The sequence below is a fragment of the Ruegeria sp. HKCCA5839 genome, from assembly GCF_013035585.1.
Classification (GTDB): domain Bacteria; phylum Pseudomonadota; class Alphaproteobacteria; order Rhodobacterales; family Rhodobacteraceae; genus Ruegeria.
On the sequence record NZ_WQIE01000006.1, the window covers coordinates 111240 to 168612 of the forward strand.

55 protein-coding genes (1 of these 55 running past the window's edge) are annotated in these 57373 nt (G+C 58.9%); 24 read left to right on the forward strand and 31 right to left on the reverse strand.

The genetic code is table 11. The features are described 5' to 3' along the window. Nucleotides 1-258: 258 nt before the first annotated feature. Both GOV38_RS16175 and GOV38_RS16180 read left to right on the forward strand, forming a co-directional pair. A complete protein-coding gene (locus tag GOV38_RS16175) occupies nt 259-525 on the forward strand; it encodes a hypothetical protein (RefSeq protein WP_171209140.1) in 267 nt (88 codons plus the stop codon). Then, complete coding sequence (locus GOV38_RS16180; protein WP_171209141.1) at nt 483-2807, forward strand: caspase family protein; 2325 nt, start codon at nt 483-485, stop codon at nt 2805-2807. Before GOV38_RS16175 ends, GOV38_RS16180 begins: the two co-directional genes overlap by 43 nt. Before the next feature lie 4 nt (nt 2808-2811). Here the strand turns inward: GOV38_RS16180 and serB are convergent, their stop codons facing one another. From serB to hutI, 5 genes are all read right to left on the reverse strand, one after another. Beyond that, nucleotides 2812-3687: a phosphoserine phosphatase SerB gene (serB, locus tag GOV38_RS16185; RefSeq protein WP_171209142.1), complete on the reverse strand. Its 876-nt coding sequence runs from the start codon at nt 3685-3687 to the stop codon at nt 2812-2814. 67 nt (nt 3688-3754) lie between these two features. After that, nucleotides 3755-5437, reverse strand: a complete 1683-nt coding sequence (gene hutU / locus GOV38_RS16190) for a urocanate hydratase (RefSeq protein ID WP_171209143.1) — start codon at nt 5435-5437, stop codon at nt 3755-3757. After that, entirely contained in the window at nt 5434-6231 is a 798-nt protein-coding gene (gene hutG / locus GOV38_RS16195) for an N-formylglutamate deformylase (RefSeq protein WP_171209370.1), read from the reverse strand. The genes hutU and hutG overlap by 4 nt, the downstream gene beginning before the upstream one ends. Next, on the reverse strand, nt 6231-7766 hold the full coding sequence (gene hutH, locus GOV38_RS16200) for a histidine ammonia-lyase (RefSeq protein ID WP_171209144.1): 1536 nt from the start codon (nt 7764-7766) through the stop codon (nt 6231-6233). Before hutH ends, hutG begins: the two co-directional genes overlap by 1 nt. Further along, complete coding sequence (hutI, locus tag GOV38_RS16205) at nt 7763-8968, reverse strand: imidazolonepropionase (RefSeq protein WP_171209145.1); 1206 nt, start codon at nt 8966-8968, stop codon at nt 7763-7765. Before hutI ends, hutH begins: the two co-directional genes overlap by 4 nt. Before the next feature lie 79 nt (nt 8969-9047). Between hutI and GOV38_RS16210 the strand changes: the two genes are divergently transcribed. Next, complete coding sequence (locus tag GOV38_RS16210) at nt 9048-10403, forward strand: formimidoylglutamate deiminase (protein WP_171209146.1); 1356 nt, start codon at nt 9048-9050, stop codon at nt 10401-10403. 22 nt (nt 10404-10425) lie between these two features. Further along, nucleotides 10426-11130, forward strand: a complete 705-nt coding sequence (locus tag GOV38_RS16215) for a GntR family transcriptional regulator (protein ID WP_171209147.1) — start codon at nt 10426-10428, stop codon at nt 11128-11130. Between the two features lie 4 nt (nt 11131-11134). On the opposite strand, the gene GOV38_RS16220 is transcribed toward GOV38_RS16215, so the two are convergent. From GOV38_RS16220 to GOV38_RS16240, 5 genes are all read right to left on the reverse strand, one after another. After that, the gene (locus GOV38_RS16220; RefSeq protein WP_171209148.1) at nt 11135-11863 is read right to left on the reverse strand and encodes a metallophosphoesterase family protein; all 729 of its coding nucleotides are present in this window, start codon (nt 11861-11863) and stop codon (nt 11135-11137) included. Between the two features lie 120 nt (nt 11864-11983). Continuing rightward, nucleotides 11984-13579: a phosphoglycerate dehydrogenase gene (gene serA, locus GOV38_RS16225; protein WP_171132079.1), complete on the reverse strand. Its 1596-nt coding sequence runs from the start codon at nt 13577-13579 to the stop codon at nt 11984-11986. A 59-nt stretch (nt 13580-13638) separates the two neighbouring features. Further along, the gene (locus GOV38_RS16230) at nt 13639-14820 is read right to left on the reverse strand and encodes a phosphoserine transaminase (protein ID WP_171209149.1); all 1182 of its coding nucleotides are present in this window, start codon (nt 14818-14820) and stop codon (nt 13639-13641) included. A 195-nt stretch (nt 14821-15015) separates the two neighbouring features. Continuing rightward, entirely contained in the window at nt 15016-16110 is a 1095-nt protein-coding gene (locus GOV38_RS16235) for a Gfo/Idh/MocA family protein (RefSeq protein ID WP_171209150.1), read from the reverse strand. 12 nt (nt 16111-16122) lie between these two features. Further along, nucleotides 16123-16833 (reverse strand): GntR family transcriptional regulator, encoded by a 711-nt coding sequence (locus tag GOV38_RS16240; protein WP_171209151.1) that lies wholly within the window; start codon nt 16831-16833, stop codon nt 16123-16125. A 106-nt stretch (nt 16834-16939) separates the two neighbouring features. Between GOV38_RS16240 and GOV38_RS16245 the strand changes: the two genes are divergently transcribed. From GOV38_RS16245 to dctP, 6 genes are read left to right on the forward strand one after another with little or no spacing between them, the layout of a single operon-like run. Next, entirely contained in the window at nt 16940-18094 is a 1155-nt protein-coding gene (locus tag GOV38_RS16245; protein WP_171101506.1) for an LLM class flavin-dependent oxidoreductase, read from the forward strand. Beyond that, on the forward strand, nt 18094-18984 hold the full coding sequence (locus GOV38_RS16250; protein ID WP_171209152.1) for an aldo/keto reductase family oxidoreductase: 891 nt from the start codon (nt 18094-18096) through the stop codon (nt 18982-18984). The genes GOV38_RS16245 and GOV38_RS16250 overlap by 1 nt, the downstream gene beginning before the upstream one ends. Beyond that, entirely contained in the window at nt 18984-19499 is a 516-nt protein-coding gene (locus GOV38_RS16255; protein ID WP_171132072.1) for a flavin reductase family protein, read from the forward strand. Before GOV38_RS16250 ends, GOV38_RS16255 begins: the two co-directional genes overlap by 1 nt. A gap of 53 nt (nt 19500-19552) precedes the next feature. After that, entirely contained in the window at nt 19553-20140 is a 588-nt protein-coding gene (locus GOV38_RS16260) for a TRAP transporter small permease (protein ID WP_171209153.1), read from the forward strand. Beyond that, nucleotides 20141-21430, forward strand: a complete 1290-nt coding sequence (locus tag GOV38_RS16265) for a TRAP transporter large permease (protein ID WP_171209154.1) — start codon at nt 20141-20143, stop codon at nt 21428-21430. Between the two features lie 24 nt (nt 21431-21454). Then, on the forward strand, nt 21455-22516 hold the full coding sequence (gene dctP, locus GOV38_RS16270; RefSeq protein WP_171209155.1) for a TRAP transporter substrate-binding protein DctP: 1062 nt from the start codon (nt 21455-21457) through the stop codon (nt 22514-22516). Between the two features lie 30 nt (nt 22517-22546). Here the strand turns inward: dctP and GOV38_RS16275 are convergent, their stop codons facing one another. Continuing rightward, nucleotides 22547-23017 (reverse strand): tetratricopeptide repeat protein, encoded by a 471-nt coding sequence (locus GOV38_RS16275; RefSeq protein ID WP_171101519.1) that lies wholly within the window; start codon nt 23015-23017, stop codon nt 22547-22549. A 3-nt stretch (nt 23018-23020) separates the two neighbouring features. Between GOV38_RS16275 and GOV38_RS16280 the strand changes: the two genes are divergently transcribed. The 3 genes from GOV38_RS16280 to GOV38_RS16290 all read left to right on the forward strand — a co-directional run bounded on the left by GOV38_RS16280 (nt 23021) and on the right by GOV38_RS16290 (nt 25956). Next, entirely contained in the window at nt 23021-24304 is a 1284-nt protein-coding gene (locus tag GOV38_RS16280; RefSeq protein ID WP_254430569.1) for a cytochrome-c peroxidase, read from the forward strand. A 203-nt stretch (nt 24305-24507) separates the two neighbouring features. Then, on the forward strand, nt 24508-25461 hold the full coding sequence (locus tag GOV38_RS16285) for a homocysteine S-methyltransferase family protein (RefSeq protein WP_171209156.1): 954 nt from the start codon (nt 24508-24510) through the stop codon (nt 25459-25461). A gap of 9 nt (nt 25462-25470) precedes the next feature. After that, on the forward strand, nt 25471-25956 hold the full coding sequence (locus GOV38_RS16290; RefSeq protein WP_171209157.1) for a GNAT family N-acetyltransferase: 486 nt from the start codon (nt 25471-25473) through the stop codon (nt 25954-25956). Nucleotides 25957-26154: 198 nt separating this feature from the next. Here GOV38_RS16290 and gcvP read toward each other — a convergent pair whose 3' ends face one another. The 4 genes from gcvP to GOV38_RS16310 form a co-directional block, all read right to left on the reverse strand. After that, nucleotides 26155-29010: an aminomethyl-transferring glycine dehydrogenase gene (gene gcvP, locus GOV38_RS16295; protein WP_171209158.1), complete on the reverse strand. Its 2856-nt coding sequence runs from the start codon at nt 29008-29010 to the stop codon at nt 26155-26157. Between the two features lie 112 nt (nt 29011-29122). After that, nucleotides 29123-29488 (reverse strand): glycine cleavage system protein GcvH, encoded by a 366-nt coding sequence (gene gcvH / locus GOV38_RS16300; protein WP_171101523.1) that lies wholly within the window; start codon nt 29486-29488, stop codon nt 29123-29125. Between the two features lie 18 nt (nt 29489-29506). Continuing rightward, entirely contained in the window at nt 29507-30601 is a 1095-nt protein-coding gene (gene gcvT / locus GOV38_RS16305; RefSeq protein WP_171209159.1) for a glycine cleavage system aminomethyltransferase GcvT, read from the reverse strand. 297 nt (nt 30602-30898) lie between these two features. Beyond that, entirely contained in the window at nt 30899-32086 is a 1188-nt protein-coding gene (locus GOV38_RS16310) for a Zn-dependent hydrolase (RefSeq protein WP_171209160.1), read from the reverse strand. A 139-nt stretch (nt 32087-32225) separates the two neighbouring features. Between GOV38_RS16310 and GOV38_RS16315 the strand changes: the two genes are divergently transcribed. Genes GOV38_RS16315 through GOV38_RS16330 form a run of 4 tightly spaced genes read left to right on the forward strand, consistent with a single transcriptional unit; the run spans nt 32226 to nt 35719 of the window. Then, on the forward strand, nt 32226-32876 hold the full coding sequence (locus GOV38_RS16315) for a histidine phosphatase family protein (RefSeq protein WP_171209161.1): 651 nt from the start codon (nt 32226-32228) through the stop codon (nt 32874-32876). Between the two features lie 11 nt (nt 32877-32887). Next, complete coding sequence (locus GOV38_RS16320; protein WP_171132042.1) at nt 32888-33502, forward strand: glutathione S-transferase family protein; 615 nt, start codon at nt 32888-32890, stop codon at nt 33500-33502. A gap of 15 nt (nt 33503-33517) precedes the next feature. Beyond that, on the forward strand, nt 33518-34573 hold the full coding sequence (locus tag GOV38_RS16325; RefSeq protein ID WP_171209162.1) for a saccharopine dehydrogenase: 1056 nt from the start codon (nt 33518-33520) through the stop codon (nt 34571-34573). A 3-nt stretch (nt 34574-34576) separates the two neighbouring features. Next, nucleotides 34577-35719 (forward strand): saccharopine dehydrogenase family protein, encoded by a 1143-nt coding sequence (locus GOV38_RS16330; RefSeq protein WP_171209163.1) that lies wholly within the window; start codon nt 34577-34579, stop codon nt 35717-35719. Between the two features lie 35 nt (nt 35720-35754). On the opposite strand, the gene GOV38_RS16335 is transcribed toward GOV38_RS16330, so the two are convergent. The 5 genes from GOV38_RS16335 to GOV38_RS16355 form a co-directional block, all read right to left on the reverse strand. Then, entirely contained in the window at nt 35755-36819 is a 1065-nt protein-coding gene (locus tag GOV38_RS16335) for a M48 family metallopeptidase (protein ID WP_171209164.1), read from the reverse strand. Nucleotides 36820-37008: 189 nt separating this feature from the next. Further along, nucleotides 37009-37209 (reverse strand): DUF1127 domain-containing protein, encoded by a 201-nt coding sequence (locus GOV38_RS16340; protein WP_171101539.1) that lies wholly within the window; start codon nt 37207-37209, stop codon nt 37009-37011. Between the two features lie 49 nt (nt 37210-37258). After that, nucleotides 37259-37486 carry a DUF1127 domain-containing protein gene (locus GOV38_RS16345; protein WP_171132035.1) on the reverse strand — a complete coding sequence of 76 codons (228 nt, stop codon included), beginning with the start codon at nt 37484-37486 and terminating at the stop codon, nt 37259-37261. A gap of 131 nt (nt 37487-37617) precedes the next feature. Then, on the reverse strand, nt 37618-37935 hold the full coding sequence (locus GOV38_RS16350; protein WP_171101542.1) for a DUF3775 domain-containing protein: 318 nt from the start codon (nt 37933-37935) through the stop codon (nt 37618-37620). A gap of 47 nt (nt 37936-37982) precedes the next feature. Further along, nucleotides 37983-38783 (reverse strand): DUF1365 domain-containing protein, encoded by an 801-nt coding sequence (locus tag GOV38_RS16355; RefSeq protein WP_171209165.1) that lies wholly within the window; start codon nt 38781-38783, stop codon nt 37983-37985. 149 nt (nt 38784-38932) lie between these two features. Between GOV38_RS16355 and GOV38_RS16360 the strand changes: the two genes are divergently transcribed. Genes GOV38_RS16360 through GOV38_RS16370 form a run of 3 tightly spaced genes read left to right on the forward strand, consistent with a single transcriptional unit; the run spans nt 38933 to nt 40700 of the window. After that, the gene (locus GOV38_RS16360; RefSeq protein WP_171209166.1) at nt 38933-39586 is read left to right on the forward strand and encodes a sigma-70 family RNA polymerase sigma factor; all 654 of its coding nucleotides are present in this window, start codon (nt 38933-38935) and stop codon (nt 39584-39586) included. 10 nt (nt 39587-39596) lie between these two features. Further along, nucleotides 39597-40247: a ChrR family anti-sigma-E factor gene (locus tag GOV38_RS16365; RefSeq protein WP_171209372.1), complete on the forward strand. Its 651-nt coding sequence runs from the start codon at nt 39597-39599 to the stop codon at nt 40245-40247. A gap of 48 nt (nt 40248-40295) precedes the next feature. After that, complete coding sequence (locus GOV38_RS16370) at nt 40296-40700, forward strand: hypothetical protein (protein ID WP_171101551.1); 405 nt, start codon at nt 40296-40298, stop codon at nt 40698-40700. Between the two features lie 3 nt (nt 40701-40703). Here GOV38_RS16370 and GOV38_RS16375 read toward each other — a convergent pair whose 3' ends face one another. The 6 genes from GOV38_RS16375 to GOV38_RS16400 form a co-directional block, all read right to left on the reverse strand. Beyond that, complete coding sequence (locus tag GOV38_RS16375) at nt 40704-41933, reverse strand: DNA recombination protein RmuC (RefSeq protein WP_171209167.1); 1230 nt, start codon at nt 41931-41933, stop codon at nt 40704-40706. A gap of 52 nt (nt 41934-41985) precedes the next feature. Continuing rightward, complete coding sequence (mutL, locus tag GOV38_RS16380) at nt 41986-43836, reverse strand: DNA mismatch repair endonuclease MutL (protein ID WP_171209168.1); 1851 nt, start codon at nt 43834-43836, stop codon at nt 41986-41988. Between the two features lie 283 nt (nt 43837-44119). After that, complete coding sequence (locus tag GOV38_RS16385; RefSeq protein WP_171209169.1) at nt 44120-45049, reverse strand: metal ABC transporter permease; 930 nt, start codon at nt 45047-45049, stop codon at nt 44120-44122. After that, nucleotides 45046-46251: a metal ABC transporter permease gene (locus tag GOV38_RS16390; protein WP_171209170.1), complete on the reverse strand. Its 1206-nt coding sequence runs from the start codon at nt 46249-46251 to the stop codon at nt 45046-45048. The genes GOV38_RS16385 and GOV38_RS16390 overlap by 4 nt, the downstream gene beginning before the upstream one ends. A 2-nt stretch (nt 46252-46253) precedes the next feature. Next, nucleotides 46254-47057: a metal ABC transporter ATP-binding protein gene (locus GOV38_RS16395; RefSeq protein ID WP_171209373.1), complete on the reverse strand. Its 804-nt coding sequence runs from the start codon at nt 47055-47057 to the stop codon at nt 46254-46256. Between the two features lie 3 nt (nt 47058-47060). Further along, nucleotides 47061-48014 carry a metal ABC transporter solute-binding protein, Zn/Mn family gene (locus GOV38_RS16400; protein ID WP_171209171.1) on the reverse strand — a complete coding sequence of 318 codons (954 nt, stop codon included), beginning with the start codon at nt 48012-48014 and terminating at the stop codon, nt 47061-47063. Nucleotides 48015-48217: 203 nt separating this feature from the next. Here GOV38_RS16400 and deoC point away from each other — a divergent pair, with 203 nt between their 5' ends. The 4 genes from deoC to GOV38_RS16420 all read left to right on the forward strand — a co-directional run bounded on the left by deoC (nt 48218) and on the right by GOV38_RS16420 (nt 53223). After that, complete coding sequence (gene deoC / locus GOV38_RS16405; protein ID WP_171209172.1) at nt 48218-49216, forward strand: deoxyribose-phosphate aldolase; 999 nt, start codon at nt 48218-48220, stop codon at nt 49214-49216. An 11-nt stretch (nt 49217-49227) separates the two neighbouring features. Then, nucleotides 49228-51561, forward strand: coding sequence for an aldehyde dehydrogenase family protein (locus GOV38_RS16410; RefSeq protein ID WP_171209173.1), 2334 nt, complete (start codon nt 49228-49230; stop codon nt 51559-51561). Nucleotides 51562-51585: 24 nt separating this feature from the next. Next, nucleotides 51586-52401: an SDR family oxidoreductase gene (locus tag GOV38_RS16415; protein WP_171209174.1), complete on the forward strand. Its 816-nt coding sequence runs from the start codon at nt 51586-51588 to the stop codon at nt 52399-52401. Nucleotides 52402-52485: 84 nt separating this feature from the next. Next, complete coding sequence (locus GOV38_RS16420; protein ID WP_171209175.1) at nt 52486-53223, forward strand: cyclic nucleotide-binding domain-containing protein; 738 nt, start codon at nt 52486-52488, stop codon at nt 53221-53223. 6 nt (nt 53224-53229) lie between these two features. Here the strand turns inward: GOV38_RS16420 and GOV38_RS16425 are convergent, their stop codons facing one another. From GOV38_RS16425 to purH, 5 genes are all read right to left on the reverse strand, one after another. After that, nucleotides 53230-54534: a pitrilysin family protein gene (locus tag GOV38_RS16425; protein ID WP_171209176.1), complete on the reverse strand. Its 1305-nt coding sequence runs from the start codon at nt 54532-54534 to the stop codon at nt 53230-53232. Further along, nucleotides 54531-55871 (reverse strand): pitrilysin family protein, encoded by a 1341-nt coding sequence (locus tag GOV38_RS16430; protein ID WP_171209177.1) that lies wholly within the window; start codon nt 55869-55871, stop codon nt 54531-54533. The genes GOV38_RS16425 and GOV38_RS16430 overlap by 4 nt, the downstream gene beginning before the upstream one ends. An 86-nt stretch (nt 55872-55957) precedes the next feature. Next, nucleotides 55958-56470: a DUF3035 domain-containing protein gene (locus tag GOV38_RS16435; protein WP_171101579.1), complete on the reverse strand. Its 513-nt coding sequence runs from the start codon at nt 56468-56470 to the stop codon at nt 55958-55960. 50 nt (nt 56471-56520) lie between these two features. After that, nucleotides 56521-56997 carry a signal peptidase II gene (gene lspA, locus GOV38_RS16440; protein WP_171209178.1) on the reverse strand — a complete coding sequence of 159 codons (477 nt, stop codon included), beginning with the start codon at nt 56995-56997 and terminating at the stop codon, nt 56521-56523. Further along, nucleotides 56997-57373 carry the end of a bifunctional phosphoribosylaminoimidazolecarboxamide formyltransferase/IMP cyclohydrolase gene (purH, locus tag GOV38_RS16445; protein WP_171213021.1) on the reverse strand. 1213 nt of this gene lie beyond the right edge of the window, so 377 of the gene's 1590 nt are visible here — the last part of the coding sequence; the start codon falls outside the window, past its right edge — the gene reads right to left on this strand; it ends in the stop codon at nt 56997-56999. The genes lspA and purH overlap by 1 nt, the downstream gene beginning before the upstream one ends.

Consider the following 57373-nt stretch of genomic DNA (forward strand, 5'->3'; position numbering starts at 1 on the left):
TGTTTGACGCATTAACGAGGAGACTTAAGTTGCGGATTACATCTACTTCCTTAATCGTTCTCAGCGCTGTTGCGCTTGCGGGCTGTGCTTCTCCCTGGTCGCAGACCGAAGTCGTCAATCCAACAACATCAACTGTCCAACCTGCAAGTGCGGTTGCGGCACCGCCAGCATCGACAGCATCAACCGGAAGCACCGCTGCTTCGTCTCAGCCCAGCATTGGCGGCGAAGACCGCGAAGGCGGAGACGGCGGAAGCTCGGGTGGCGGAGACTCCGGTGGCAGTTCTGGTGGCGACAGCGGTGGATCTTCCGGTGGTAGCAGCGGTGGTGGATCAGGCGGCGGCGGTGCCGGTGGTAGCAGCGGCGGCGGATCAGGTGGCGGCGGTGCCGGCGGTGGATCCGGTGGTGGTAGTGGATCCGGCGGTGGCAGTGGTACCGGCGGTGGCGGTGGCGATAGCTGGGGTTGATCTGAAAAGGGGCGCGACATGTCACGGCACAGCCTTGCGCGCAAAACAGCGCGCGCTCTGACCCCGGCTCTGGTTGCACTCGTCCTAACGGGTGCATCTCACGCCCAATCGGTGGGCGATGCGTTGGGGCAATCGGTCGGCGGCAATCGCATTGCGATTGTCATCGGCAATCAGGACTATGACGTTGTTGGTGATCTCAGCAATGCGCGCAAGGACGCCCAAGACATCGCAGACATGCTGCGCAGCTTCGATTTCAGGGTCTATGACGGCTATGACCTCAGCAAACGCGAGTTTGAAGAGCTTATTCGCACGGCCGTTTTGAATATCCCCGATGCTGCAGATGTGCTTTTCTACTATGCGGGCCACGGTATTCAGATCGGGCGGCGGAACTACTTGCTGCCCGTGGATGCGCAGTTCGAGAGCATCTACGATGTTCCCCTGGCAACCATGACACTGGACCGCATAATCGACACCTTGTCCGCGCGCAGTGCTGCGCATGTTGCCATTCTGGATTCCTGCCGGGACAATCCCTTTCAGGATCTTCGTCTGGCGGCTGATCTGGACGCCAACCTGTTTGAAACCCGCTCGGGCTTTGACGTGTTCAGCACACCGCTGAATTCTCTGGTCGCGTATTCCACGTCGCCCGGAGCAGTGGCCAGTGACGGCGACCTGGGTCAAAACAGCCCCTATACAGCGGCAGTTCTGGAGACAGTGAAATCATCGCCCTTCCACAACATCCAGCAGTTGTTCCCTGTCATCCGTGAACGGGTCCACTCGAAAACGTCAGGCAAGCAGATCCCTTGGGAAAGCTCGACTTTGGTGCGCCCGTTCTATCTGGCCCAACAGCAGGCCGAGACTCCGGAAATTCAGGTGGAAAACACTGGCTCACAATCGCTGGACCTGAGTCTTCAGTTCGACAAGACCATTCCACTGACGCAACGCATTGAGCAGGCTTTGGGTGACGACATCGTCTCGGTACGTCTTGTTGATTCACCTGATCGCGGCAGCCTGAATACAGGCAGCCGATCGCAATCAAATGACGTGATCTATACGCCCGAAATCTCGGACACCCGCGCGTTAGAGATTGTAGACAGTTTCTCTGACACGTTCACGGTTGAGGTCGTTACAGATGATCGAACCGCCCAGAATGTTGATGTCTCTCTGGAGCTGGGTCTGAATGCCTGCGACCTTGAGGCTGGCGATGCTCTGGACCTGAACGGTGTCGGCGTATTCAGACTGCCCAACGAACTGAACATAACCAATGCGCTTGCGGCGTGTACCGCAGCTGTGGCCGAACATCCCGACATTGCCAGGTTTCAGTATCAGCTGGGTCGCGCACAACAGGCGGCTGGCAATGTTGCGGACGCCTATGAAAGCTTTTCCGCCGCAGCCGATGCCGGACACATCCGGGCCAAATATGCGCTGGCCATTCTGCTGGACACCGACCGCATAGACCGCGCCGTAACGCGCATCCCCTATGAACCGGACAAGGCACGCGCGCTGTTGGAAGAAGGCACCGCCCAGCAAGACCCCTATGCTATGCACCGTTTGGGCAAGGACTTGTTGCGCCAAGGCGAAACCGCCGATGAGAAAAAGCGCGGCTTTGAGCTGCTCGAACGCTCGGTCGAGCTGGGTCATACCTTTTCGATGAACGAACTGGGGCTCTATTTCCTGCGCGAGAACTCGGATCACTATATCCCGGAACGCGGAATGCGGTATCTGCGTGCATCTGAACTGCGCAAGGATATCTATGGATATGACAATCTCGCCTATGTTGCGCTGAACGGGCTGGGTGGCAATCCAGTCGATCTAAACAAGGCTGAAGGATACTTTCTGGCCGCCGCCGAGGGGGGTCACCCCACCGCCCCGGCCAGCATCGCCCGCATGATCCTGCGCGACCAACTTCCGGGCAGGACACGCGCCGAGGCACTCGACTGGTACGACACCTCTTTGTCCCGAGGAGACGCCTGGGGCGGAGCAAATGGTGCATATATCATTCTCGATGGTCAGGTCTCGGGGCTTGGCCCGGCGGATGCGGCCTTGCGGGCCGCCAAGGCCGCGCTTTTGCCCAATGAAGAGGCCGCAAGCCAGGCACGATCACAGCTCGACAACATCTCGCGGACGGATCTGGATCGAGCCCTGCAAATGGCGTTGAACGAGCTGGGTGGCAGCATCGCCGTGGACGGTCAGGTCGGGCCTGCAACACAGGCCGCATTGGAAAACATTAGCGCGGAATACGGCGTGCCGGTGCCCTTTGCAGCGTCGATTGACCCGAAAGAGCGGCTATTGCTGGCCGCGCGTGTGTACTGGGCGCAAAACCCGGTGCGGTTCGATCTGTTCTGATACCTCAGGTCACGAAATCGCTGCGTGCATAGCCTTGCAGATACAGCAGAGCCGTCAGATCCCCGTGATTGACACGCACGTCGCATTCGGCTGCAACCGAGGGCTTGGCGTGCAGGGCCACGCCCGTCCCGGCCCGCCCCAACATGCCCAAATCATTTGCACCATCTCCCACCGCGATGACGTCGCTCTCGGCCAGCCCCAAACGGGTTGAAATCTGCTCCAGCGCCTCGATCTTGGCCTGCCGTCCCAGAATGGGCCGCTGCACATCACCGGTCAGCTTGCCCCCTTCGGCCAGCAGCGTATTGGCGCGGTTCTCATCAAATCCCAACTCGGCAGCAACCTGTGACGTAAAGGCCGTGAACCCGCCAGACACCAGCGCTGCGTAAGCACCGTTTGCCCGCATCGTCGCCAACAGCGCTTTGCCGCCCGGCATTAAGGTGATCCGCTCGTTCAGAACCTTGTCGATCACGCTTTCATCGAGGCCTTTCAACAGCCCTACCCGCTCGGTCAGCGCGCCTTCAAAATCCAACTCGCCATTCATCGCGCGCGCGGTGATGTCCTTGACCCGCGCGCCTACACCGGCCTCATCGGCCAATTCGTCGATGCATTCCTGCTGGATCATGGTGCTGTCCATATCCGCCAACAGCATCTTTTTGCGCCGATCTTCCGCAGGTTGCACGACCAGGTCGACGCCGGAATTCTGGAGGTCTTGCCAGACGTCCCACAGGTTCTCTGGCACGGTTGGCAATGAAAACTCGGCCGCCTCGTCAAGGCTCAGCCAGATCCCGTCGCCGCCACCCCAGGCATTGCGCAGTGACTCGACCAAGGCCTGTTCCAGAGTGGGCGCATTGGGATTGGTCAACAGGGTGGCAATGTACATCTTGGGTCTCCGGTTCGTTCCCCTGCGCATAACGCAGGGGTCCGCGTTTCACCAGAGACAGATTGACCTAACCCAGAATACCCGGCAGACGCAGGCCATGCGCCCGAGCACAGTCCTTGGCGCTCTGGTAGCCCGCATCCGCATGGCGCCAGACGCCCGAGGCCGGATCGTTCCACAGCACACGCTCCAACCGCCGGGCCGCGTCCTCGGTACCATCGGCACAGATCACCACACCCGCATGCTGGCTGAACCCCATGCCAACGCCCCCGCCGTGATGCAGCGACACCCAGGTCGCGCCGCTGGCCGTATTGATCAGCGCGTTCAACAACGGCCAGTCAGAGACAGCGTCTGATCCGTCCAGCATTGCTTCGGTCTCGCGATTAGGGCTGGCGACCGAGCCCGAATCCAAGTGATCACGACCAATGACAACTGGTGCCTTCAGCTCGCCGCTTGCAACCATCTCGTTGAACGCCAAACCAGCGCGGTGACGGTCGCCCAACCCGATCCAGCAGATGCGCGCCGGAAGCCCCTGAAACGCGATACGGTCCGAGGCCATGTCGAGCCACCGGTGCAAATGCGTGTTCTCGGGGAACAGCTCTTTCATCTTGGCGTCGGTCTTGTGGATGTCTTCGGGATCACCTGACAAGGCACACCACCGGAACGGCCCGATCCCCTTGCAGAATAGCGGGCGGATATAGGCTGGTACGAATCCGGGAAAGGCAAAGGCGTTTTCAAGCCCTTCATCCTGCGCCACCTGACGAATGTTGTTGCCGTAATCCAGCGTGGGCACGCCTGCATTCCAGAAATCCACCATCGCGGCCACATGCTGCTTCATTGAAGCGCGAGCTGCCTTTTCCACTGCTTTAGGATCTGTTTCTCGCTTTTCTCGCCATTCGGCCATCGACCAGCCCAAAGGAAGGTAGCCGTTGATCGGATCATGCGCGCTGGTTTGATCGGTTACGATATCTGGGCGCATGCCGCCTGCGGTCATGCGGCGATAGATCTCTGGGAAGATCTCGGCCGCGTTGCCCAACAGCCCGACAGACTTTGCCTCCCCCGCTTTGGTCCAGCGGTCGATCATCGCCAATGCGTCGTCCAGTGTATCGGCTTTTTCGTCCAGATATTTGGTGCGCAGGCGAAACTCGATGCTGTCAGGGTTGCACTCCACCGCCAAACAACAAGCACCCGCAAAGACAGCGGCCAAGGGCTGCGCACCACCCATACCGCCCAAACCACCGGTCAAGATCCACTTTCCGGTCAGATCACCGCCATAGTGCTGGCGTCCAGCCTCAGCAAAGGTCTCATAAGTACCCTGCACGATGCCCTGCGTGCCGATATAGATCCACGACCCAGCCGTCATCTGGCCGTACATCATCAGGCCCTTTTTATCGAGTTCGTTAAAGTGGTCCCAGGTCGCCCAATGGGGCACGAGGTTTGAATTGGCGATCAAAACGCGAGGGGCATCGGTGTGAGTGCGGATGATCGCGACCGGTTTACCGGATTGGACAATCAACGTCTCATCCGCCTCCAGATCCTTCAAACCAGCAACAATAGTGTCGAAATCCTTCCATGTCCGCGCCGCGCGTCCGATGCCGCCATAGACCACCAACTCATGCGGGTTCTCGGCCACATCCGGGTGCAGATTGTTCATCAACATCCGCAACGGTGCCTCGGTCAGCCAGCTTTTGGCGTTCAACTCGGAGCCGGTCGGGGGGAAGATATCGCGTGTGTTTTTGCGGGGATCGGTCATGGGGCAAGCTCCAAAGCTGTGTCTTGGATGGCGGTCAGAATATCGTGCAACCACGGGCGCAGACGATTGGCCTTGCCAGAGTCGAAAGCCCAAGGTTCAGTTTCGGCGGTCAGATAGGTCGATTGCGCCAGTTCCATCTGGATGGCGTGTATCCCAGCTTCCGGTTGGCCATAGTGACGGGTCGACCAGCCCCCACGAAAACGGCCGTTCAGGACCGTGCCAAACGGTGAGGATGCTGCAAGTTCACGCGTAACAGACTCTATATTCGGCGCGCAGGTCACACCGTTGTCGGTTCCGATATTGAGGTCAGGCAAGGTCCCTTTGAACAGAAATGGAATGCGGCTGCGGATGGAATGACAATCGAATAGGACAGCGATACCGTGACGGGCTTTGACCCTGTGCAACTCCTCAGCCAGCGCCGCGTGATACGGCGCATGATAGGCGTGCCGCCGCGCTTCGATCTCATCAACTGACGGCTCTTGTTCGTCTCGCCAGATCGGCTGGCCGTCGAAATCCGTCATGGGCACCAGCGTGGTTGTGTTCTGGCCCGGATAGAGTGATACGCCGTTTGGATCCCGATTTGCGTCGATCACATAACGGTGAACATGGGATTGTACGACGGTTGCATCGGCTAGAAGCCCTTCATAGAGCCTATTTATGTGCCAATCTGTGTCTTTCAGCGACCGCCCGTTTGCGTTCAGACGGGCGGCAACGTCATCGGGAACATAGGTCCCGCCATGCGGTTGCCCCAACACGATCGGGCTTTGGCCCCTTGTGACAGACACGACCTGCATCATGACAGCTCCGGCATCGGGCTTGCGACTGCGTGTAAAATGTCGCCGCTTTCGACCAATGCGCGGGCCTTTTCCAGCTCGGGTGCGAGATAGCGGTCGTCGGTCAGCGACGGGATCTCGACGCGTAGTCGGTCGATGGCCCGTTGCAGCGGCGCGCTTGTGGTCAAGGGCGCGCGGAATTCGATACCTTGCGCCGCGCAAAGCAGTTCGATCCCCAGAACATAGTTCAGGTTTCCAACCATCCGCTGCAACCGCCGGGCCCCATGCGCAGCCATCGAGACGTGGTCTTCCTGATTGGCCGAGGTTGGGGTGCTGTCGGTGACGCAAGGGTTGGCCAGATGCTTGTTCTCGCTCATCAGAGCTGCGGTCGTAACCTCGGCAATCATCAGCCCCGAATTCAGCCCTGGCTCCGGTGTCAGAAATGGCGGCAGATCAAAGCTGAGCGCCGGGTCGACCATCAGGGCAATGCGGCGCTGCGCGATGGCACCGATCTCGGATATCGCCAAGGCAATCATATCTGCGGCAAACCCCACTGGTTCTGCGTGGAAGTTACCACCAGACACGATGGCCTCAGGCGCGCTGAGTACCAGAGGATTATCTGTTGCGGCATTCGCCTCAGTCACCAGCGTTGTTGCCGCCTGACGCATCACATCCAGCGCCGCGCCGGTGACTTGCGGCTGACAGCGGATGCAATATGGGTCCTGGACGCGCGTATCCCCGTCCCTGTGGCTTTCACGGATCTCCGACCCTGCCAGAACCTCCCGCATCGCCGCTGCTGCATTGATCTGCCCCCGATGCCCGCGCAGCGCATGGATTTCGGGCTGCAAAGGCGCCGTCGAACCCATGATCGCGTCGGTCGACATGGCCGACACGACCAACGCATTTTGTGCAGCGCGCCAAGCCTGGAACAAACCGCCAAGCGCATATGCGGTTGAAAACTGGGTGCCGTTGATGAAGGCCAATCCTTCTTTTGGCCCCAGAGAAACAGGCTCTAAACCTGAGTTTGTCAATGCATCCGCGCCGGGCAGAACAGCACCGTTTACCTCGGCCTCTCCCTCTCCGATGATCACGGCGGTCATATGGGCCAAAGGCGCAAGATCGCCCGAAGCACCCACAGACCCTTGCGCAGGGATCACCGGCGTCACACCACGCGCCAGCATCTGTTGCAACAGATCGATCAATTCCCACCGCACTCCGGATGCGCCACGGCCAAAGGACAACAGCTTGAGCGACATCATCATCCGCACCAAACGGCGTGGGACCGCCTCGCCAACGCCGCAACAATGGCTGAGGATCAGATTGCGCTGCAGGGTCGAGGTGTCCTCGGGCGCGATTTTGTGGCTGACCAGTTTTCCAAACCCGGTATTCACACCGTAAACGGCTTGCGCTCCAGCGGCGGCCTCGGCAATGCGCTGTGCTGCGTTGTCCACTGCGGGCTTGCAGGCCGGGTCCAGACGGATGGGTGTTTCGTCCCAATAGATCTGCGCAAGCTGTTCCAGCGACGCAGAGCCGGGCGTCAGGGTCAGTTCCGTCATGTCCGCCCTCCCACCAACCGCGCGTGAAGCGGGTTGAATCCGATGCGATAGGCTAGCTCGGTCGGGTGTGTGACATCCCAGACGGCCAGATCCGCCCGCAATCCCGGCACGATGCGGCCTGTGTCATCCAAACCCAGCGCACGGGCTGCGTTTTTGGTGACGCCGGCCAGCGCTTCTTCGGGTGTCAGTCGGAACAAGGTGCAACCCATATTCACGGTCAGCAACAAAGACGCTAGCGGAGACGAGCCAGGGTTGCAGTCCGTCGCCAACGCCATGGGCACGTTGTGGCGGCGTAGATCCTGAACCGGCGGCACCTGCGTTTCGCGCAATGTATAGAACGCACCGGGCAGAAGGACTGCAACCGTTCCGGCATCACCCATCGCGGCCACGCCATCCTCGTCCAAGTATTCGATATGATCTGCGGACAACGCTCCGTAAGATGCTGCGAGCTTGGCACCTCCGAGGTTCGACAGCTGTTCAGCGTGCAGCTTCACCGGCAGGCCCAGCGCTTTCGCGGCATCAAACACGCGCGCGATCTGATTGGCGTCAAAAGCGATGCCTTCGCAGAACCCGTCAACTGCGTCCAACAGCCCTTCGGCATGTGCCGCGCGCAGCGTCGGAATACAGACCTCATCGATATAGGCATCTGAGCGATCCGCGTATTCCGGGGGAACGGCATGGGCCCCGAGGAAGCTTGTTTTGACCCTAACATTGCGCTTTTCGGGGATCTGTCGTGCCACTCGCAGCATTCGCAATTCGGTTTCGCGGTCCAGACCATAGCCGGATTTCACCTCGATGCAGCTGACCCCCTCGGCGATCAGAGCGTCAACGCGGGTCAGCGCATCGCTCAGCAAGGTTTGATCACTGGCGGCACGGGTTGCGTTCACTGTGGACAGGATTCCGCCTCCGGCACGGGCGATCTCCTCATAAGATGCCCCGTTCAACCGCATCTCGAATTCAACCGCGCGATTGCCGCCAAAGACCACATGAGTATGCGCATCAATCAACGCAGGCGTCATGAGGCGATCACCGTCATCAACACGTGGCCACTGATTGTATTCTGCGGGCAGCTCCGCCTGCACGCCCACCCAAGCGATCCGTCCGGCTTCGATGGCGACTGCGCCGTTGTCGATCATACCATAGGCCCGGGGGCCGTCCATCGTGGCCAAAGACCGGCAGAAAATCACAGATTTTTCCGTCATCGCGATTCTTTTGGACTCCCTTCGTGTGAAATTTTTGTATACGTATAAAAATATTATTACTACACAAAATGAGAACGCTGTGACGATCTTTGCCGAATCCGCTTTGTTAGGCTCTGAATGGGCCAGAAATATCCGTGTGATTGTCGAAGATGGGCGGATTGCGCAGGTCGAACGGGCTGCACAACCCAGGGATCATGACACCCGGGTCAGTGTATTGCTTCCCGCGCTTGCGAACCTTCACAGCCACGCGTTTCAGCGCGCGATGGCCGGGATGACCGAAACCCGTGTTGCCGGGCGCGAAAGCTTTTGGACATGGCGCAACTTGATGTATCGGTTTCTGGATCGTTTGACGCCTGATCACATTCAGTCCATCGCCGCACTGGCCTTTCTTGAGATGCAAGAGGCCGGGTTCGCTTCGGTCGGAGAGTTCCACTACGTCCATCATCAACCCGGCGGTCAGCGTTATGACAGCGAAAGCGAGCTTAGCCAGCGCATCTTTGCTGCCGCTGAACAGACCGGAATCGGGCTGACGCATTTGCCGGTGCTGTATACCTATGGCGGTGTCGAACAGCAGCCGCTTGAGAGCGGGCAGTTGCGGTTTGGAAATCGCGTGGATGAATATCTCAACTTGCTAGAGGCCTGCCGCGACCGCTTACCCCTGCCCGACAGCGCAATTGGCATTGCGCCACATTCGTTACGGGCGACCTCGGCGCATGATCTGCGCGAGGTGTTGGATCACACCACGGACGGCCCGGTTCATATTCACATCGCCGAACAGGTCAAAGAAGTTGAGGATGTGCAAAACGCCCTCGGCGCACGACCAGTGCAGTGGCTGTTGAACAATGCCGATATAAACGACCGCTGGTGCCTGATCCACGCAACCCATATGACCGATGCGGAAACGATCGCAATGGCCCGATCCAGTGCCGTGGCTGGTCTCTGCCCGATCACCGAGGCCAATCTGGGCGACGGTATCTTCAACGGAGCCACCTATCTGCGTGCGCAAGGGGCGTTTGGCGTCGGCTCAGATTCCAACATACGGATATCGGCCCCGGAAGAGCTGCGCATGTTGGAGTATTCCCAACGCCTGCGGGATAAGGCGCGGGCAGTTCTAGTGCCCGAGGCTGGATCGGTTGGCCAGACACTGTATTGCGGCGCGGCGCTCGGCGGGGCACAGGCGCTCGCCCGGAAGGCGGGTCAGATCGCTCCGGGATATCTGGCGGATCTTGTCGCCATCGACCGCTCCCACCCGACCCTGTGCGCGCTGAAGGATGATCAAGTGCTGGATGGTCTGTGTTTCGCCGCGCCTGACGGGTTGGTCACCGATCTGTGGTCCGCTGGGCGGCACATGGTTCGGGGCGGGCGGCATATCGAGCGCGACGCCATCCTGCCCGCCTATCGCGCCGCGATGCGTGATCTCTTGCAAAATGTCTGAAACCCCAAGTATCAGAGCCTGAATGACCCAATCCAACGACATAACCGGTTACAAAGACATCAAGCAGACCGTGCTGGAGCGTATCCGCTCGGGCGAATGGCAACCCGACACATTGCTGCCCAACGAAGAAGAGCTGGCGACCAGCTTTTCCTGCACCCGCACAACGGTAAACCGCGCGTTGAGAGAGCTGGCCGAGGAAGGGTATCTGGAGCGACGACGCAAGGCCGGAACCCGCGTGTTGCGCGCGCCGCAGAGGCAGGCCAAATTCACTATTCCGCTCGTGCGCGATGAAGTCACTGCGGCTGGTGGCGTCTATCGCTATGCCCATGTCTCAACCGAAATTCTCGACGCACCGGAATGGCTATGCGCGCGTCTGGCTCTGCGCAAAGGTCAACAGGTTGCCCATGTGCGCTGCATGCACTTTTCCGGGAACACCCCGTTCCAATTCGAAGACCGCTGGATCAATGCCGCAAGCGTGCCGCAGGTTTTGGCAGCCGATTTCGCCGAATTAGGCCCGAATGAGTGGTTGGTTCAGACCGTGCCTTTCACCAATGTCGAGCTGTCCTTTCTGGCCAGCCGCGCCGATGAAACGGTTGCCGGTTTTCTTGACCTTCCCAAAGATGAGCCGGTTTTCACCGCCGAGCGGATCACCTGGCTGCAGGGGGCGCCAGTGACTTTCGCAAAGCTCTATTTCGGCGCAGGGTACCGGATGACCACTCAAATCTAAGGACTTAGGCCCGCAGAGGAACACGGCCTTGATCCGTCAAAAGCCAGCAGTCTTTGCCTTCGAAGACTGCGACGGAAACAGGATGGCCATAGCCAGCACCTGTATCCAGATTGACCCGGTTGCCATAATGCGTAGCTGCATCAACAGGGGTGTGACCGTGTACTATCAACTTAGGATGCGCTCCGATAAAATTGTGGAACTCCTGCCGAATCCAAACCAGATCGTTTGCATTTTGCGCACTCAAAGCGACGCCTGGTCGAATTCCCGCATGTACAAAAGCGAGGTCTGGCGTTTGATGCATCAGCACCAGATCCCGCAGGAATGCCTCGTGTGAGTAAGGAACGGCAGCTTTCGCCTTCGCGTGCAAATCCTCAAGCCGGATCTGCCCCTCGAACTCAACACCATAGCTCTTGAGCGTCTCGATCCCGCCCAAGCGGTCATGCAGCCAATGGTAGCCGACCAACAGATGCGGATCATGACGTGGGATATCCTCCATGAACCAGGCGAACATCCTGTCATGATTGCCGAGAAGTGTAATCCAGTTGCGCCCGGCATCCTTGCCACAGATCAGACGGTCGATTACGCCAAGACTGTCCGGTCCCCGGTCAACGTAGTCACCCAGAAAAACAACCCGTGCGTCCGGCCCGCCGTCTTCCGAGATCAGCGACATCGCACGATCAAACTCGGCCGTTTGCCCATGCAGGTCACCAACTGCGTAGATCGGGTTTGTCATGGGGCATCCTCAACGGTTTGAATGGTTGCTTTCTGACGCAAATCCTATTGAGAAAAAAGACAATGCCCGCTCTGGGTTCAGAGCGGGCATGAAACTGTCTCAGAAACTCAACAGCTTGGGTCAGGCCACATCGAACTGCAGCGGTTTGATCTGTGTGAACAGCCCTGTCTCAGCCAGTTTGGCGCGTGCCTCTGCAGGGACAGGCTCGTCCACATAGAGCAACGCAATCGCTTCCCCGCCTGCGGCGGCGCGGCCCAGTGTAAAGTTAGCGATGTTCACGCCGTGCTCGCCCATCGTCTGCCCCAGCGCACCGATAATACCCGGTACGTCTTCGTTGGTGGTATAGAGCATATGAGCACCGACCTCGGCATCGATGTTGATACCTTTGATCTGGATAAAGCGCGGTTTTCCGTCGCTGAACACGGTGCCGCCAATCGAACGCTCGCGCTTTTCGGTCACGACGGTCACCTTGATATAGCCCTCAAATGCACCGGATTTGTCCTGGTTGGTGGTCGAGATCTGAATACCGCGTTCTTTGGCAACAACAGGGGCCGAGACCATGTTTACCTCGGGGTTGAACTTTTTCATGATACCCGCCACGACCGAACAGTTCAGCGCGGCCAGGTTCATCTCGGCAGCGACCCCGTCATAGAGGATGTTGATCGCTTTGATCGGCTCATCCGTCATCTGACCGATGAAGCTGCCCAAATGACCGGCCAGCTTGATCCATGGGCCCATGACCTTGGCTTCTTCCGCCGTCACGCTGGGCATGTTGAGCGCGTTTTCCACCGCGCCGGTCAGCAGATAGTTCGAGATCTGCTCGGCAACTTGCAGCGCCACGTTTTCCTGTGCCTCGGTTGTCGCCGCACCAAGGTGCGGTGTGCAGACCACGTTGGGCAGGTTGAACAGGGCGTTTTCCTTGGCCGGTTCTTCGCTGAACACGTCAAAGGCCGCGCCGGCGACATGGCCCGATTGCAGCGCTTCGGCCAGAGCCTCTTCGTCCACCAGACCACCCCGGGCACAGTTGACGATACGCACGCCCTTCTTGGTCTTGGCCAGGTTTTCGCGGCTTAGGATATTCCGGGTCTGATCGGTCAGCGGCACATGCAGAGTAATGAAATCGGCGCGCGCTAGCAGCTCATCCAGTTCCACCTTTTCCACACCCATCTTGGCGGCTTTCTCTTCGCCCAGATAGGGGTCATAGGCCACGACCTTCATCTTCAGGCCCAGCGCGCGTTCACAGACGATACCGCCGATATTGCCCGCGCCGATGACGCCGAGGGTCTTGTTGGTCAGCTCGATCCCCATGAATTTGGACTTTTCCCACTTGCCCGCATGGGTCGAGGTTGAGGCTTCGGGGATTTGCCGTGCGACCGCGAACATCATTGCAATCGCATGTTCAGCCGTGGTGATCATGTTGCCAAAGGGCGTGTTCATCACGATCACACCCTTTTTCGACGCCGCTTCCTTGTCGATATTGTCAGTGCCAATCCCGGCGCGACCGATGACTTTCAGCTTGTCGGCCTTTTCCAGGATGGTCGGTGTGACCTTGGTGGCCGACCGGATGGCGAGACCGTCATACTGACCAATCACCTCGGCCAGTTTGTCTTTGTCCTTACCCAGATCGGGCATGAAATCCACGTCGATGCCGCGATCCCGAAAGATCTGCACGGCGGTTTCGCTGAGCTTGTCAGATACGAGTACTTTGGGGGCCATAATCTCTGGTCCTTGAATTGTATGGAAAGTCCGGGCCAGACGCGGCCCGGAAAAAAAGGTCAGGCGGCTTCGCTTTGCGCTGCGATCTCAGCCTCAAACGCCCAGGCCAGCCATGGCAACATCGCCTCGATATCCGAGGTCTCAACCGTGCCGCCGCACCAGATGCGCAGGCCCGCGGGCGCGTCACGATAGGCGCCGATGTCCAGCGCGATGTTCTCGGCCTCCAGCCGTTTGGCCACGGCCTTGGCAAAGCTTGCGCCATCTTGGATGCGCGGGTCGGTGAATTTGAGGCACACAGAAGTGTTGGATTGCGTCGCTGCGTCTTCGGCCAGGTTGGCGATCCAGTCGTTCTGGTCACAGAACGCATGTACCGCACCGGCATTGGCGTCGGCCCGAGCGATCAGGCCTTGCAGTCCACCGACCGAGCGCGCCCAGTCTAGCGCGAACAGATAATCTTCGACCGCAAGCATCGACGGCGTGTTGATCGTTGCACCTGTAAAGATGCCTTCGATCAACTTACCACCTTTGGTCAGGCGGAAGATCTTGGGCAACGGCCAAGCGGGGGTGTAGCTTTCCAACCGCTCAACAGCGCGGGGGCTCAGGACGATCATGCCATGTGCGGCCTCGCCACCCAGCACTTTTTGCCAGCTGAACGTGGTCACATCCAGTTTGTCCCAGGGCAGGTCCATCGCAAATGCGGCGCTTGTGGCGTCGCAAATGGTCAGCCCGGCGCGGTCATCCGCGATCCAGTCGCCATTCGGCACCCGAACGCCCGAGGTGGTGCCGTTCCAGGTAAACACAACGTCATTGGCGAAATCGACCGAGGCCAGATCGACGATCTGCCCATAATCAGCGGTTTTGATCTCGGCGTCGATCTTGAGTTGTTTGACCACATCGGTCACCCAACCCGCGCCAAAGCTTTCCCAGGCCAGCATCTCGACCTTGCGTTCGCCCAACAGCGACCACATCGCCATCTCGACCGCACCGGTGTCCGAGGCGGGAACGATGCCAATCTTGTAGTCAGCCGGAATGCCCAGCACCTCACGCGTGCCCTCGATGGCGGCTTTCAGCTTGTCCTTGCCGACAGCAGCACGGTGCGAGCGGCCCAGCGCGGCATCGGCCAGTTTATTCAACTCAAATGTAGGGGGTTTGGCGCAGGGGCCCGAGGAAAAACGCGGATTCGTCGGCCGCATATCAGGTTTGCGCACGGCATTGCGCGACGCCGGTTGTTCGATAGTCATCTGTATTACCCTTCCAGATACACGCCCCTCGTTGGGGAGGGGTGTCCCACGGGCAGAGCTATGCTGCGCGCGCAGCGTCAGCAAGCAGAAAAGACGGTTCATTCGCCGAAAACGACACGGCTCGTGACAAAAATCGCGAACTGAAGTTTCCGATAGGCGCAAATCTCTGCCGGACATGCGCCTTATCTGAAAGGTTTACGTAAGGCGCACCGCCTCGCCCGTGCTCAGCGACTGTTGCGCGGCAAGACCCATCCGAACGGCCCAGATGCCGTCCTGCAATGTCACGTCCGGGCGCGCGCGTTGACCGCGCAGCAGTTCCAGAAACCCCTGATGCTGATAGAAGGTCGATCCGTTATGATCCCCAGCCGCCAGCAATTTGGGATCAACCGGAATGTCTTTTGACACCGGCCCTTTGGGCGCACGCGGGCTGACGATGAGCTGCGGAACAGGCGGTTCACCCAGATCTTCGGGCCAGAACCGGCCAGGACCCGGCACCAGTGCCTCAATCTTGGCCTGTACGCCCACAGCCGAAATTTCTTCCTGATAGCGCGCGCCCTCGGCGAACATGCACAGCTCTAACATGGCCCGCGTTCCGTTCGCGAAATCGACCATCACATAGCCGTGGTCCAGAATGTCGGGCACTTCGCCATCATAGCTTTCATCCAGATGGTTAACAGCCTGTCCGCCGCTGGCCGTGACCCGCACCGGATCAGACTGAAGGATCAACCGCATCAGGTCGAAGAAATGGCAGCATTTCTCGACAAAGGTTCCGCCGGTGTTGCGGTTGAACCGGTTCCAGTTCCCAACCTTCTCAAGAAACGGAAAGCGGTGTTCGCGGATCGACAGCATTTTGACACCACCCGTGACGTCCGCTTGATCAATCAGCGCCGCAATGGGCGGCATATAGCGATACTCCATCGCCACCCAGATCGGATGGGGATAATCCCGCGCCAGTGCCTCAAGCCGCGTTAAATCCTGCGGATCGGTGAACAGGGGTTTTTCCACCAGCAACGGCAACGGGCGCGTCGCAGCAATGTCGCAGATCTGATCGACATGCAGGTTATTTGGGCTGACGATGACAACACAATCCAAATCTTCGACCGCAAGCAGATCTTGCACCGACCCAACAAGTGCCGCATCCGGGGCGATGGCCTGCGCGGTTTGGGCCATTTCGGCATCCGGCTCATAAATCGCCGAGACGCGCGTGCCCTCAAGCAAGGCGATGTTGTGCAGGTGCTCTTGCCCCATCATGCCGCATCCGATCAGCCCATAGTGGATGGTCCGGGTCATGGGTGTTTCCTTTTACTTCAAACGTTGGACATAGGTGGCCCGATCAGGATCGAACCATGTTTTTGAAAACTCGACGGGCTCTGCCGTTTCCGACCAGCTGAACCGCTCGATATACCCTGCGATTTGGCCTGCACGTTTGGTGAAACCATCCGGTGTCCAGTCGGGCAGCGCCTGGATCGACACCCGGTCCTCGGCCCGCGTGATCCAAAAGCCCAACTGGTGCTGGTAATAGCGATAAAGCGAGTCCGAAAGCAGGCTCTGGTCGATCAGGCCAACTGATTCGTCCAGCCAGATTTCTTCGACCGCTATAATTGTGTCATTCAGATAGCGCATTCGGCGCACGCGCGAGCCGTGCTGCGACGTCCCGAATTGCGGCAGGTCCGCTGGCTTCTGCAAATGATCGACCGACAGAACATCCGCGCGCGGCAGGCCACCGCCTTCGGGTAGTTCCAGACGGAACATGGCATAGACACTGTTTTGCGTGCCAGAGTCGCGCACATAATTGCCCGAGCCCTGAATACGCTCCAACATGCCTTTTTTCTCAAGCTCGGCGAGCGATTTTCGCAACGTCCCGACTGAGACCTGAAGCTCTGCCGCCATGTCGCGTTCTGGGGGCAAACGCTCACCGTCAATCAAGCGACCAGCGGCGATGTCGCGGATCAGCAATTCCGCGATCTGCACATAGATCGGCAGTGCGTTTGGGTTTCGGCTGTTGGGGGACACGTGCGGGCGCTTCACTCTGTCGCGGAAAAAATTGATACACTATTGATCTACATCAATGTGATTGCTACGCAAGAGAAAAAGCAAAACCGCACGGAGCCACGTTTAAATGACCATCGTCCCCATTACATCGCCCGATCTGGACGCGGCCGAGGTTTCCTGGTTTTCCGCGCTCTGCTCGGACGATTATCAGTTTCTGGGCGTGCCCGATGGGGATCTGCGGTCCAGCTGGGACCATTGTTCCAGCATCGTGAAAGAGGCCGAAGCACAGGGCTTTCGCAACATCTTGTGCCCGTCTTCCTATCAGGTTGGGCAAGACACGCTGAGCTTTGTCGCCGGTTGCGCGCCGATCACTGAAAAGATCAACCTGCTGGCGGCTGTACGCTGCGGCGAGATGCAGCCCATCATGCTGGCCCGCACCATCGCGACGCTGGATCACATGCTCAAGGGTAGGCTGACCGTCAATATTATCTCATCCGACTTCCCTGGCGAAAAAGCTGACAGCGCCTTCCGGTATCAACGCTCGCGCGAAGTGGTCGAGATTTTGAAACAGGCCTGGACGCAGGATGAGATCAATCATGCAGGTGAGGTCTATAGTTTCTCGGGCCTGACCACAGACCCGGCCCGACCTTACCAGACAGGCGGCCCGCTGCTGTATTTCGGGGGCTATTCCCCGTCTGCGCTGGATCTGTGCGGCGAGCATTGCGATGTCTATCTGATGTGGCCCGAAACCAAGGATCAGTTGGCAGAACGGATGAAGGCCGTTCATGCGGTGGCCGAGAACTACGACCGCACGTTGGATTACGGGCTGCGCGTGCATATGATCGTGCGCGACACCGAGGCCGAGGCGCAGGAATACGCGGATTACATTGTGTCCAAGCTGGATGACGAATATGGCCGCGCGATCCGCGAACGGGCGCTGGATTCCACATCTCTGGGTGTGGCGCATCAGGCCAAGAACCGCGATCTGGCGGATGAATATGGCTATGTCGAGCCAGGGCTTTGGACTGGTGTCGGACGGGCACGGTCCGGCTGTGGGGCGGCGTTGGTTGGGTCAACCGATCAGGTCATGACCAAGATTGAAGAGTATCAAAAGATGGGCATCCGCGCCTTTATCTTCTCGGGCTATCCGCACCTTGACGAAGCCAAACACTTTGGTGCGCGCGTACTGCCTAATCTGAAAACCTGCTCGCTGCCTGTAGAATACGGTCGCGTGCCTGAAACGACCCCGGCGACACCGCTGGGCAACGGAGTTCGTCGCTGATGCAACGTGTGAAACTATCCGACACGCTGGAAATGAGCCGCCTTGTCTATGGCATGTGGCGGCTGGGCGACGATACCGATACGTCGGCAAGTCATGTCGAGGCCAAGATCCAAGCCTGTCTGGATCAGGGCATCACCACTTTCGATCAGGCCGATATCTATGGTGGCTATGCCGCCGAGGCCGTTTTGGGTGCGGCCTTGCGCGCCAATCCGGCATTGCGGCAACGGATGGAGATCGTCACCAAATGCGATATCGTCGCGCCGATGGGTCGCTATGCGCACGCCAAGGTCAAATATTATGACACCTCGCGCGCCCACATCCTACAATCCGTCGACACATCGCTGTCGGAAATGGCCACCGATCATATCGATCTGCTGCTGATCCACCGGCCTGACCCGTTGATGGATCATCATGAAACCGGTGCGGCTCTTGATGAGGTTGTGGCCAGCGGCAAGGTCGGCGCCGTTGGCGTGTCGAACTTCCGTCCGTGGGACTGGTCGCTGCTGCAATCGGCGATGAAAAAGCAACTTGTGACCAACCAGATCGAAATCTCGCTGGGTGAGATCAGCCCGTTCACCAACGGAGATCTGGCTTTCCATCAACAACACGGCCATCCGATCATGGCCTGGTCGCCCTTGGGCGGTGGCCTTTTGATGGCCGGAAACCCGCCCGTCGGTATTGTCGCAGACGAAATCGCTGCCGAGTTCGGTGTAGACCGCGCCGCCGTTGCCGTGGCCTTCCTGCTGGCTCATCCTGCAAGTATTCTGCCGGTTCTGGGCACCAACAATCTGGACCGGATCAATCGCGCCACAGACGCGCTCAAAGTCAAACTGGATCGGGAAAGCTGGTACCGCCTTTATGAGGCGGCGCTTGGGCATGAGGTACCGTGATGAACGCAATCTCGAAAGACATGAACCATACTTTTGTGCCGCATAAGGATGACACACGCACGTTGCGCGACGCGTTTGGGCGCTTTGCCACCGGTGTGACCATTGTGACCTGTGACAGTGATGATGGCCCGATCTGCATCACGGCCAACAGCTTTTCGTCTTTGTCCCTGGACCCGCCGCTGATCATGTGGGCGGGCGACCGGAACTCGCGCCGGTTCCCCTATTTCCACAAAGCGCGCCATTTCACCGTTCACGTGCTATCGTCGGAACAGGCCGAGCTGTGCTTTGGCTGCTCGAAGAACGCTCACGCTCTGCGCGACATCCAGCATGAGCGGTGTGCGAACGGAACACCGCTGCTGCCAGATTGTCTGGCGCGGTTCGAATGCGAACAACACGCCTATCACGATGCGGGGGATCATGTGATCGTGGTGGGCAAAGTCCTGAAGGCCAGCATGAGCGATGGAGACGCGCTGACCTTCTATGCCGGGAAACTCGGCCAATTCGCGCAGCACTAAGCGCGATCTGACGGTTGCGGGTGATACCCGCAGCCAAAAAAGGGAGGATCCGCATGGGCGGACTGGCATCGGTGCTTGCGCCGATTGCATTCGTGAACGAAACCGTGCTGCGTATTGGCCGCGCGGTTGGCGTTGTTGCGATTGCACTCATGGTCATCGCAATCCTGATTCAGGTGTTCTTTCGATACGTGTTAGGCAACGCCTTGCCCTGGCCGGATGAGGCGGCGCGTTTCTGTATGTTGTGGATGACCGGCCTCATGGCCCCCACTGCGTTCCGGCGCGGCGGCTTTGTGGCCATCGACATGTTGCCCCTGATGCTTCCGCGCGTATTGGGCCAGCTTTTGATGCTGTGCCTGCTGCTCGTTTCGCTTTTGGTCCTACTGGTGGCCGTCAATATCGGCTGGTCCGAGGTCACAGGCTTTGGCGGCAAGTTCGCCACCGCAGCGCTCTATCTGCCTACATCAATGGGCTTTGACGAATGGTATCGCATCCCGCGCAGCTGGATGATGGCCTCATTGCTTGTGGGCATCGTCCTGCTGGTTGCCGTGAATATCGAGTTGATCCTGCGCGCGATCGTGACGCTTATGGGGGGCAAGGACCTGCTGCCCGAAATTGCAGATGCACCGGTGGGGGCTGAATAGATGCTGATCTGGTTCCTGCCCACCTTCCTTGTCTTTCTGATGATCGGCCTGCCGGTCTTTTTCGCGCTTCTGGCCGCACCCGGTATCCTGCTGTGGCTGAACGGGCAGACAAACGACATCACGCTGCTCTATCGCAATGTCTATAACGGCATGGACAGCTTTCCGCTGATGGCCATCCCCTTCTTCATGCTGGCCGGAGAGCTGATGAATCGTGGCGGCATCACCATTCGACTGGTTGAATTCAGCCAAGCCCTGATGGGCCACCTGCGCGGCGGGCTGGCGCATGTGAATGTGCTCAGCTCAATCCTCTTTGCCGGTCTCTCTGGCTCGGCGGTGGCCGATACCTCGGCCCTTGGGTCTATGCTGATTCCGGCGATGGAGAAACAGGGCTATACCCGTAAATTCGCCGCCGCCATCACCGCCGCAAGTTCGGTGATCGGACCGATCATTCCGCCTTCGGGGATCATGATCATCTATGCCTATGTGATGGGCGAAAGCGTCGCCGCGCTGTTCCTGGCGGGCATCGTGCCCGGTGTCATGGTTGGCGTTGGCCTGATGCTGATGATCAAATTTATGGCCGACAAATACGACTTTCCTGTCGCCAGCCGCAAATACTCCTGGCCCGAGCGCGGGCAGGCCAGTCTGAAAGCCTTCTTCCCGCTGTTGACCCCGGTGATCATCCTGGGCGGCATATTGGGTGGGGTATTCACCCCGACCGAAGCTGCCGCCGTTGCCGTGGGATATGCCTTTATTATCGGTTTCTTTGTGCTGCGCACGCTGACCTGGAAAGAGGTTCCCGAAGTGCTTAGCAATGCGGGCCTGACCTCGGCTGTTGTGCTGCTGCTGGTTGGGGCCGCGATGGCGTTCAAAACGGTGGTCAGCCTCAGCCACGCGCCCGAGCAATTGGCTTCGCTGATCCTGAGCCTGTCGGAAAACCCGCTGATCCTGCTGTTCCTGATCAACCTGCTGCTGTTCATCGTCGGCATGTTCCTGGACGCAGGCCCGGCGATCATCATTCTGGGTCCTATCCTTGGCCCCATTTTCACAAGCCTCGGCGTCGATCCGATCCATTTCGCCATCATCATGAGCGTGAACCTGACCGTGGGTCTGGCCACGCCACCGATGGGGCTTGTGCTGTTTGTGGCCGCAGCCGTCTCACGCGAAAAGGTCGAAACCATCGCCAAGGCGATCCTGCCATTTCTGGCTGTCGAAATTATCGTGATCTTCCTGATCACATATATCCCCGCAATATCCATGACGATCCCGAGGATAACGGGATTTGCCAACTAACTGAGTTTCACAGGGAGGAAACGCATGCTCAGAAACTTCATCAAATCCGCAGCGGTGGCGACATCGCTGGTCGCCGCTTCAGCGGTGGCCGCAACAGCAGCCGACTATACGCTGCGCGCCACGGCCAACTCGAATGAAAACGACGAAGACTATGACGGTCTGGTTGTTTTCAAGAACTATGTCGAAGCAGCCTCGAACGGCGCTATCGAGGTCGAGCTGTTCATCGGCACCCAGCTGTGTTCGAATGGTGCGGAATGCCTGCAAGGTGTCGCGGACGGCACCATCGACATCTATATTTCCACCTCGGGCGGTGCCTCGGGGATCTTTCCTTACGTGCAGGTTCTGGACCTACCCTATCTGATGGCGGATGACCGCATTGCCGAGCATGTACTGTCGGGTGATTTCACCCGGACCATGCGCGATATGGCGCTTGAGGATTCCGGCGGCGCGATCCGTCTGATGACTATCGGCAACACCGGCGGCTGGCGCAACTTTGCCAACACGCAGCGCCGCATCGCTGACCCTGCCGACATGGAAGGGCTGAAAATCCGCACCGTGGTGGCCGACCTGCCGCAAGAGTTGGTCAAGGCTCTGGGCGCCTCGCCCACCCCGATCCCGTGGCCGGAACTGTTCACCAGCTTCCAGACCGGTGTGGTCGAAGGCTCCAAGAACGGGATCACCGACATCATGGGCATGAAATTCCCTGATGCGGGCCTGCAATATGTCACGCTGGATGGCCACGCCTATATGGGCGCGCTGTGGTGGATGAACAACGCCAAGTTCCATGAGATGCCGGAAGACATGCGCCGCGTGGTGGTTGACGGCTTCTATGCGCTGCAGCAGGCCACCTTTGCCTCACCCAAGCGCAAATCGATCCAGGCCTATGAAGACTTTGTTGCTGGCGGCGGCGACCTCTATGTTCCCACGCCCGAGCAGAAGGCTGCGTTCAAAGAGGCGGCAACACCAGTTTATGATTGGTTCCAGTCCAACGTAACCCGCGGGGATGAGATCTTTGTGGCTCTGACCGAAGCGGTCGCGGCAGCCGAGGCTGATGTCAACGCGTCACGCGATGCGGATCTGAACTGATCTCGTGGGTCGGGCCTTCGGGCCCGGCCTTTACCGAAACGGGTACATCCACCCTTTGTAATCATTCACCAGCACATGCGCCCTTTCGATCTGCTCCGGCGACATTTTCTTGACCACTTCTTCCAGGCTGATCGCCGCATCGGGATCGCCCCCGATCGCGCTGAGCGTGTACCACATATAGGCGCGCACCAGATCGGGCGCAGGCATGCCCAAGCCCACCTCGTAATACCATCCGACACCGGATTGCGCCCCCGGATGCCCTTTCATCGAGGCGCGCAGATACCATTCAAAGGCCCGCTCGTAGTCCTGTTCGACCCCAAGGCCCAAGCCGTACATCACACCGATCAACTCTTCAGCCTCGGCATTGCCCGAGCGCGCGGCGGGCAGCAATTCCTCGCGCGCGGCTTCAAATTTCCCCTCTTCCATCAAATCGCGCGCCTGTTCCAGTTCGGCCAATGCGGGCGTCGTGAAAAGGCAAAGGGCAAATACAAGCTGGCGCATGGATTGGGTGCTTTCCTGATTGCCGGGACCGCCGCAGCCCAAGACCTGCCGCGCCCGCTGAGTGATGATGATTTCCTGTCCTTTGATATGGAACAGGCCGCGATTGGTCATCAACTGTTTTACGACCCGATCCTGTCGGGCAATCAGAATATATCCTGCGCCCATTGCCACCATCCTGATTTCGGCACTTCTGATGGCCTGTCGCTGGGCATTGGCGAGGGTGGGCAGGGTCTAGGCCCGGACCGCACGCCCGGCACCGGGGCGGACAGGATCCGCAAACGCATCCCGCGCAACTCGCCCGGCTTGTGGAACCTTGGCGCCAAAGACCTGCACACCGTGTTTCATGACGGGCGGCTCAGCCTGTCTGATGTCTATGGCAACGGCTTCAACTCTCCGGCGCAGGAATGGCTGCCCGATGGGCTAAATTCGCTGCTGGCGGCGCAGGCGCTGTTCCCGCTCACCGCACAATTCGAGATGGCCGGGAATGTGGGTGAAAACCAGGTGACCGGCGCGGTTGCCGACCGGATTGATCTGGGTTGGCCGATCCTGGCCAAGCGAGTGCGCACGGATCCCCGCTACGGTCCGGCCATGGTCGCGGCGTTTGATGAGATCGACGCGACCGAAGACATCACCATCACCCAGATCGCCAACGCGCTGGCCGCGTTCATGGCCATCGAATGGCGCAGCACCGACAGCCCGTTTGATCGCTATCTCGCGGGGGACGAGACGGCGTTATCCGCATCTCAAAAAGACGGGATGCGGCTCTTTTACGGCAAGGCACAATGCGCCACCTGCCATTCCGGCCCGCTGATGACGGATCAAGCGTTTCACGCACTCGCCCTGCCGCCTTTCGGCCCCGGACGGACCCGCCAATGGGATCCATATGCCCGCGATGTCGGGCGGATGGGCGAAAGCAACCGTCTTGAGGACGCCTATCGGTTCCGCACCCCGATGCTGCGCAACGTGGCGCTGACGGCGCCCTATGGCCATAACGGCGCGTTCCCCGATCTGGAAAGCATGATCCGCCACCATCTGGACCCGCAAACAAGCTTTGCAGAATGGACACCCCAGATGGCCGACCTGCCAGACGTGCCTTGGCTGCAAACCGCAGATTTCGTGGTGTGGCAGGATCAGCTTGAACTGCAACGGGTGCAGAGCAAAGTCGACATAGAGCCAGTGCAGCTGACAGATCAGGAAATCGACGCTCTGGTCGCCTTCCTGAACGCGCTGACAGGAACCAGCACCGACACCCCGCCCTTTGGCGTTCCCGAGGGGTTTGAGCCCTAAGAAGACAAAATCCCGCCTTCGAGCACCAAACCTTTGCAGCAAATGGTGCAATTAACGATTGTCGAACTCGAAGCTTAATGTCCGTTGCGAGCCCAGTTTGTCCGATGCTGCGCAGCGGATGAATGTCCGATCAAGGAAATGACGATCCGAGACAATCGTAAGAAATTTGGCTAATCTACCTCCAACCAAGGGGGGGGACGGACATGGCGCAACAACAAGCTTTTCCGCAACAAAGCGGACAAGACATGGCCTGTGGCTGGGGTTTCGAGACTTGGCTCCAATACAAGGACGGCTTCGAACTTCGTCACTTTTGCGCATTTGAACTGTTGAATGACAAGCGGGGCCTCGCTTGCCTGACCGACTACCACCGGAGGCTGGTTGAGGCGGCTGTCGAAAATGGGTTCGGCGTCATAAACGACGGCCTTCATTATCGAGCCAGCCGTGACTGGGGGGAACTGATCGGCTTTTCAAAAGAAGCCCTCGCAGAAATCAATATTCGTGGGATCGAGTTCTACAAGGATTTCGCTCGCGAGTATCAGAGCGACACAACGCCTATGCTGATTGGCGGTAGCATCGGGCCACGTGGAGACGCCTATGAAACCGGTCGGGTAGAAAATGCCGCTGAAGCCGAAGACTATCATTCAGAGCAGATCATTACACTCAGGGACGCCGGGGCCGACTTTGTTACCGCCGCGACATTCTCAAGTGTTGAAGAAGCTATCGGATTTGCGCGCGCTGCGAAAGCTGCCGACATCCCTAGCGTCGTTTCAATGATCGCGAAGTGTGGACGACTTAACGACGGCACGGCGCTGGCCGATGCGGTGACAAACATTGATGCCGCCACGAGCAACGCGCCGCTCTACTACATGGTTAACTGCGCCCACCCGACCGAGTTCGAGCCTGGATTGACCGAAGGCGATTGGACCAACCGACTTGGAGGCTTTCTGCCGAATGCCGTTGCAATGGAATTGCTCTCTCTTTGCAGCCTTGGTCACCTTGAGGATGGCGATCCGGAAGAATTGGGAGGGCAAATGGCGGCACTTTCCAAACGGTTTCCACATGTGCACGTTTGGGGTGGGTGTTGCGGCACTGACGGTCGCCACATCGGGCAAATCGCCAGGCAAGTCAGCGAGGCTCGGAAATCAGTTGCAGCATAAGAGACCTGTATGATCACCTTTCGAAACGCACAGCTTGCCGATGCGGATCGCTGCTTCGAGATCGAGACCGCCGCATATGAAGGAGACGAAGCTGCGACCCATGCGAAGATCTCCAAACGTATCGAGACCTACCCGGAGGGTTTTCTGATCCTTGAATTAGACAATAAGATATGTGGTTTCATCAATTGTGGATGCGCGCATAACGTCGAAATGTCAGACGAGGAATTCAAGGAGCTCATCGGCCATGATCCCGATGCACCGAATGTTGTCATCATGTCCGTGGTCGTCGACCCTGCCGCACAAGGAAGGGGTCACTCTCGGGCGCTGATGGATGAGTTCATCGGCCGAATGCGTGAGATGGACAAAAAAATGATCTATTTAATGTGCAAAGAGCATCACGTACCGCTCTATGAGAAGCTTGGTTATCTGTATTTGAGACAGTCTGCCTCAACCCACGGAGGATTGACTTGGCATGAGATGAGCATGCGCCTTTGAGTTTTGAACTAGTTTTGAGCGCGAAAGCAGACATTTGAAGCAAGAGAGCGAACGGCAGCAAAGTCCGCCGACCGGACCTGCACACTCCGCTCCCGGAGATCTCTCCGGAAGCTTTTGATTGACACAAAATACCGGGCCAATGGACTGCGGCCACGCGCAACATTTACTGCAAAGCGCGGGCTGATCCGGGCAATTTTGTTATTCCGCTGCCTCTGCGTAGTCTTCCATAGGCGGGCAGGTGCAAACGAGGTTTCGGTCGCCATAGGCATTATCGACGCGATTGACCGGTGGCCAGTATTTATCGACCCCCATCGAGCCCGGAGGGAAGCACGCCTGTTCGCGCGTGTAAGGCCGATCCCAGTCACCGACCAGATCGCGCACCGTATGGGGGGCGTTTTTCAACGGGTTGTTCTCGGCGTCGATCTTGCCGTCAATGATATCCTGCGCCTCGGCCCGGATCGACAGCATGGCGTCGCAGAACCGATCCAGCTCATCCTTGGGCTCGGACTCGGTGGGTTCGACCATCAGGGTGCCGGCCACAGGCCAGCTCATTGTTGGTGCGTGGAAGCCTGAATCGACCAGCCGTTTGGCCACGTCATCAACCGAGACATGCGCCTCGGCGTCCAGCGGGCGGGTGTCGAGGATACATTCATGCGCCACACGACCCGTCTCGGAGGTGTAGAGGATCGGATAAGCATCCTTGAGCCGCGCCGCGATGTAGTTGGCGTTCAGGATCGCCACCTTGGTCGCCTGTGTCAGACCGGCACCGCCCATCAACAGCACATAGGCCCAAGAGACCGGCAGGATCGAAGGCGACCCAAACGGGGCCGCCGAGACCGGACCCACGGCGGTGCCATATTCCGGGTGGCCGGGCAGATGCTCGGTCAGATGTGCCTTGACGCCGATGGGCCCCATGCCGGGGCCGCCACCGCCATGCGGAATGCAGAAGGTCTTGTGCAGGTTCAGGTGACTGACATCGCCGCCAATATCGCCGGGGCGCGACAGACCCACCATGGCGTTCATGTTCGCGCCATCGATATAGACCTGACCGCCGTGATCATGGGTGATCTGGCAGACCTCTTGCACCGTGGTCTCGAAGACGCCGTGGGTCGAGGGGTAGGTGATCATGCAGCCCGCAAGATTGTCGCTGTACTTTTCCGCCTTGGCGCGGAAATCGTCCAGATCGATATTGCCGTTTTCGTCAGACTGCACCGGCACCACCTGCCAGCCCACCATTTGGGCCGAGGCCGGGTTGGTCCCATGGGCCGAGGTCGGGATCAGGCAGACATTGCGATGCCCCTCGCCCCGCGCGATGTGATAGTTTCGAATGGTCAGAAGACCCGCATATTCGCCCTGCGCGCCCGAGTTGGGCTGCTGGCTGATCGCGTCATAGCCGGTGATCTGGCACAACTTGTCGTTCAGGTCGTCGATCATCTCACGATAGCCCTGCGCCTGATCTTGCGGCGCAAACGGGTGCAGATTGCCAAACTCGGGCCAGGTGACCGGGATCATCTCGACCGTGGCGTTCAGCTTCATGGTGCAGGACCCCAGCGGGATCATTGCGCGATCCAACGCCAGATCGCGGTCGGCCAGACGGCGCATATAGCGGGTCATCTCGGCCTCGGCCCGGTTCTTGTGGAAGATCGGGTGCGTCATATAAGGCGTCTCGCGCAGGGCGTAATCAGGCAAGCGATACGCCACGATCGTGCGGTCGACCTTACGGTCAATACCAAAGGCGCCCCAGACAGCCTCGATGGTCTCGGAGCGGGCCTGCTCGTCCAGGCTAATGCCAACCTTGGTCTCACCGACTTTACGCAGGTTTATGCCGCGCGCGACGGCGGCCTCCATGACCGTTTTTTGCAGGTGGCCGACTTCGACCGTGATCGTGTCGAAGAACACTTCGGGTTCGACCGAGAACCCTGCCTCTTCCAATCCTATGGCCAGACGCGAGGTCTTGCGGTGCACCGATTGGGCAATCGCCTTGATGCCATCAGGGCCATGATAGACCGCATACATCGACGCCATCACTGCCAACAGCGCCTGCGCGGTGCAGACATTCGAGTTGGCTTTTTCACGGCGGATATGCTGTTCGCGGGTCTGGAGCGACAGGCGATAGGCCTTGTTGCCCCGGCTGTCGATACTGACCCCGATGATACGGCCCGGCATCGATCGTTTCAGCTTGTCCGTCGTCGCCATATAGGCAGCGTGCGGGCCACCATAGCCCATGGGCACACCAAAGCGCTGGGTCGAGCCGATGGCGATATCGGCGCCCATCTCACCGGGTGATTTCAGAAGCGCCAGCGACAGGATGTCGGCGGCGACGATGGCAATCGCCTTGTGCTCATGCAACGCCGCTATCTCAGCGGTGAAATCGCGCACATGACCATGGGTCCCCGGGTACTGGAAGATTGCGCCAAACACCGCGCCTGCGTCCAGCGTGTCGGGGTCGGCAACCTGCACGTCGATGCCCAAAGGCTCGGCCCGTGTTTTGATCACCGCGATGGTTTGCGGATGGCAGTTCTTGTCGACAAAAAAGGCCGCGTTGTTGGCTTTGGAGCGGCCGCCACGCTTGGCCATCGCCATCGCCTCGGCGGCGGCAGTGGCCTCGTCAAGCAGCGAGGCATTGGCCACGTCCAACCCGGTCAGATCACTGACCATGGTCTGGAAATTCAGAAGTGCTTCGAGCCTGCCCTGGCTGATTTCTGGCTGATAGGGCGTATAGGCGGTGTACCAGGCTGGGTTTTCCAGGATGTTGCGCAGGATCGGTGCGGGCGTGGTGGTACCGTAATAGCCCTGCCCGATCAGCGAGGTCAGAACCTTGTTCTTGCTTGCCACCTCTTTCATATGAAACAGCGCGTCGCGTTCTGTCATCGCCGGGCCCCAATCCAGCGGCTCTTTTTGACGGATCGCGGGTGGAACGGTGGCGTCGATCAGCTGATCCAGCGTCTTGAAGCCGATAACCTTGAGCATATCGCGCATTTCGGTCGGGCTGGGCCCGATATGGCGGCGGTTGGCGAAGTCATAGGCTTCGTAATCGGTCAGTTTGAAAGCCATGTGGTGCGCTCCTCACGGATAGGTCAGGCCCGGCGGAGAGTGCGGGAGCTTCCGGCGGGAGTATTTGAAAAAAGATGAAGAGGCGGTCTCGCGAAAGAACCGCCACCGGGTTCTAGCCGATGAATGCCTTGTAGCCAGCCTCATCCATCAGATCTTCGAGCTGCGAGGCGTCCGTGATCTTGATTTTGTAGATCCAGGCTTCGCCTTCTGGGTCGTCATTCAGAGCGCCGGGATTGTCTGCCAAGGCTTCATTCACTTCGGTGATCTCGCCATCCACCGGGGCATAGAGCTCGGACGCGGCTTTGACGGATTCAATCACGCCGATCTCACCATCTTTTTCGAACTCGTCGCCAACCTCTTGCTGTTCCACAAAGACCACGTCGCCCAACTGTTCGGCAGCATGTTTGGTGATGCCCAGCGTCGCGGTATCGCCGTCGACATCGATCCATTCATGCTCTTCGGAGTAATAGGTTGCCATCTTGTCTCTCTCCTGACTTCAACGCTTGTAATTCTGTTTGACGAAGGGCAGCGCCACGATCTCGGCTGGTTGCGGTTTGCCCCGGATAATAAGGTTCACCGTCTCGCCGGGTTCCGCATGACCTGCCGACACATAGCCCATTGCAACCGGGCCGCCGACTGTTGGGCCAAACCCGCCCGAGGTGATCTGGCCGATGGAGGCGCCATTTGCGCTTTGGATCTCAACACCCTGACGGGCAGGCGCGCGGCCAGCGGGTTTGATCCCCACCAGCTTACGCGCTGGTCCCTCAGCCAGTTCGCGCTGGATCCGCGCGGCACCGGGAAAGCCACCCTCTTCCTTGCGGCGCTTTTGAATCGCCCAGCCCAGGCTGGCCTCTATGGGCGAAGTTGTCTGGTCGATGTCATTGCCGTATAGGCACAGCCCGGCCTCAAGCCGCAAGCTGTCGCGCGCGCCCAGACCGGCGGGTTCGCAATCTTCGTGGGCAAGAAAGGCACGTGTGATTCCGATGGCCTTGTCTTCTGGGATCGAGATCTCATACCCGTCTTCGCCCGTATAGCCCAGACGCGAGATGCGGCACTCGACACCGTTGATCTCGGCCACAGTGGTTTCCATGAATTTCAGGTCACACGCGGCAGGGCAGAGCGCGCCCACGACGTTTTCCGCTGCAGGGCCTTGCACCGCAACCAAGGCGCGGTCGAAGATTTCAATGACTTCAACGCCATCGAGATTGTCGCGCATATGCGGGATGTCTTGATGGCGCAGCGCCGCGTTCACCACCAAGAAGTATTGATCTCCTGCGTTCGACACGATCAGGTCGTCCATGATCCCGCCATTCGCATTGGTGAAAAACCCATAGCGCGCCTTGCCCTCTTTCAGGGTTGCAAAGGCTTGCGGACATAGGGTTTCGAGCTTTTCGCCCACGGCATCGCCACGCAGGATCACCTGGCCCATATGCGACACGTCAAACAGAGCGGCCTTTTCGCGGCATTGGTTGTGCTCTGCCATGATACCCGCCGGGTATTGGACCGGCATTTCCCAGCCAGCAAAATCGACCATCTTGCCCCCAAGCTCGACATGCAGGTCGTATAGGGGTGTGCGCTTTACATCGGTCATGGCGGATACCTTCTTGCTGTATCTATCGGTCCGAATGCATTTGTGTCAGTCTGCCTCAAGCCGCACAGATTGCAAAGATTCCACTTCGTGTCAGACGAAACAGCCTTTGTTGAACAGAGCGGTATGCGGGCGTATGCATCGCTGATGTTCCTATAGGAAACTTTTTTCCGTTAGGCAACACGCCTTGTGCTGGCTTTTCAAACCCAGAGTAAATCTCTTGTGACCGCGGAATGCCATTAAACGCGATTTTCGCGACCACCCCACTGATTGGTATGGGTTTTTGGGGACAGGCGAATCTCAGCTGCTGAGCGACCGAACCGCATGATCCAATACGTTGAGGCCCGCAATCAGGTCCGCATCATCCGTGTCTTCTGCGAAATCATGGCTGATTCCATTGATCGAGGGGACAAAGAGCATCGCAACAGGCATCAGCCGGGACACGTTGGTGGCGTCATGCAAAGCGCCTGACGGCATCCTGCGCCATTTCCCCGAAGCCACCTGTTCTGCGCCCGTTTCCAAAGCCGTCCGTAGGGTCAAATCCATGGCCACAGGCTCCAACCCGAGAAGCGTGCCATAATCGAGGGTCATACCGAGGTCGTCCGCCACCTCTTGCGCTGTTGCGCGAATGATCTCTTCCATCCGGGCCAGGCGATCGACATCACCATCGCGCCACTGCATCGAAAACCGCACGCGCCCGGGCACAATGGACGAGGCATTGGGGTGCAGGTCGACGCGCCCGATGGTCCACACGGTTTGCGGAGTGACCACGTTGCGGAACCGGTCGTTCAGTTGTGTGTTGAACAACGACAGCGCCTGGAACGCGTCGCGCCGCAAGTGCATGGGCGTGGTTCCGGCGTGGTTCTGCTGACCCTCGAAGGTAATCGTCATGTCACGAATGCCGACGATATCGGTCACCACGCCGATAGTCTCGCCCGAAGCGTCAAGCGTTGGGCCCTGTTCGATATGCATTTCGATGAAACCCGAGAACCGGTCGGGATCAACGAAATCTTGCGACAGATCAGCCATCGCGCCGCGCGCTGCGTCAAAGCGGATGCCTGCACCGTCGGTCAGCGCATCGGCCTTGTCCAATGGCAATCCGCCCGACCAGACGGCCGAGCCGGTGGTGACGCCGAACCGCCCTTCTTCGTCCTGAAAGCTGACAACAGAAATAGGCCGTTCGCTGGATCGCGCGATTTCCAAGGCCGCGATCACGCCCAGCGCGCCGTCCAGCCAGCCGCCTGCGGGCTGGCTGTCGGAATGGGATCCCATCAGCAGCGAAGGTCCATCTGCCAAGCCAAACAGGTTGCCGACAGGGTCAAAATGGGGGGTCAGACCCGCCTCGGTCATGCGCCCGGCCAGCCACTTGCGTGCCGCGATATCGGCCTCGGAATAGGCGGGGCGGATAACGCCTTTGCCAACGCCCGAGGCCCCAAATGCGCGCAAGCTGTGCAGGTCGTCGATGAAACGCTGATGATCGATGGCCATAAGCCCCCCTGTCGATCTGATTGTCGGGCCAAACATAATCGTAAACCGCCCCGGCGCGAGGATTTTTTGGTCCAGCGTTCAAACCCCTCTGGTCCCGGGTGGAAAGCTGCCCTAAGACTTGGCCGCAAGAGGGACCGACATGTCACATATTACTTTGGTGCGTCACGGGCAGGCAAACACGGCAGCCCGCGACGAGGTCAGCTATGACAAGCTCAGCGATTTGGGGCACCAGCAGGCGCGCTGGCTGGGCGCGCATCTGCGCGACACCAACATCTACTATCCGCGTGTCTATTGCGGAACTCTGACCCGCCATGCCGAAACCGCCGCCAGCATGGGATTGTCTGAGCCGGTTCAGGATGCGCGATTGAATGAGATCGAGTATTTCACTCTCGCGCAGTTGTTCGAACAACAACACGGCGTGGCGATCCCCACGGACCGCGAAGGATTTGTCGAGCATCTGCCCAAAACCTTTGCCGCGTGGGCTGGAGGAGAGATCACGGATGCGCCCGAAACGTTTGAAGAGTTCGAAACCCGTGTGAGCGATGCGCTGCGCGAGATTGGCACCGAAGGGGGGCCAGCAATCATCGTGACCTCGGGCGGGTTGATCTCGATGGTGGTGCGGCAAGCGATGGGGCTGGATATACCGTCTATGGCGCGGGTGGCTCTTGCCATCATGAACACCTCAATGCATCGTCTGCATCCGATCGGGGCGCAGCTGAGCCCGGTTCTGTTCAACGCCGTTCCCCATCTGGAAGCGCCCGACCGGCAATACGCCCAGACCCATCTGTAAGGAGCCCTCTGATGCAGCTTTATTACGCCCCGCGCACGATCTCGGTTGCCGTTGCGATTGCCCTGGAAGAGGCAGGGTTGGACTATGAAGCGGTCAAGCTGGATTTTGCCGGTGGCGAGCAGATGAAGCCCGCCTATTTGCAGATCAATCCCAAGGGCCGCGTGCCTGCCCTGGCGGTTGATGGTGGCATCCTGACCGAGACTGGCGCGTTGCTGGAATATGTCGCGGCCAAAGCACCGCAAGCCGGTCTGGTGCCAACAGACCCTGTGTTGGCTGGCCGTATGCGTGAGGTGATGTTCTATCTGGCGTCGACCATGCATGTGAACCATGCGCATAAGATGCGTGGGCATCGCTGGGCGGATAAAGAGACAAGCTGGGAAGACATGGCTGCAAAAGTGGCCGAAACGATGACAGCGTCCTGCGACTATGTCTGCGCAAACGGTCTGCGCGGGCCGTTTGTTTTGGGTGAGGCATTCTCATTGGCCGACGCTTACCTCTATGTGGTGTGCAGCTGGCTGGAAGGCGACGGGGTCGATGTCTCGGCCTTTCCCAAAATCGTCGCGTTCCGCGAGGCGATGGAGGCGCGCCCGTCTGTTCAAGCCGTGCGTGCGGCTGGAATGCTCTGAACAAAAGGAAACGCGATGACACATCTCTGGGTCCGGGCAGAACAGCGCCCGAACGAGGAACGGGTCGGGTTGACCCCTGACGGGGCCGCAGCGCTGATCGCAGCGGGTATTCGCGTGACCGTCGAAGAAAGCCATGTCCGCGCCATTCCCATCGAAGGTTATAAACAGGCGGGTTGTGACATCGCGCCTGAAAATACCTGGCCGCAAGCGCCAACGGACGCGATCATTTTTGGCCTGAAGGAACTGCCCGAGGACGGCTCTCCCCTACCCCACCGCCATATCATGTTCGGCCATGCCTATAAGGGCCAGCATTCCGGCCGCGCCTTGCTGCAACGGTTCAAGGCCGGGGGAGGTACGCTCTATGATCTTGAATATCTGGTGGACGAGGATGGACGGCGTGTCGCGGCCTTTGGGTACTGGGCGGGCTATGCCGGGGCCGCCGTAACTTTGAAAACTTGGGCTGCGCAGCAACGCGGGCAGGAATGCCCGCCTGTGGGTGTCTATGCAGACAAAGACAGGTTGAACGCCGAGCTTCTGGCCGAGCTGGACGCAACGGGTGCGGCCCGACCCAGCGCCATTGTCATCGGTGCCTTGGGGCGCGTCGGAACCGGGGCCTCTGACCTGTGCGAAGCCATGGGTGTCACCGTCACCAAATGGGATATGGCCCAAACCGCCAGTGGCGGACCGTTCCCCGAAATCCTGGACCACGATCTGTTCCTGAATTGCATCTTTGCGCGACCGGGCACACCGGTCTTTGTCCCACGTGATGCTTTGACAGCCGAGCGCAAACTGACTGCGATCGGTGATGTCGCCTGTGACCCGGACAGTGACTATAACCCGGTTCCGGTCTATGACCGGGCTACGACTTGGGACGCACCGGCGTTGCGTGTGGCCACAAACCCTGTGATGGACGTCATGGCGATCGACAACCTTCCGTCGATGCTGCCGGTTGAAAGTTCACAAGACTACGCGGCGCAACTGCTGCCCTCGCTGCTGACTCTGGCCGATCTGGACAAAGGCGTCTGGGGCCGGGCAGAAGCAACCTACAAAACGCATATGAGAGGGATCTGAGCAATGACGATTCACTGGTGTGGCACCGGCCTGTCGGCCATCCCCGGCTTGCGCCGCCTGATCGAAGGTGGGCACAAAGTCACCGTCTGGAACCGGACCATCGAAAAGGCCAAGGCCGAGATCGGCGATCTGACGGACGATATCCACGCCTTTGACATCGAGGCTTTGGGCAACGTGCTGGAGCCGGGCGATGTGATTGTGTCCATGCTGCCCGGTGACTGGCATGTACCACTGGCCGAGCTGGCGATCTCGAAACAGGCCAATTTTGTCTCGTCGTCTTACATCGCACCCGAAATGTGCGCGTTGGACGACAAGGCGCGCGAAGCCGGAGTGGCGCTGGTCAACGAGGTAGGTCTGGACCCGGGCATCGATCACCTCATGGCCCATGCGCTGGTTTCCGACTATCGCGCCTCGGACGCGTTTGATGCGCAAAACCACCTGAGCTTCATTTCCTATTGCGGCGGTGTTCCCAAGATCCCCAACCCGTTTCGGTACAAATTCAGCTGGTCGCCGCTTGGGGTGCTCAAGGCCCTGCGGTCGCCATCGAAATCCATCCGCGATTACGCGCCGCTGGATGTTGCCCGCCCCTGGGACGCGATTACCAGCTATATCGCGCCGCTGCCCACGCCGGAAAGCTTTGAGGTCTATCCCAACCGCGACTCGATCCCGTTCATGGCCGAATACCAGTTTGAAGAGCACTGGCCGGTCAAGGAATTCGTCCGCGGCACGTTGCGCCTGAACGGATGGGCGGATGCCTGGTCAGATGTGTTTGCCGAGATCGAAACCCTCTCGGGGCCAGAAGGCGATGCACGGCTGAAGGAAATGTCCGATCAGTTCTGGGCCGAAAACGCCTATGACGCCGATGAGCCCGACCGCGTGGTTCTGTGCGTGGGTCTGAAGGCCGAAAAAGACGGCGTGCCGGTCTGGCACAAAACCTATGTCATGGACGCCTGGGGCGACGCACGCGGCACAGCCATGGCGCGCCTGGTCTCGGTCCCCGTGTCACTGGCGGTCGAGGCCGTACTGAACCGCGCCATTCCCGCCGGTGTTCACGCAGCCCCCAGCGATCCGAAACTGGTGCAGGACTGGATGGCCCAAATCGACATTCTGGCGCAGCATTTGCAAGTGGTGGATCATCTGGGCTGACATCGCTCGCACCAGTGCAGTTCAGGACAGAGGTCTCAGCTTTCCAAGCGGTGATGCGCCCAGCGTAGGGCGTTGTTGACAATATGGCTTGGATAACTGCGTTTCAGGTCGTCTTCCAGCCTTTGTTCCCACCAGTTCGTCTCGATTTCCACACGCGCTGCACGAACACAAGTTAGCGTATCGTGCAGTTCCTTGAACGTGTTCGGATAGCGACCCGACCTGCCATTCACAACTCCATCCAAACTACGCTTATAGGCCAACACAAGCCCGCTCTGCACTGGAGAGGTTTGATAAAGATAGTTTTCAACCGCTTGCGAACTTTCGTCCCACGGCCACGCCGGAAACAGGGTAGGTAGTCTTTCGATCGAGGCCCGGCAGCTTTGCGGAGCACCTTCATCCTGATGGGCAGGAAAAAGCATTGGGCATTGCGGACCATCCAGGTTGCAGGCTTTGAAAAAGTCTCGCCGATTACGGCGGTTCTCGGTATCGGCAACAACACCGCCAGCAAAAGCCAGCGCAGCGCTGTGATAGTCTTTTTCCTTCAAACGGATCCGGCCGATCCTATTCCAGGCCCAGACCCCGGCGTCGTAGTGTTCGGTGACGTCTTCTAGGAATGGTAATATCTCATCATGACGGTTCATTCTGCTCAGCAGTTTGACCTTCGTCTGCAAACTCCAAACGTCATTTGGCTGTAACTCTAGCGCGCGATCAACAGCCACCATTGCTTCAGCGTAGTCTTCTGTTTTTACAAGGACAAATGCCTTCCACCCCCAAGGTATATAGCTGTTCGGAGTTTCTCTGATCGCAAGCTCAGATTCGGCCCGCGCGGCGTCCCAGTCTTTCAACTGCATGAAAGCCCGCAATTTGTGACGATGAATCAATGACCGTGTTGTCGGGAAAACCGCGCTCCATTTCAATAGAGTGTCACACGCCGCAACAGCATCCTGCGGATGGCTGTCGATTAAATTGCATGTCCTGACAATCTCGCGGTGTTTATCACCAAAATGCAAAACCGCGCCTGACGCAGCGATCAGAATGGACGCAATGATGAGCGTGAACGACGACACCCGAAATTTACCGAGCAAGCTTTTTATCTGCATTCAAACAGCTATGAATTGAGTTCTTCGCCATCAACTCGGGGCGATACAATGCACATATTTGAACTTCGCAAGGTGTCGAAATTAAGACCTAGGATCTGACGCGGATCGATTTTTGAAGAAAAAAGGCCAGCTCCGAGGGTCAGAGTGGCCTTTTGGTTAATCGATCTGTCACTTTGGTGTTCCTTGCCGTCAGATGTAGCGGTTGATCGTTTCCTCTACATCGCTTCGATTGATCCCCAACTCAGCCAGTTGGTGGTCCGTTAATCCGTTCAACTGTTGTGCGGCGACGACGATGTCAGCTCGGACGGCTTGAATGCGCATCGCGCGGTCGAACAAGAGCAATGTACTTGCAGGCGGGTAGGATTGGGTATTGGGGTCTAGGTCGAACATATCTGTTCCTTTTTGACTCGTTACATCTGAAACTTTGGCGAAGTTGGCTTCACCGTTTGAGCGATGCTGGGTCGTAAACGGAGTCGTAGGCCCGTTGCGCAATCTGATCCCGAGGGACACCGATATCGTTCAACTGCTGATCCGAGAGGTTGCTCAGCTCTCTCTCAGTCTTGGCGACCAATCGACGGCGATACTGCGCAACCTTTGCTTCAGCGTAGTCCGAGAACAGCCCGTCGAAAATCCCGCGCTGCGGGGTGAGTATTCCTGCATTTTGCATAATGCGTTCCTCCTGGTTTGAACTGTGTTTCCGTCACACTTCAAATAAAGGAGGTGGTTCTGAAGATCGCCAAAGCAGCGCATTAAGCTGCGTTAATGTTGATTGGTAGAGTTGGCCTTCGGCGAAACACACTACATCAGATCGTTTTCCACGTCTTCAGCGGAAATGCCCAGCGCATCCAGCCCGTTTTCAAGGTGATCCGACATATGAGGTGTGCCGATGAGGTAGTCCGCGCAGGGAGTCGAGGCCTCGGACCTGGCGGTTGCGATGGCTTCGGCCAGATCGTCTGTGTCGAAGCTTTCGCGCCCGATCCACATGATCGCCACCAGCTCGGCTTGTTCGTCCTCACCCATTCGGTCAATAAAGGCACGCAACTCACCTTCGGCGCGATCCAACTCGCGCCCCATCATCGCAACTTGCGCCACTTTCCGTGCCGAGATTTCCAGCATCTGTCCAAACTCCTTGCGTTCGCGGTTTGGTCAGAACCCAATCACCATCAGGCGGCGCCGTCTTTGATCTTGCGCAATTCGGTGCCGGGGCCTGAAACGGGGTGATCAGGAACCGGCGCGCTGCGGAACGGACGGAACCGAGCCTTTTTGACCCACAGTTTGATCGCCTGCCACAGGATCAGCATAAACGTCCGCCGCGCACCAAAAGGGCGACGCAGGAAAGACCAAAGGATCACGCGGTTGGTCAACGGAGCGCGTTGCCCGGTCAATGTGGCTATCAGACCTCCGTTCTCGCGCCCATAGTCGATCCACACTCCGACCCGCTGATCACTGTAGTCAAAGCGAAAGGTGTATTGCCCCTCGATTTCTTGAAACGGTGAGACATGCATCCGCTTGGTCGCAACAATTCGATCAGAAGGAGTGATCGGCGACAGGTCAGGCTTGATGCAGAGATAGCTGTGGCGGGTGCCGTAGGTATTTGTCACTTCGGCAACGACAGCAAACATGTGGTCATCGGCGTCGAAACAGAACCAGAAGCTTACCGGGTTGAACACATGGCCCAGCACACGCGGTTGGGTCAAAAGCGTCAGTCTGTCGGGCTGAGCTAAGCCGTGCGCGTCAAAGCACTCGCGCACCCAAACCGCGCCCCGTCCCTTATGCGGCTCGCCACCATGATCGCGATTGCGCCAATTGGTGACGTTGGCGCGGTTGATGGAAAACAAAGCGGGCGTGTCATTCTGCGCCTCGGGGTCGAACAGGATGTAGTCGATGGAATAGCGAAACGCGTTGTCGATCGCACCCTTGCGGCCGTGATAGGTATGGCCGGCGATATGATCGATCTGCGTCATTCCTATTCTTATCCCATTCGGCCTGTAAAGCGCTCAAAAGCCTTATATTTCTTCGATCAAGGATGCTCTGCATTACGCAGTCTAAACAAAATTGGATCATTTTCGACGGTGAAAGTGATCCGGCTTGGGTCAGACAACGTAATGTGGTTATGTTTACCGAGATCGACACCGTGACCTTGGACGATCCTGCGCCGCCCGTCGGCGTGGCGAAAACTGTGGTCACAAAACGTATCAAGGGCAAACAGGTGAACCGAACGGCTGACAGTTGCAACCCAGAACCAGAGTGGGTGGGCCATGTCAGGCGCATTCGGGACGGGCAGGATCAGGCGGCTTTTGCCGAGCTGTTCCAGCACTTCGCGCCGCGCATCAAGGCGTTCCTGATGAAATCAGGATCGGATGCCGCGCTGGCCGAGGAATGTGCGCAAGAGGTCATGGCGACCCTTTGGCACAAGGCGCACCTGTTTGATCCGTCCCGGGCAACCGTGGCCACTTGGGTTTTCACCATTGCCCGAAACAAGCGCATCGACGTCTTGCGCAAGCAACGCCGCCCCGAGCCCGAAGATCTGGGATGGGGCCCCGAGGCCGAGCCGGACCAGGACGATGTGATTGCGCTGCAACAGGAAACCGCGCAGCTGCGTGACGCGTTGACCGCGTTGCCTGAGGCGCAGAGACAACTGATCGAGAAAGCCTATTTTGGCGATCTGAGTCACCGCGAGATTGCCTCGCAAACCGGATTGCCGCTGGGCACGATCAAATCAAGGATACGGCTGGCACTGGATCGCCTGCGCCACGCAATGAACTGAGATGACGATGATGAAGAAGGACATAAAACATCACCTGACGGATGACCTGCTGATGGCCTATGCCGCAGGCTCGCTGCCCGAGGCGTTCGACCTTATGGTCGCCACGCATATCTCATTGTGTGACCATTGCCGCGCCCGCGCGGAAAGCTTTGACGCGGTGGGCGGCTCGGTGCTGGAAGATCAGGCAGCTGATATCACAATGGGTCAAGAGTCGCTGGCGGCGACCATGGCCATGATTGCGCAGGGTCAGCCGACCGCTAAGCCAAAGCGCTCTGATTGTTCCGTCTTACCGACACCGCTTCAGGATTATGTAGGCGGCGACGTGAATTCAATCCGGTGGAGACCGATTGGCATGGGTGTCAAACAAGCGATCCTGCCGACGACGCGGGATGCAACAGCGCGCCTGTTGTTTATCCCTGCGGGCACTGCTGTGCCGGACCACAGTCACAATGGCATCGAACTGACGATGGTGCTGCAAGGGGCCTTCTCGGACGAAGTCGACCACTTTGGCCGTGGCGATGTCGAGATTGCAGATGAACATCTGGAGCACACACCAGTCGCAGACATTTCAGAAGATTGCATCTGCCTGGCGGTCACCGACGCGCCACTGAAGTTCAGCAAGCTGATGCCACGTCTATTCCAACCGTTCCTGCGGATCTGAGTCTGATCTATCTTCCGCAAGGCAAGGAACCCTAAAAGGAGTGTGCGCATGTTCGGAAGATTTGTTTTGGCGTCAGCCTTGATCACCTCTGCTTCCATCGCGACGGCCCAAATGAAAGCCGACGTCAAATTCGCACCCGGCAATTTCGGTACCATGGTCAGCGGCACAATCACCGGGGACGAGTATTTCGACTATAGCTTGGGCGCATCAGCCGGTCAGGAGATGTTTGCTGAGCTTCAGGTCAGTGATACCAATGGCAACGGGGTGATCTATTTCAACATCCTGCCCCCCGGCAGTGATGGAGAAGCGATCTATATCGGCTCGATCAACGGCAACACCGCCCGGGTCGATCTGCCCGAAAGTGGTGACTATACGATCCGGGTCTATCTGATGGGCAATGATCGGGACACAGGCAAAACGGTCGGCTACAACCTCGACCTGTCGATCCAGTAAGGCCTAACCTTCGGATTTGCCAAGCGGTACCACATTCGTGTGGTCGTCGGGCGCCAATTCCTCGAAATCGAAATTGTCCAGACGCTGCGCCCGGCGCCCGGCCTTTTCAGCGCTGATCTTGATGTCCGAAATATCCTTGGCCGCCTGACCGAAATGGCGGTCGAGGTTGGACACGCGCTCACCCAGACGTTCCACATCCTTGTGCAGCAACCCAAGCTCCTTGCGGATCGCCCCCGCCTGTTCACGCATACGCGCGTCTTTCAGGATTGCGCGCATCGTGTTCAGGGTGGCCATGCATGTGGTGGGCGAAACGATCCAGACGCGTTTTGAAAAACTCTCCTGCACCAGTTCGGGGAACTTTGCGTGTAGCTCGGCATAGACCGCCTCGGACGGCAAAAACATCAGCGCGCCATCTGCGGTTTCGCCATCCAGAATGTATTTCTCGGCAATATCGTTGATGTGTTTGCGCACGGTCGAGCGGAACATCTGCACCGCTGCTTTCAGCTCCGCATCATTGGTGGATCCGATCAGGGCCTCATAGGCCTCCAGCGGGAATTTGCTGTCGATCACAATCGGCCCCGGAGGGTTTGGCAGGTTAATCAGACAATCCGCCCGTCGCCCATTCGACAACGTGGCTTGCAACTGGAAACTGTCCGAAGGCAGTGCCTTGGAAACGATGTCGTTCAGCTGAATCTCTCCAAACGCGCCGCGTGTCTGTTTGTTCGACAGGATGTCTTGCAATGACAGGACGTCGCCCGACAGTTTGGTGATATTGTCTTGCGCCTTGTCGATCGCGGCCAAACGTTCTTGCAATTGCGTCAGCGAGGTCGCGGTTTGTTTCGAAGAGCCATGCAGCGATTCCTTCATCCGTTCTTGCATTTCGGCCAGCGCGCGGGCGGATTTCATCGCATTGTCGGCCAACCGGTCATTCATCTGCTGCTGCACCGATGACAGGCGCGACTCGACCGTCTGGATCACCTGCACCTGAGCATTGGCCTGTGTGTCCGAGACATGTTTGAGCCCACCGCGTAACTGCTCTTGCCCCTGCCCCAACTGCTGCACATGCTGACCCAAATGCACCATCTGCCGGGCCAAGGGTTCGGCCATCCGGGCCGAGCGGTTCGAGGCGCGCAGCGACAGGAACAGCAGCAGCAGGATCAGCGCGACCACCCCGCCACCGATCAGCACAGCAGGGTCATTCAAAGCCACTTGAGTTCCAGCAATCTCGATCATGTCGCCTCGGATGTTCTTGTTTTATTCTTCATAGCCCGGCATGACTGTCGGATCAACTGCGCCCAAACAGCCGTTCGATATCGGCCAGCTTCAACTCTACGTATGTCGGCCGCCCGTGGTTGCATTGGCCGGAATGGGGCGTCGCCTCCATTTCGCGCAGCAAGGCGTTCATCTCTTCCGCGCGCATCCGGCGACCTGACCGGATCGAGCCGTGACAGGCAACCCGGCTCAGGATCGCCTCGATCCGGGCTTGCACCATCTGGCTTTCTCCCTGATCAGCCAGCTCATCCAGGATATCCAGGATCATCGCGTGGGCATCAACCTCACCCAGAATGGCCGGGGTTTCGCGCACGGCAATGGCACCGCCGCCAAAGGGCTCCAGTGTCAGGCCCAGCCGCGACAGATCCTCGGCCACAGCCATAAGACGGGCACAATCCCCCTCGGACAGTTCCACAATCTCGGGGATCAGCAGCGCCTGCGCGGCGACGCCATTTTCACCCATCTGGGTTTTGAGCTTTTCATAAACCAGCCGCTCATGCGCGGCATGCTGGTCGACGATCACCATCCCGTCGGCGGTCTGGGCGATGATGTAGTTCTCATGCACTTGGCCGCGCGCAGCACCCAAAGGCAGGTCCTCAGAAGCAGCCTCGGACACAGGTTCAGGCGCAGACTCGACCACATGGCCGCTATAGTCGCGCGACATCTCGGCAAAACCCGGCGCCTGCGCCTGATAGGCCGCTTGGCGCGCTGCAGGCGAGGGCCTGTCCATCTGATAGACACGTGCCGGCGAGGGCTGCGCCGTTTCAGGTCGCATCGCACCCAAAGTCGCATGCGCGACAGTCGAAGATGCCCGGTGCCCGGCCTCGGCCAATGCGTGGCGCAGGCTCGAAACGATCAACCCGCGCGCGACGCCGGGATCGCGGAACCGCACTTCGGATTTCGCGGGATGCACGTTCACATCCACCAGAGTCGGGTCGCAGTCGATGAACAGCGCCGCCGCCGGATGGCGGTCGCGGCTGAGGAAGTCGAAATATGCCGCGCGCAGCGCGCCCGTCAGCATCTTGTCGCGGACCGGACGGCCATTGACGAACAGGTACTGCGCCACCGCTGCGCCTCGGGAATAGGTCGGCAACGCCGCATAGCCATAGAGCCTGATCCCGTCTCGTGTCGCATCGATCCGCAGCGCGTTTTCCGCAAATTCGCGCCCGATCACCCGCGCCAGACGGGCGTGCAGAGCGTCAAACAGATCGCCGTTTTCCCGGTCGGCCCGAAAACTCACACGGCCTTCACCTCCACCCGAAACATCGCGCAGGGTAAAAGTGACCGCCGGTTCGGCCATCGCCAGGCGCTTGACCGTGTCAGAGATCGCCTGCGCCTCGGCCCGGTCGGTACGCATGAATTTCAGACGCGCGGGTGTGGCAAAGAACAGATCACGCAGTTCAACGACGGTACCAGCGCGCAAGGCGGCAGGTCTCACCGCGTCCATCTTGCCTCCCGACACCTGGATCTGGGCCGCATCCGCGCCGGGAACGCGGCTGGTGATGGTCAGCCGACCCACAGCCCCCAGTGAGGGCAGAGCTTCACCCCGAAAACCGAAAGTGTGAATGTTGAGCAGATCTGAGCCGTCGATCTTGGACGTTGCATGGCGGGACAGTGCCAGCGGCAAATCTTCCGCTGCAATACCGCACCCGTCATCCGTCACGCGAATCAGGGTTTTGCCCCCATCAGCGATATCAATCGCGACCCGGCTTGCCCCTGCATCAATGGCATTTTCCACCAGTTCCTTCACCGCCGAGGCCGGTCTTTCCACCACCTCGCCCGCCGCAATCCGGTTGATCGCAGCATCATCCAGTTGCCGGATAACGGGTCGAGCATCGCTGATATTGGGGTTCGTCTGAGCCATACCCCAAAACCTAGCACAGCGCTGTGCGATTCTGCCAGCGGCATGGATCGAGGTTTGAGTAGAAGAATTGAACCTCGCCCGACCTATTGCGCCATACCGCAGGGCGGTTAGGGGTCGAGGCGCGACAGGTCGGACGAGGTCAGGTGAGTGGTGGCTATATTGTTAACACTTTAATTGCATTAGCATATCTTGAAACACAAATCTGTTCACAGACCTAAATCGTTTCAGAACGAGCAAAGATCAGCCTATCGTACCCAAGCGCAGGTGGCAGCAAGCTGCCAATTCAAGCGCTAGATTGCGCCCCAACCCGGTGGCGACAAGGGCCCAAGGCGGCGCAGACGGCCAGAATCACACCCGATACGGTCGCGATCATACCCGCAGCGCTGACCGCGTCCCCGGCACCAAGCCATAGCGGGCCATAGCCTGCCAGAACATAACCCAAGATGGCCGAGAGCGTCGCAAACAAAACGCTCCACCCGATTTGAACTTCGAGGCGGTTTGTCATCATTCGGGCCGCTGCAGGTGGGCAGATGAACATGGCAATCACGATAATCGAGCCAACCGCATCGAACGCGGCCACTGCGGCAACGGCGGCTGTGATCACCAGCGCCAAGCTCAGCGCACCCGTACGGATGCCCATGGTCCGCGCAAAGCCTTCGTCGAAGGTCGATATCTTGAGCGGCCTCCAAAGCACCCAGATGAACAGGCAAACCGCAATCAGCGTCACGGCAATGCGCGGCAGCTCGGGCGGCAACCCGGCAAGCGCGACAGGATCCAGCAGCGAGGCCCAGCCGCTCGCGTCCAGCCAGATCAGGCTTTCTAGATTGCCGTAAAGCGCATGTTCAACATCCAGATGCACCGTGGATGTGTCGGTTTGCTCCAGCAGCAGCACACCCCCCGCGAACATGGTGGTAAACACCACGCCCATGGCAGCGCCTGCCTCGATCTGGCCCAACCGGCGGACAGCTTCGATCATCACGACTGCCAAAATCGCGGCGCCTGCGGCCCCCAACATCATCGGCCAGGTCGAGATCGTTCCGGTCAGCAGGAAAGCCACGACAATGCCCGGCAGGACCACATGGCTGATCGCGTCTCCGATCAGGGCTTGCTTGCGCAAGACCAGGAAGTTCCCGGGCAAGGCGCAGGCTATTGCCGCAAAGGTGCCGATCAGCATGGGCGTCAAGGAGAGGGGAACAAACTCTGCGCCGCTCATGCCGGAACCTCTTTCGGTGCTCCGATACGGCGGTCAATTTCAGCAATCTGGTCCGCGGTCAGGACGGTTTCGATATCGCGCAACCCGTTGTAGAGCGCCGCCACGGCCTCATGCGCCTGATCAGCGCGGACAATTTCCCAACGTTTTTCGTCGCGCAGGGCTTTGGCCGCCCGCGCTTTGCCAGCCTCGGTGGCCACCCCGTCAGCACGGATCAATCCAGCGCGCTGCAACAAGCGACGGGTCAGCGGCTCATAGATTTTTTGCCCCTGTGCCATGGCCAACAAACCCTGACGAATGTGAACGCGGCGTTGAAACCGGAAATGGCGCAATAGGGCGGCAAGCACGCCACGTACCGGTGCAAACAGGATCGACAGCAGGAACAGCCCGAACGCTACCAGAACGATGATCGGGCCCGTTGGCAGGTTCGGGGCCATTGCGGACAGGGCCGCGCCGACATAGCCAGACATCCCTCCGGCGAGCCCTGACAAAAGCACCACATGCTCGGCTCGTTCCGACCAGAACCGCGCGGTAACAGGCGGGATGATCAGCATGGCAACAATCAGGATCAGCCCCACGATCTTGAGGCCCACAACGGTCACCGCCATCACCAGCCCCATCATCGCCAGATCAATGCGATGAACCGCCATACCTTGCGCGGCGGCATAGTCCGGGTCGAATGCGACTATTGTCATGGGGCGTCGGATCAACATTACAAGCGCCAAGGTCGCTGCTCCGCCCAACGCGATGATGACCGCATCGGCCCAAAGCATTCCGGCGGTCGAGCCCAGCAAGAACCCCTCTAATCCGGCCTGACGGCCCATACCCATGGTTTGGATAATTGTCAGCAGCACAATGCCAAAGCCGAAGAACACCGAAAGTACCGCGCCAATCGCTGCGTCTTCGGCAAGCCGGGTGTGACGCGTCAGCCAGTTCAGGCACAGCAATCCAACCCAGGCCGATAAGGCAGAACCAGCCAGCAAAGCCAAAAGGTTGCGCCCGTCGCCACCCAATAAAACCATAACCATAAAGGCAAGGCAGACACCGGGCAGGGTTGCGTGGCTGATCGCATCGCTCACCAGCGCTCGTTTACGCAGAAACAGAAACGTGCCGGTCACCCCGGCGGACACGCCCAGCAAGCTTGCACCGATTGCGACCAGCGTGGCGTTATAGCCGAGTTGAAGGGTCAGGGCGTCCCAGAGCATCGCTACCCTGACGCGCGCGAAATCTGATCGATCTGAGCCGTGGCCAGCCGCCCGCCATAGGCGGTTTGCAAGTTTTCTGCGGTGAAGGCCTCGGCCACCGGACCCTCGGCCACTTTATGCATGTTGATCAGGAATACATGGTCGAAATAATCGGTGACCGTCGCCAGATCGTGATGCACGACCACGACGGTTTTATGAGACTGCTTCAGAGATTTCAGAACCGAAATGATCGCCTTCTCGGTTGCTGCATCCACCCCGGCAAAGGGCTCATCCAGCAGATACAGATCGGCATCCTGGGCCAAAGCACGGGCCAGAAAGACCCGCTGTTGCTGGCCGCCTGACAGCTGGCCGATCTGGCGATCCGCGAAGTCGCGCATTCCCACACGGTGCAGACAGTCCATCGCCCGTGCCCTGTGCCGCGCGCGCACCCGGCCCAACAGACCCAACTGTCGCGACAGACCCATCAGGACAACGTCGATCACCCGGGTCGGGAAATCCCAATCGACGCTGGCGCGCTGCGGAACGTAAGCGATGCGCGCGCGTTGATCTTCCAGCGGGTAACCAAAGACACTGACCTGCCCGGACAACGGTCTCACGATGCCCAAGGCCGCTTTTAACAGAGTCGATTTTCCGGCCCCGTTCGGCCCTATTATGGCAGTCATGGCGCCGGGCTGCACCGTCATATCCACCGAGAACACAGCGGGTTTCTGGCCATAAGACACGGTCAATCCGCGCACGGCCAAGGGGCTGGCACTCAGATCGGGGTCTTCAAGCGTCGCGCCTTGATCTGCGGCCAGCTCCAGCATCATTCAAAACCCGGCCGTCAGATTGCCGTTCAGCCCACGTTCGGGCACATCGGCACCCAAAGCGCCCGCAATCACGGTGATGTTGTGATCCAGCATCCCGACATAAGTGCCCTCATAGGTGCCGGGCTCGCCCATGGCATCAGAATAGAGCTCGCCACCGATTGTCACCTCATGACCCTTGGCTGCTGCACCTTCGATCAGCGCCCGCATGGACCGGTCCGAGACCGAGCTTTCCACGAATACCGCCGTCAGTTGGCGATCAACCAAGGTGTCGACCAACTCGCCAATGCGATTCAGCCCGGCTTCGGACTGGGTTGAGATGCCCTGAACACCCATAACCTCATAGCCGTAGGCCGCACCGAAATAGCCGAATGCGTCATGGGCTGTCAGCAGCACGCGGCTTTGTTCAGGCACTGCGGTCAGGGCTTGTTCAGCATAAGCGGTCAGCGCATCCAACTCGGCCAGATGGGCCTTGGCATTTTCTGCAAACACGCCGGCGGCCTCGGGCCGTGCTTCGGTCAGGGCGGCCTGCACCGTTACTACGACCTCAGCCCACAAGGTCGGGCTCATCCAGACATGCGGATCGTATTTGTCAGCATAGTCGTCATGGGCGCGAAGCTTGGAAGGATCAATGCTTTCCGCCACAGCGATTACTGTCTGTTTACGGGACAGGTCGTGAAAAAACTGCTCCATCTGCGCTTCCAGATACAGCCCATGCCACAGAACAAGATCCGCGCGCGTCATCGCGACGATGTCGCTGCGGGTCTGACGATAGGCATGAGGGTCAACGCCGGGGCCCATCAGGCCTTTGACCTCGACCTGATCACCTCCGACCTGACGCACAGCATCTGCGATCATGCCAGTCGTGGCCACAACTTTCAGAGGAGCCTCAGCCCAAGCGGCAAAGGGCACCGACGCGGCAAAAGCCAGCGCAGCAAGAAAACTGCGGCGAATCATGGTCCGACCTCACATTAATGTTCCTGTTACAGTAGAATATGAGAACGGTTCGCAACTAAGTCAACGCTATTGCGAATTATTCGCAACAAAAATTGCAGTTATTTTTCCAAATGGTCAAAAATTTGCCCATCCAGTCGCCGAGACGCCTTCCAATTGATGCCGTCCCGTGCGAATTTGGCGCAAACACCCCAAAGGATGTGACTATGGAAACGCAGAGCTCAGATAGCCCCGTGCGCACCGCGCATCTGCCGCAAGTGACCGAACCGCGAAATCCCGGCATGGATCTGGATCTGGACTGGGTGCGCGCTGTGCAGGTCAACACCTCGGCCATTGAACGCCGCGCAGCCACACTGCCCGGTCGGCGCTCGGTCAAGAAGGACTTTCAGGCGGCGTGGCTGCTCAAGGCCGTTACGATGATCGACCTGACGACGCTGTCGGGTGACGACACAGTAGGCCGGGTGCGCCGCCTATGCGCCAAGGCGCGCCAGCCGGTTTCGCCGTCTCTGCTGCAAGCCATGGACATGCCGCCGATCACAACCGGCGCTGTCTGTGTGTATCACGATATGATCGAAACGGCTGTTTCCGCGTTGGACGGCACCGGCATTCCCGTGGCCGCTGTATCGACGGGCTTTCCTGCCGGGCTATCGCCCTTTCACCTGCGCGTGGCCGAGATCGAAGAAAGCGTGAAAGCCGGGGCCGAAGAGATCGACATAGTGATCTCGCGCCGTCATGTGCTGTCGGGCGACTGGCAGGCTTTGTATGATGAGATGAAGGCCTTCCGCGCCGCCTGTGGCGATGCCCATGTAAAGGCCATTCTAGCCACCGGAGAGCTGGGCAGCCTGCGCAACGTCGCTCGCGCCTCGCTGGTTTGCATGATGGCGGGCGCCGATTTCATAAAGACCTCGACCGGCAAGGAAAGCGTCAATGCGACCCTGCCTGTGTCTCTGGTGATGATCCGCGCCATCCGAGACTATTACGACCGCACCGGCTATCGCGTTGGTTACAAACCCGCAGGCGGTATCTCCAAGGCCAAGGACGCGTTGGTCTACCTGTCGCTGATCAAGGATGAGCTGGGCGACCGCTGGCTCGAACCCGACCTGTTCCGCTTTGGCGCCTCATCCCTGCTGGGTGATATCGAGCGGCAGTTGGAACATTACGTGACGGGCGCGTATTCGGCCGGTTACAGGCACTCGATGGGCTGAGGAAAAGAACAATGACAGTCAAAGAAATCTTCGAGACCATGGATTACGGCCCTGCCCCCGAAAGCGCAGCTGAAGCGCTGGCGTGGCTGGTTGATCAAGGCGACAAATTCGGGCATTTTATCGATGGTGCCTTCACCAAGCCTGGAAAAGGCTTTGACAGCCGCAACCCGGCGACCGGAGAAGTTCTGGCCAAGCTGACACAGGCAAAACAGGGTGATGTGGATGCGGCCGTGGCCGCCGCGCGCAAGGCGCAGCCCAAGTGGGAGAAGCTGGGCGGCGCGGGCCGCGCGCGGTATCTCTATGCTATCGCGCGGCTGTTGCAGAAACACTCGCGCCTGTTTGCAGTGCTGGAAAGCCTCGACAACGGCAAGCCGATCCGCGAGTCCCGCGATATCGACATCCCTCTGGCACAGCGGCATTTCTATTACCATGCAGGCATGGCGCAGTTGATGGAAAGCGAGTTGCCCGACGCGCAAGCCCTGGGCGTGTGCGGGCAGATCATCCCGTGGAACTTCCCGCTGCTGATGCTGTCCTGGAAGATCGCACCTGCGCTGGCGATGGGCAACACGGTGGTGCTGAAACCGGCCGAGTATACCTCGCTGACTGCGTTGCTGTTTGCTGATATCTGCGCACAAGCCGGGTTGCCAAAAGGTGTGGTCAACATCGTCACTGGCGATGGCGCGGTGGGCGAGATGATTGTCGCCGCAGATGTGGACAAGATCGCCTTTACCGGCTCGACCACCGTGGGGCGGCGCATCCGCGAAGCGACTGCCGGGTCAGGCAAGGAACTGACCTTAGAGCTGGGCGGCAAATCCGCCTATATCGTCTTTGACGACGCCGACATCGATTCAGCCATCGAAGGGCTGGTTGATGCGATCTGGTTCAATCAGGGGCAGGTCTGCTGCGCGGGCTCGCGCCTGCTGGTGCAGGAAGGCATTGCCGACCGGTTCCATACCAAGCTGCGCGCCCGGATGGACGGTTTGCGCATCGGTGATCCGCTGGACAAATGCATCGACGTGGGCGCGGTGGTGGACCCGGTGCAGTTGCAGACCATCAAGGGCATGGTCGACAGCAACACCGCAGGGCATGTTTATCAGGCGGCTTGCGCACTGCCCGAAAACGGGTGCTATTACCCGCCGACGCTGATCTCGGGGCTGGAGACGTCAGACCCTCTGATGCAGGAAGAGATCTTTGGCCCGGTTTTGGTGTCGTCCACCTTCCGCACCCCCGCCGAGGCGGTCGAACTTGCCAACAACACCCGCTATGGGCTGGCGGCAACGGTCTGGACCGAGAATGTAAACCTGGCGCTGGATATCGCACCCAAGCTGGTTGCAGGCGTCGTTTGGGTGAACGCCACCAACCTGTTCGACGCGGCCGCAGGCTTTGGCGGCGTGCGCGAAAGCGGCTTTGGCCGGGAAGGCGGTTGGGAAGGTCTGGCGGCCTATACCAAACCAAAGGGCAAAGCCAAGCCGCTGGCCAAGATCGAGGCGGTCACCGGCGAAGGCACCCCCGTCGATCCGATTGACCGCACCGCCAAGATGTATGTCGGCGGCAAACAGGCGCGGCCCGATAGTGGGTATTCGAAACCGGTGTGGGGGAAATCAGGCCTGCTGGGTCATGTTGGGTTGGCCAACCGCAAGGACGTGCGTAACGCGGTTGAAGCCGCTGCCGGTGCGAAGGGCTGGTCCAAGACCACTGGCCATCTGCGCGCGCAGATCCTGTATTACATTGGCGAGAACCTCTCGGTCCGCGCGGGTGAATTCGCCACCCGTATCGACGCGATGACCGGCAAGAAGGACGGTGCGGCAGAGGTTGAGGCGTCAATTCAACGCCTGTTCACCGCGGCCGCCTGGGCCGACAAATATGACGGTCAGGTGCATGGCGTTCCGATCCGTGGCGTGGCGATTGCCATGAAAGAGCCTGTTGGCGTGATCGGCGCGCTCTGCGCGGATGAGGCCCCATTGCTGGGTCTGGTCTCGGTCATGGCGCCGGCGATTGCGATGGGCAACCGGGTGGTGCTGGCAACGTCCGAACCCTATCCTCTGGCCGCGACGGATTTCTATCAGGTGCTGGAAACCTCGGACGTGCCCGCTGGTGTCGTCAACATCCTGACCGGCAGCCATGCAGAGCTCGCGAAACCTCTGGCCTCGCATTTGAACGTTGACTCGGTTTGGTCATTCTCTTCGACAGATCTGTCGGAAGAGATTGAAGCGGTCTCTGCCGGGAACCTGAAGCGAACCTGGGTCAATAACGCGACGGCATTTGACTGGAGCGTGGACCATTCGCGCCGCTTCCTTCAGGCTGCCACAGAGGTGAAAAACATCTGGGTGCCCTACGGCGAGTAGGGCTCCCTTTTGAGGGAGGCCTATATGGATTTTTCAGGACAGACCGTCATCGTCATCGGCGGCACCAGCGGTATCAATCGGGGGATCGCCGAGGCATTCGCTGTCGCAGGAGCCAAGCTCGCGGTGGCCAGCCGATCTCAGGACAAGGTGGACGATACGGTCGCGGCCCTGAAAGCGGCGGGCGCAGCCGAGGCCATCGGTGCCAGCTTTGATGTCCGCGATGCTCAGGCTGTAGCGGATGGGTTGGAACAGTTCCACGACGCGCTGGGCGACTTCGATGTGCTTGTTTCGGGCGCGGCCGGCAACTTTCCGGCGCTGACGGCTGAGATGTCGGTCAATGCGTTCAAAACGGTCGTGGATATTGATCTGATGGGCACGGTGCATGTGATGAAAGGAGCCTATCCTTTTCTCAAACGTCCCGGCGCAAGCATCATCAACATCTCGGCCCCGCAAGCCTACCTGCCCTATGAGGGGCAAGCGCATGTCTGTGCCGCCAAGGCAGGCGTCGATCAGATCACGCGCACATTGTCGATGGAATGGGGGATCGAGGGTATTCGTGTGAACTCGGTCGTCCCGGGCTTTATCGAGGGCACCGAGGGTGCAAAACGCCTGAGCCCGTCGGAAGATGCGCATGAAGAAATTCGCAAAGACATTCCGCTGGGCCGTTGGGGGCAACCGCAGGATGTTGCCAACGCCTGCCTGTTCCTCAGCTCGGATCTCGCCAGCTATATCAGCGGCACTGTTCTGGCAGTGGACGGTGCTTTGTATCAGCGCGGTTCTGGCCGGTTCGGGCAAATGATGGGCGAAATGCTGCGTATGAAAGAAAAAGCGCAGTCATAATAGCTTGCAGTGTGAACTTGTTCACATACAGCGACATGCGGTTCCCTCAGCTTTTCGCGCATTGATTTGTGTGAGGGGGCTCACATGCTTGGTTTACCAGTTGAATTGAATTGGCTGCTTCAGCTTGCCACAACTATCGGCGTAATCGGGGCCGGTCTTTATATCCTGAACTATTTCATCCTGCAGCTTGGGTTCATTCGTGGGTCGGGTGTGTTTTACCCGACACTGAACATTGCCGCCGCAAGCTGCGTGCTGATCAGCATGTTTGAAAACTTCAATCTGGCCGGAACGATTATTCAACTGGCCTATATCTCGATTTCGGTCATGGGGCTCTTGCGCGGCTATCTCGCGCGGCATCTGGTGCGCTTTTCGGAAGACGAGAAACAGTTCATCTCGCATTATCTGGACACGCTAAAACCGCACCAGGCACGAAAACTGCTGAACACCGCCGAGATCAAAGACTATGCGCCCGGTACGACACTGATCAGCGAAGGCAACACCAAGGATTTTCTGGGTTTCATCCTCACCGGGCAGACGACCATCCTCAGGGATAGGCGGGTGATCAACCAATGCGGCCCGGATGAGATTCTGGGAGAGCTGACCTTTGGTTTGGGTCAACCCGCCACTGCAAGTGTGCTGGCCACCCACCCAACGCGGTGCCTTGTGTTTGATGCTGCACGCTTATGTCGCCTGCTGCGTCGCAACCGACACATGGATGACGCGTTAAAGGCCGCGCATTTCAAGAACACGCGGCAAAAGCTCCTGAGCAGCAACAATCACACTGTGAGGGCTCAGAAACGCCCTGCCGTTGTGGTGGCGTAGACGGGATCAGCCGTCCAGGCCGACCGGCTTGCCAACGATGGTAAAGTGCAGGCCTTCGGGATCCAAAAGCTCGGACGCGACACGGTTCACATCCTCAAGCGTCACGCCGTTCACCTTGTCATTGCGGGTCGCGATATAGTCAATGGGCAGGTCGTCCATCTGCATCCCCACCATGATCCCGGCAATCTGACCGTTACCATCAAACCGCAGCGGATAAGCACCGGTCAGATAAGTCTTGGCATCATCAAGCTCTTTCTGCGTCACACCCTCAGAGGCCGCGCGCGCCCATTCCTGGCGGATCACTTCGATGGCTTCGGCAATGCGGTCATTGGCGGAGGACACAGATCCCAGATAGACCGAGGCCAGATCCTTGGGCACCAGATAGGTGCCGATCCCATAGGTCAGGCCCCGTTTTTCGCGAACCTCATGCATCAAACGGCTTTCAAAGCCACCGCCACCCAAGATGTGGTTCAGGACAAAGGCTGAAAAGAAATCCGGATCATCCCGGTCAATACCCTTTTGCCCGAACAGGGCAACCGATTGCGGCGTATCGAAATCGACAACACTGATCCCACCTTCAATGGTGACTTCCGCGCGCTCGGGAAGCGGTTTCCCGGTTTCGGGGAAGTCCGCCAAAAGCGTATCCAGCAAGACACCTAGGTCTTCGGCGGTAATATCGCCCACGGCCCCGACATAGAGCCGATCCTTGGCGAACACGTTCTCATAGGCTTCGACGATATCATCGCGCGTCAGGGCCGACACCGTTTCCAGCGTGCCCTTGCCTTCGGTCCCGTAGGGGTGATCGCCATAGGCCATCTTTGCAAAGCTAAGCCCCGCAATATCATTCGGATCGGTCATATCCGACCGCAGCCCGGACAGCACCTGCGCCCGCACCCGTTCGATGGCATCCGGATCGAAACGCGGCTCATGCAATGTCATGCGCAGCAGGTCGACAACCTCATCGCGGTTTTCGGTCAAGAACTGAGCCGAAATGGACAGGCTGTCATCACTGGCGCGATAGCTGAAAGAGGCGGCCAGAGACTCCAGCACGCGCGCATAGCTGCGCGCATCCAAATCGCCCGACCCTTCTTCGATCAGACCGCTCATCAGATTAACGGCACCGCGCTTTTCGGGATCATCCAGCGAGGTACCGCCGCGAAAGCGTATCTCAAGCGCGGTGAAGGGGATGGAGTGATCTTCGACCAGCCAGGCGGTGATCCCACCCGGTGATGTCACCTCTTCAATCTCGATATCGGCCCAAGCGGGCAGAGCAACCACAAAGGCGATCAGTATTGCAACCAAGCGTTTCATTGGGTCACCTCATCGTCTTTCATCAGCCAGCCAGTTACCGAGCTTTCGCGTTGCAGCACCTCGCGCGCGGCGGCGATGATTTCGTCACCCGTCACCGCTTGCAGGATGTCTGGCCAGGCCTGCACATCTTCGACGGTCAAGCCACTGGTCAAAGCGCGGCCATAGCGGTTGCCAATCCCGTCCACATTGTCGCGCGCATAGACCTGCGACGCGCGCAGCTGCATCTTGATCCGGTTCAGATCTTCCTCGTTGACGCCCTCGGCGATGAAATCCGCCACAGCCTGATCCATGGCATCTTCGGCCTCTTGCAGCGAGACACCTACGGCGGGCACAACCAGCAGATCAAAGGTCGTGTCATCCAGCGACACACCGCGATAGAAAGCGCCGGCATAAACCACGATCTGCTGATCCAACTGCAGCTTTTCGTTCAAGTAGGACGTGGTGCTGCCCCCCAGCAGCTCGGCCAGCATGAACAGAGCCGCGGCTTTTTCCTGCTCTCCCGGATCACGCTCGGGCGCCAGATAGCTGCGCTGAACATATGGCTGGGCGACGCGCGGGTCCTTGAAGGTCAGGCGACGTTCGGCCGTTTGGGGCGGTTCCTGAGACCGGATGCGTTCCGGCAGGTCGGGATTGGCCGGGATCACGCCATAGTACTTATCGGCCAGTTCGCGCACCTCGTCTGGATCGACATCACCGGTCACCACCAAAATCGCGTTATTGGGCGAGTAGTGGATCTCGTAGAAGGACAGTGCGTCCTCCATATCCAGTGTTTCCATCTCGTGCCGCCAGCCGATGATTGGCACACCATAACGATGGTTGAGATACTGAGCCGCGTTCATCTGTTCACCGAACAAGGCGCGCGGGTTGTTTTCGGTGCGCTGGTTACGCTCTTCCAGGATGACGTCCCGTTCGGTTCGGATATCTTCTTCGCTCAACCGGATATTGCGCATCCGGTCAGCTTCCATCCGCATCATCAGTTCAAGCCGGTCGGCGGCCACGCGCTGAAAATATGCGGTGTAGTCATACGAAGTAAAAGCGTTGTCATTCCCACCATTGGCCGCAACCGTGGCCGAAAACTCACCCGGAGCCAATGTGTCGGTGCCTTTGAACAGCAGATGTTCCAGGAAATGTGCAACGCCCGAAGACCCAATGGGCTCGTCCGCCGAGCCCGCGCGATACCAGACCATATGCTGCACAACAGGGGCGCGATGATCTTCGACCACCACCACGTCCATACCATTGTCCAAGGTGAACGTGGTGACAGCCTCTTGCCCCTCATCGGCCAGAACCGGGGTCGCAGCCAACAAGGCGGCAGACAGTGCCAGAGCCCGAACCATAGGGCATCCTCCGTTTTATTTGCTGGTACTCAAATTACGGTGGAGCCGGGTTTGTTCAAGAGCGATGACGGAAAGTTAAGGAGATTTCATTCCGGCGGAGAAGAGGGTGTCTCGACCCCCTGCGCGCGCAAGGCGCTAGTTTGCGCTTGCGGGTCGATGGCCTGACGGTCATAGATTTCGGCATAGCGATCGACCGGGAACAGGCGCCAGCGTGACCAAAACCCGCGACGTTTCAGGTATTCTGCATCCTCCGCTGCAACCACCTCTCGGGTATTGGCGGGAACGCCATATCGGCTGGAGGCCGTTACAAGCGCCGCATCGGAAGACGGTATAGCAGTGTTCGGGTTAAGCGCATTGGGGTTTCCACCCAATGCTGCAACGGCCTCGGCTTTGGGGTTGGGATCCGTCAAATTCGTACCGCCCGGTGTCGGGGCAGGAAGAAAGGCGTAATCCTGCGGCTGTGTCAACGGTTGGACGGGGAGCACCGAGAATTCGTCTGGGCCCGGCCCCGGAGGTTGCAAGGCGCGCAGGCTTTGTTCACCGCAACCCGCAACTGCGACGGCAAGTGTCAAAGCAATTATCGCGCGCGGTATCCGCATCGTTGTCTCCAGCCAGTTCCCGGGGTTTCTATCGCATATCCATTCGCGCGTCACGAGGCCTTTTTGCCGTCAAACAGCACAAGCCCGATCGCGCCTGCAAATATGAACACATCCGCCAGATTGAAAACATAAGGATTTTCGATCCCGCAACAGGACATGTTCAAAAAATCGAGAACATAGCCATAGAGCACCCGGTCCACCACATTTCCCAGCGCGCCTCCGATCAGCAAGCCACCGCACAGCAACATGAGCCTGGTCGGCACCACGCGCATCAACCAGATCAGCACCCCCACGCTGATGGCCAGTGAAACGCCAACCAGAATCCAGCGCGCGGCGTCCGAGTTCCCCTGAAACAGACCAAAGTTGATACCGCGGTTCTCACCGTATCGGAACACCAGAAAAGGCGGGAAAACGTCGATACCACCGGGCTTTTCCGCGACGCGCAGGACGTAGACGACCAGATATTTGCTGATCTGGTCGATCAGAAACGCGACCAGCGCCGCCCAGAGAAGAAGCCCGTGTCGCATCAGTGGCGGAAGTGGCGCATGCCGGTAAAGACCATGGCCAAGCCAGCCTCGTCTGCGGCGGCGATCACCTCGTCGTCACGCATCGAGCCACCGGGCTGGATAACGCAAGTGGCACCGGCCTGGGCGGCCTCGAGCAACCCGTCAGGGAAGGGGAAGAACGCGTCCGAGGCAACGGCCGATCCGATGGTCAGCGGCTGCGGCAGGCCCAGCACATCGGCCATGCGCTCGGCCTTTTTGGCAGCAATAAGCGCCGAGTCGACCCGGCTCATCTGACCAGCGCCAACGCCAACCGTTGCTTCGTTCTTCACATAGACAATCGCATTGGATTTCACGTGTTTCGCGACTTTCCAGGCGAACAGAAGATCGCGCATTTGCT

What these genes read in the sequence shown, in the direction of transcription:
- GOV38_RS16390 (WP_171209170.1), bottom strand. Translation starts at nt 46,251, where the DNA reads ATGCTCTGGGACGCCCTGACCCTTCAACTCGGCTATAACGCCACGCTG.
- dctP (WP_171209155.1), top strand. Translation starts at nt 21,455, where the DNA reads ATGCTCAGAAACTTCATCAAATCCGCAGCGGTGGCGACATCGCTGGTC.
- lspA (WP_171209178.1), bottom strand. Translation starts at nt 56,997, where the DNA reads ATGCGACACGGGCTTCTTCTCTGGGCGGCGCTGGTCGCGTTTCTGATC.
- GOV38_RS16375 (WP_171209167.1), bottom strand. Translation starts at nt 41,933, where the DNA reads ATGATCGAGATTGCTGGAACTCAAGTGGCTTTGAATGACCCTGCTGTG.
- GOV38_RS16245 (WP_171101506.1), top strand. Translation starts at nt 16,940, where the DNA reads ATGACCATCGTCCCCATTACATCGCCCGATCTGGACGCGGCCGAGGTT.
- GOV38_RS16325 (WP_171209162.1), top strand. Translation starts at nt 33,518, where the DNA reads ATGACACATCTCTGGGTCCGGGCAGAACAGCGCCCGAACGAGGAACGG.
- GOV38_RS16180 (WP_171209141.1), top strand. Translation starts at nt 483, where the DNA reads ATGTCACGGCACAGCCTTGCGCGCAAAACAGCGCGCGCTCTGACCCCG.
- GOV38_RS16355 (WP_171209165.1), bottom strand. Translation starts at nt 38,783, where the DNA reads ATGACGCAGATCGATCATATCGCCGGCCATACCTATCACGGCCGCAAG.
- GOV38_RS16330 (WP_171209163.1), top strand. Translation starts at nt 34,577, where the DNA reads ATGACGATTCACTGGTGTGGCACCGGCCTGTCGGCCATCCCCGGCTTG.
- GOV38_RS16320 (WP_171132042.1), top strand. Translation starts at nt 32,888, where the DNA reads ATGCAGCTTTATTACGCCCCGCGCACGATCTCGGTTGCCGTTGCGATT.
- GOV38_RS16250 (WP_171209152.1), top strand. Translation starts at nt 18,094, where the DNA reads ATGCAACGTGTGAAACTATCCGACACGCTGGAAATGAGCCGCCTTGTC.
- hutG (WP_171209370.1), bottom strand. Translation starts at nt 6,231, where the DNA reads ATGCAGGTCGTGTCTGTCACAAGGGGCCAAAGCCCGATCGTGTTGGGG.
- gcvH (WP_171101523.1), bottom strand. Translation starts at nt 29,488, where the DNA reads ATGGCAACCTATTACTCCGAAGAGCATGAATGGATCGATGTCGACGGC.
- GOV38_RS16415 (WP_171209174.1), top strand. Translation starts at nt 51,586, where the DNA reads ATGGATTTTTCAGGACAGACCGTCATCGTCATCGGCGGCACCAGCGGT.
- GOV38_RS16395 (WP_171209373.1), bottom strand. Translation starts at nt 47,057, where the DNA reads ATGCTGGAGCTGGCCGCAGATCAAGGCGCGACGCTTGAAGACCCCGAT.
- GOV38_RS16385 (WP_171209169.1), bottom strand. Translation starts at nt 45,049, where the DNA reads ATGAGCGGCGCAGAGTTTGTTCCCCTCTCCTTGACGCCCATGCTGATC.
- GOV38_RS16370 (WP_171101551.1), top strand. Translation starts at nt 40,296, where the DNA reads ATGTTCGGAAGATTTGTTTTGGCGTCAGCCTTGATCACCTCTGCTTCC.
- GOV38_RS16420 (WP_171209175.1), top strand. Translation starts at nt 52,486, where the DNA reads ATGCTTGGTTTACCAGTTGAATTGAATTGGCTGCTTCAGCTTGCCACA.
- serA (WP_171132079.1), bottom strand. Translation starts at nt 13,579, where the DNA reads ATGGCCCCCAAAGTACTCGTATCTGACAAGCTCAGCGAAACCGCCGTG.
- hutH (WP_171209144.1), bottom strand. Translation starts at nt 7,766, where the DNA reads ATGACGGAACTGACCCTGACGCCCGGCTCTGCGTCGCTGGAACAGCTT.
- hutU (WP_171209143.1), bottom strand. Translation starts at nt 5,437, where the DNA reads ATGACCGATCCCCGCAAAAACACACGCGATATCTTCCCCCCGACCGGC.
- GOV38_RS16275 (WP_171101519.1), bottom strand. Translation starts at nt 23,017, where the DNA reads ATGCGCCAGCTTGTATTTGCCCTTTGCCTTTTCACGACGCCCGCATTG.
- GOV38_RS16285 (WP_171209156.1), top strand. Translation starts at nt 24,508, where the DNA reads ATGGCGCAACAACAAGCTTTTCCGCAACAAAGCGGACAAGACATGGCC.
- serB (WP_171209142.1), bottom strand. Translation starts at nt 3,687, where the DNA reads ATGTACATTGCCACCCTGTTGACCAATCCCAATGCGCCCACTCTGGAA.
- GOV38_RS16215 (WP_171209147.1), top strand. Translation starts at nt 10,426, where the DNA reads ATGACCCAATCCAACGACATAACCGGTTACAAAGACATCAAGCAGACC.
- GOV38_RS16260 (WP_171209153.1), top strand. Translation starts at nt 19,553, where the DNA reads ATGGGCGGACTGGCATCGGTGCTTGCGCCGATTGCATTCGTGAACGAA.
- gcvP (WP_171209158.1), bottom strand. Translation starts at nt 29,010, where the DNA reads ATGGCTTTCAAACTGACCGATTACGAAGCCTATGACTTCGCCAACCGC.
- GOV38_RS16290 (WP_171209157.1), top strand. Translation starts at nt 25,471, where the DNA reads ATGATCACCTTTCGAAACGCACAGCTTGCCGATGCGGATCGCTGCTTC.
- GOV38_RS16400 (WP_171209171.1), bottom strand. Translation starts at nt 48,014, where the DNA reads ATGATTCGCCGCAGTTTTCTTGCTGCGCTGGCTTTTGCCGCGTCGGTG.
- GOV38_RS16315 (WP_171209161.1), top strand. Translation starts at nt 32,226, where the DNA reads ATGTCACATATTACTTTGGTGCGTCACGGGCAGGCAAACACGGCAGCC.
- GOV38_RS16265 (WP_171209154.1), top strand. Translation starts at nt 20,141, where the DNA reads ATGCTGATCTGGTTCCTGCCCACCTTCCTTGTCTTTCTGATGATCGGC.
- GOV38_RS16410 (WP_171209173.1), top strand. Translation starts at nt 49,228, where the DNA reads ATGACAGTCAAAGAAATCTTCGAGACCATGGATTACGGCCCTGCCCCC.
- GOV38_RS16345 (WP_171132035.1), bottom strand. Translation starts at nt 37,486, where the DNA reads ATGCAAAATGCAGGAATACTCACCCCGCAGCGCGGGATTTTCGACGGG.
- GOV38_RS16335 (WP_171209164.1), bottom strand. Translation starts at nt 36,819, where the DNA reads ATGCAGATAAAAAGCTTGCTCGGTAAATTTCGGGTGTCGTCGTTCACG.
- GOV38_RS16435 (WP_171101579.1), bottom strand. Translation starts at nt 56,470, where the DNA reads ATGCGGATACCGCGCGCGATAATTGCTTTGACACTTGCCGTCGCAGTT.
- GOV38_RS16255 (WP_171132072.1), top strand. Translation starts at nt 18,984, where the DNA reads ATGAACGCAATCTCGAAAGACATGAACCATACTTTTGTGCCGCATAAG.
- GOV38_RS16340 (WP_171101539.1), bottom strand. Translation starts at nt 37,209, where the DNA reads ATGTTCGACCTAGACCCCAATACCCAATCCTACCCGCCTGCAAGTACA.
- mutL (WP_171209168.1), bottom strand. Translation starts at nt 43,836, where the DNA reads ATGGCTCAGACGAACCCCAATATCAGCGATGCTCGACCCGTTATCCGG.
- GOV38_RS16235 (WP_171209150.1), bottom strand. Translation starts at nt 16,110, where the DNA reads ATGACCCGGACCATCCACTATGGGCTGATCGGATGCGGCATGATGGGG.
- GOV38_RS16360 (WP_171209166.1), top strand. Translation starts at nt 38,933, where the DNA reads ATGTTTACCGAGATCGACACCGTGACCTTGGACGATCCTGCGCCGCCC.
- hutI (WP_171209145.1), bottom strand. Translation starts at nt 8,968, where the DNA reads ATGACGGAAAAATCTGTGATTTTCTGCCGGTCTTTGGCCACGATGGAC.
- GOV38_RS16230 (WP_171209149.1), bottom strand. Translation starts at nt 14,820, where the DNA reads ATGACTATCGAACAACCGGCGTCGCGCAATGCCGTGCGCAAACCTGAT.
- GOV38_RS16350 (WP_171101542.1), bottom strand. Translation starts at nt 37,935, where the DNA reads ATGCTGGAAATCTCGGCACGGAAAGTGGCGCAAGTTGCGATGATGGGG.
- GOV38_RS16310 (WP_171209160.1), bottom strand. Translation starts at nt 32,086, where the DNA reads ATGGCCATCGATCATCAGCGTTTCATCGACGACCTGCACAGCTTGCGC.
- GOV38_RS16430 (WP_171209177.1), bottom strand. Translation starts at nt 55,871, where the DNA reads ATGGTTCGGGCTCTGGCACTGTCTGCCGCCTTGTTGGCTGCGACCCCG.
- GOV38_RS16365 (WP_171209372.1), top strand. Translation starts at nt 39,597, where the DNA reads ATGAAGAAGGACATAAAACATCACCTGACGGATGACCTGCTGATGGCC.
- gcvT (WP_171209159.1), bottom strand. Translation starts at nt 30,601, where the DNA reads ATGACCGATGTAAAGCGCACACCCCTATACGACCTGCATGTCGAGCTT.
- deoC (WP_171209172.1), top strand. Translation starts at nt 48,218, where the DNA reads ATGGAAACGCAGAGCTCAGATAGCCCCGTGCGCACCGCGCATCTGCCG.
- GOV38_RS16220 (WP_171209148.1), bottom strand. Translation starts at nt 11,863, where the DNA reads ATGACAAACCCGATCTACGCAGTTGGTGACCTGCATGGGCAAACGGCC.
- GOV38_RS16425 (WP_171209176.1), bottom strand. Translation starts at nt 54,534, where the DNA reads ATGAAACGCTTGGTTGCAATACTGATCGCCTTTGTGGTTGCTCTGCCC.